Annotated in this window: 46 protein-coding genes and 1 other RNA gene (2 of these 47 only partly in view); 32 read left to right on the top strand and 15 right to left on the bottom strand. The window is 45.7% G+C overall.

Annotation, left to right across the window (positions count from 1 at the left end; genetic code table 11):
* The 8 genes from zapE to sspB form a co-directional block, all read left to right on the top strand.
* A protein-coding gene (gene zapE / locus J8Z23_RS02175; protein ID WP_226421551.1) for a cell division protein ZapE crosses the window boundary here: on the top strand, positions 1–338 show its 3' end. The gene continues 766 nt to the left of window position 1, outside the view; the window shows 338 of its 1104 coding nt (coding positions 767–1104); the start codon falls outside the window, past its left edge; the stop codon is at positions 336–338.
* Between the two features lie 250 nt (positions 339–588).
* Entirely contained in the window at positions 589–1017 is a 429-nt protein-coding gene (gene rplM / locus J8Z23_RS02180; protein WP_012842158.1) for a 50S ribosomal protein L13, read from the top strand.
* Positions 1018–1032: 15 nt separating this feature from the next.
* Entirely contained in the window at positions 1033–1425 is a 393-nt protein-coding gene (gene rpsI, locus J8Z23_RS02185) for a 30S ribosomal protein S9 (protein WP_005372876.1), read from the top strand.
* A 609-nt stretch (positions 1426–2034) separates the two neighbouring features.
* Positions 2035–2625: a ubiquinol-cytochrome c reductase iron-sulfur subunit gene (gene petA, locus J8Z23_RS02190; protein WP_005396462.1), complete on the top strand. Its 591-nt coding sequence runs from the start codon at positions 2035–2037 to the stop codon at positions 2623–2625.
* On the top strand, positions 2625–3890 hold the full coding sequence (locus J8Z23_RS02195) for a cytochrome b (RefSeq protein WP_005372880.1): 1266 nt from the start codon (positions 2625–2627) through the stop codon (positions 3888–3890). Before petA ends, J8Z23_RS02195 begins: the two co-directional genes overlap by 1 nt.
* Positions 3887–4624, top strand: coding sequence for a cytochrome c1 (locus J8Z23_RS02200; protein ID WP_005396460.1), 738 nt, complete (start codon positions 3887–3889; stop codon positions 4622–4624). The genes J8Z23_RS02195 and J8Z23_RS02200 overlap by 4 nt, the downstream gene beginning before the upstream one ends.
* Before the next feature lie 96 nt (positions 4625–4720).
* Complete coding sequence (gene sspA, locus J8Z23_RS02205) at positions 4721–5356, top strand: stringent starvation protein SspA (RefSeq protein WP_005372897.1); 636 nt, start codon at positions 4721–4723, stop codon at positions 5354–5356.
* Between the two features lie 17 nt (positions 5357–5373).
* Positions 5374–5859, top strand: a complete 486-nt coding sequence (sspB, locus tag J8Z23_RS02210; RefSeq protein WP_301659519.1) for a ClpXP protease specificity-enhancing factor — start codon at positions 5374–5376, stop codon at positions 5857–5859.
* A gap of 69 nt (positions 5860–5928) precedes the next feature.
* Here sspB and J8Z23_RS02215 read toward each other — a convergent pair whose 3' ends face one another.
* Genes J8Z23_RS02215 through J8Z23_RS02230 form a run of 4 tightly spaced genes read right to left on the bottom strand, consistent with a single transcriptional unit; the run spans position 5929 to position 9379 of the window.
* Positions 5929–6597, bottom strand: coding sequence for a BON domain-containing protein (locus J8Z23_RS02215; protein WP_054867253.1), 669 nt, complete (start codon positions 6595–6597; stop codon positions 5929–5931).
* A gap of 21 nt (positions 6598–6618) precedes the next feature.
* Entirely contained in the window at positions 6619–7209 is a 591-nt protein-coding gene (locus J8Z23_RS02220; RefSeq protein ID WP_005372901.1) for a phosphoheptose isomerase, read from the bottom strand.
* A 3-nt stretch (positions 7210–7212) separates the two neighbouring features.
* Positions 7213–7581: a YraN family protein gene (locus tag J8Z23_RS02225; protein WP_301659520.1), complete on the bottom strand. Its 369-nt coding sequence runs from the start codon at positions 7579–7581 to the stop codon at positions 7213–7215.
* Positions 7568–9379 (bottom strand): penicillin-binding protein activator, encoded by a 1812-nt coding sequence (locus J8Z23_RS02230; protein ID WP_048626628.1) that lies wholly within the window; start codon positions 9377–9379, stop codon positions 7568–7570. Before J8Z23_RS02230 ends, J8Z23_RS02225 begins: the two co-directional genes overlap by 14 nt.
* A gap of 68 nt (positions 9380–9447) precedes the next feature.
* Here J8Z23_RS02230 and rsmI point away from each other — a divergent pair, with 68 nt between their 5' ends.
* From rsmI to lpxC, 16 genes are all read left to right on the top strand, one after another.
* Positions 9448–10311, top strand: a complete 864-nt coding sequence (gene rsmI, locus J8Z23_RS02235; protein ID WP_005396454.1) for a 16S rRNA (cytidine(1402)-2'-O)-methyltransferase — start codon at positions 9448–9450, stop codon at positions 10309–10311.
* 166 nt (positions 10312–10477) lie between these two features.
* Positions 10478–10905, top strand: an RNA gene (gene rnpB / locus J8Z23_RS02240) — RNase P RNA component class A.
* A 229-nt stretch (positions 10906–11134) separates the two neighbouring features.
* The gene (rsmH, locus tag J8Z23_RS02245) at positions 11135–12085 is read left to right on the top strand and encodes a 16S rRNA (cytosine(1402)-N(4))-methyltransferase RsmH (RefSeq protein WP_006743238.1); all 951 of its coding nucleotides are present in this window, start codon (positions 11135–11137) and stop codon (positions 12083–12085) included.
* Positions 12086–12090: 5 nt separating this feature from the next.
* Positions 12091–12408: a cell division protein FtsL gene (ftsL, locus tag J8Z23_RS02250; protein ID WP_124008985.1), complete on the top strand. Its 318-nt coding sequence runs from the start codon at positions 12091–12093 to the stop codon at positions 12406–12408.
* Positions 12405–14198 carry a penicillin-binding transpeptidase domain-containing protein gene (locus J8Z23_RS02255; protein ID WP_006743237.1) on the top strand — a complete coding sequence of 598 codons (1794 nt, stop codon included), beginning with the start codon at positions 12405–12407 and terminating at the stop codon, positions 14196–14198. Before ftsL ends, J8Z23_RS02255 begins: the two co-directional genes overlap by 4 nt.
* 62 nt (positions 14199–14260) lie before the next feature.
* Complete coding sequence (murE, locus tag J8Z23_RS02260; RefSeq protein ID WP_434634750.1) at positions 14261–15742, top strand: UDP-N-acetylmuramoyl-L-alanyl-D-glutamate--2,6-diaminopimelate ligase; 1482 nt, start codon at positions 14261–14263, stop codon at positions 15740–15742.
* The gene (locus tag J8Z23_RS02265; protein ID WP_237312015.1) at positions 15739–17103 is read left to right on the top strand and encodes a UDP-N-acetylmuramoyl-tripeptide--D-alanyl-D-alanine ligase; all 1365 of its coding nucleotides are present in this window, start codon (positions 15739–15741) and stop codon (positions 17101–17103) included. The genes murE and J8Z23_RS02265 overlap by 4 nt, the downstream gene beginning before the upstream one ends.
* Positions 17103–18185, top strand: coding sequence for a phospho-N-acetylmuramoyl-pentapeptide-transferase (gene mraY, locus J8Z23_RS02270; protein ID WP_005372931.1), 1083 nt, complete (start codon positions 17103–17105; stop codon positions 18183–18185). Before J8Z23_RS02265 ends, mraY begins: the two co-directional genes overlap by 1 nt.
* A gap of 39 nt (positions 18186–18224) precedes the next feature.
* Positions 18225–19538: a UDP-N-acetylmuramoyl-L-alanine--D-glutamate ligase gene (gene murD / locus J8Z23_RS02275; RefSeq protein ID WP_301659523.1), complete on the top strand. Its 1314-nt coding sequence runs from the start codon at positions 18225–18227 to the stop codon at positions 19536–19538.
* 18 nt (positions 19539–19556) lie between these two features.
* Complete coding sequence (gene ftsW / locus J8Z23_RS02280; protein ID WP_005396444.1) at positions 19557–20753, top strand: cell division protein FtsW; 1197 nt, start codon at positions 19557–19559, stop codon at positions 20751–20753.
* Positions 20740–21807, top strand: a complete 1068-nt coding sequence (murG, locus tag J8Z23_RS02285; RefSeq protein ID WP_301659524.1) for an undecaprenyldiphospho-muramoylpentapeptide beta-N-acetylglucosaminyltransferase — start codon at positions 20740–20742, stop codon at positions 21805–21807. The genes ftsW and murG overlap by 14 nt, the downstream gene beginning before the upstream one ends.
* A gap of 22 nt (positions 21808–21829) precedes the next feature.
* On the top strand, positions 21830–23287 hold the full coding sequence (murC, locus tag J8Z23_RS02290) for a UDP-N-acetylmuramate--L-alanine ligase (RefSeq protein ID WP_005396442.1): 1458 nt from the start codon (positions 21830–21832) through the stop codon (positions 23285–23287).
* A gap of 192 nt (positions 23288–23479) precedes the next feature.
* Complete coding sequence (locus J8Z23_RS02295; protein WP_012842151.1) at positions 23480–24262, top strand: cell division protein FtsQ/DivIB; 783 nt, start codon at positions 23480–23482, stop codon at positions 24260–24262.
* Positions 24255–25517, top strand: coding sequence for a cell division protein FtsA (ftsA, locus tag J8Z23_RS02300; protein WP_012842150.1), 1263 nt, complete (start codon positions 24255–24257; stop codon positions 25515–25517). The genes J8Z23_RS02295 and ftsA overlap by 8 nt, the downstream gene beginning before the upstream one ends.
* A gap of 30 nt (positions 25518–25547) precedes the next feature.
* Complete coding sequence (ftsZ, locus tag J8Z23_RS02305; protein ID WP_012842149.1) at positions 25548–26786, top strand: cell division protein FtsZ; 1239 nt, start codon at positions 25548–25550, stop codon at positions 26784–26786.
* Positions 26787–26887: 101 nt separating this feature from the next.
* The gene (lpxC, locus tag J8Z23_RS02310) at positions 26888–27805 is read left to right on the top strand and encodes a UDP-3-O-acyl-N-acetylglucosamine deacetylase (RefSeq protein WP_434634759.1); all 918 of its coding nucleotides are present in this window, start codon (positions 26888–26890) and stop codon (positions 27803–27805) included.
* Between the two features lie 113 nt (positions 27806–27918).
* Here lpxC and J8Z23_RS02315 read toward each other — a convergent pair whose 3' ends face one another.
* Complete coding sequence (locus J8Z23_RS02315; protein WP_005396436.1) at positions 27919–28377, bottom strand: DUF721 domain-containing protein; 459 nt, start codon at positions 28375–28377, stop codon at positions 27919–27921.
* A gap of 408 nt (positions 28378–28785) precedes the next feature.
* On the opposite strand from J8Z23_RS02315, the gene secA reads away from it, so the two are divergent.
* The 8 genes from secA to J8Z23_RS02355 all read left to right on the top strand — a co-directional run bounded on the left by secA (position 28786) and on the right by J8Z23_RS02355 (position 40840).
* The gene (secA, locus tag J8Z23_RS02320) at positions 28786–31515 is read left to right on the top strand and encodes a preprotein translocase subunit SecA (RefSeq protein WP_005396435.1); all 2730 of its coding nucleotides are present in this window, start codon (positions 28786–28788) and stop codon (positions 31513–31515) included.
* A 166-nt stretch (positions 31516–31681) separates the two neighbouring features.
* Positions 31682–32080, top strand: a complete 399-nt coding sequence (mutT, locus tag J8Z23_RS02325) for an 8-oxo-dGTP diphosphatase MutT (RefSeq protein ID WP_005396433.1) — start codon at positions 31682–31684, stop codon at positions 32078–32080.
* Between the two features lie 110 nt (positions 32081–32190).
* Positions 32191–33000: a 4-hydroxy-tetrahydrodipicolinate reductase gene (gene dapB / locus J8Z23_RS02330; RefSeq protein ID WP_006742699.1), complete on the top strand. Its 810-nt coding sequence runs from the start codon at positions 32191–32193 to the stop codon at positions 32998–33000.
* Positions 33001–33481: 481 nt separating this feature from the next.
* Positions 33482–34621: a glutamine-hydrolyzing carbamoyl-phosphate synthase small subunit gene (gene carA / locus J8Z23_RS02335; RefSeq protein WP_046873990.1), complete on the top strand. Its 1140-nt coding sequence runs from the start codon at positions 33482–33484 to the stop codon at positions 34619–34621.
* A 16-nt stretch (positions 34622–34637) separates the two neighbouring features.
* On the top strand, positions 34638–37871 hold the full coding sequence (carB, locus tag J8Z23_RS02340) for a carbamoyl-phosphate synthase large subunit (protein WP_047009081.1): 3234 nt from the start codon (positions 34638–34640) through the stop codon (positions 37869–37871).
* Between the two features lie 916 nt (positions 37872–38787).
* Positions 38788–39567, top strand: a complete 780-nt coding sequence (locus tag J8Z23_RS02345; RefSeq protein ID WP_047009082.1) for a TSUP family transporter — start codon at positions 38788–38790, stop codon at positions 39565–39567.
* A 372-nt stretch (positions 39568–39939) separates the two neighbouring features.
* Positions 39940–40362, top strand: a complete 423-nt coding sequence (locus J8Z23_RS02350; protein ID WP_434634764.1) for a hypothetical protein — start codon at positions 39940–39942, stop codon at positions 40360–40362.
* Positions 40363–40420: 58 nt separating this feature from the next.
* Positions 40421–40840 (top strand): hypothetical protein, encoded by a 420-nt coding sequence (locus J8Z23_RS02355; protein ID WP_434634766.1) that lies wholly within the window; start codon positions 40421–40423, stop codon positions 40838–40840.
* Positions 40841–40902: 62 nt separating this feature from the next.
* Here J8Z23_RS02355 and J8Z23_RS02360 read toward each other — a convergent pair whose 3' ends face one another.
* From J8Z23_RS02360 to gltB (J8Z23_RS02405), 10 genes are all read right to left on the bottom strand, one after another.
* Positions 40903–41757: a LysR family transcriptional regulator gene (locus J8Z23_RS02360; RefSeq protein WP_104971268.1), complete on the bottom strand. Its 855-nt coding sequence runs from the start codon at positions 41755–41757 to the stop codon at positions 40903–40905.
* A gap of 129 nt (positions 41758–41886) precedes the next feature.
* On the bottom strand, positions 41887–42507 hold the full coding sequence (locus J8Z23_RS02365) for a TRIC cation channel family protein (protein ID WP_054867265.1): 621 nt from the start codon (positions 42505–42507) through the stop codon (positions 41887–41889).
* A 69-nt stretch (positions 42508–42576) separates the two neighbouring features.
* Entirely contained in the window at positions 42577–43401 is an 825-nt protein-coding gene (gene btuF / locus J8Z23_RS02370; RefSeq protein WP_301659529.1) for a vitamin B12 ABC transporter substrate-binding protein BtuF, read from the bottom strand.
* Entirely contained in the window at positions 43401–44354 is a 954-nt protein-coding gene (locus tag J8Z23_RS02375; protein WP_301659530.1) for a cobalamin biosynthesis family protein, read from the bottom strand. Before J8Z23_RS02375 ends, btuF begins: the two co-directional genes overlap by 1 nt.
* Before the next feature lie 11 nt (positions 44355–44365).
* Entirely contained in the window at positions 44366–45061 is a 696-nt protein-coding gene (gene mtnN, locus J8Z23_RS02380) for a 5'-methylthioadenosine/S-adenosylhomocysteine nucleosidase (protein ID WP_005396324.1), read from the bottom strand.
* Positions 45062–45124: 63 nt separating this feature from the next.
* Entirely contained in the window at positions 45125–45553 is a 429-nt protein-coding gene (locus J8Z23_RS02385; RefSeq protein ID WP_031780533.1) for a DUF1499 domain-containing protein, read from the bottom strand.
* 91 nt (positions 45554–45644) lie between these two features.
* Entirely contained in the window at positions 45645–47057 is a 1413-nt protein-coding gene (locus tag J8Z23_RS02390; RefSeq protein ID WP_301659531.1) for an FAD-dependent oxidoreductase, read from the bottom strand.
* A gap of 20 nt (positions 47058–47077) precedes the next feature.
* Positions 47078–51541 (bottom strand): glutamate synthase large subunit, encoded by a 4464-nt coding sequence (gene gltB, locus J8Z23_RS02395; protein ID WP_301659532.1) that lies wholly within the window; start codon positions 51539–51541, stop codon positions 47078–47080.
* Between the two features lie 450 nt (positions 51542–51991).
* The gene (locus tag J8Z23_RS02400; protein WP_434634772.1) at positions 51992–53461 is read right to left on the bottom strand and encodes a glutamate synthase subunit beta; all 1470 of its coding nucleotides are present in this window, start codon (positions 53459–53461) and stop codon (positions 51992–51994) included.
* Positions 53461–57671 carry the 3' portion of a glutamate synthase large subunit gene (gene gltB / locus J8Z23_RS02405; protein WP_434634775.1) on the bottom strand. Its footprint extends 340 nt past the window's final position, so the window shows 4211 of its 4551 coding nt (coding positions 341–4551); the start codon falls outside the window, past its right edge; the stop codon is at positions 53461–53463. Before gltB (J8Z23_RS02405) ends, J8Z23_RS02400 begins: the two co-directional genes overlap by 1 nt.

Raw genomic sequence — 57671 nt, forward strand, 5'->3', positions numbered from 1 at the left:
TAATTGAAGCGAGTGATGGGGTTCTGCATGCGTCGTTTGCTCAGTTATGCCAAACCGCTCGCAGTCAAAATGACTACATTGAGCTGTCCCGAATTTATCACACGGTATTATTAGCGGACGTTCAACAGATGAACCGAAAAATAGATGACGCTGCGAGGCGTTTTATCGCACTGGTCGATGAGTTTTACGAGCGCAATGTGAAGTTGATTATTTCTGCTGAAGTACCAATGGAAGACTTATATACTGAGGGGCAGCTCGAGTTTGAATTTAAGCGCTGTTTGTCTCGGCTCACTGAGATGCAAAGTCATGAGTACCTCGCGCGTGAGCATTTGGCCTAAATCTAGTGTGTTCTTAAAAAGTGAAGAAAAAATTAGTGATTTGGCGCAAAAAAAGGTGATTTTTTCTTCGCTCTTCTCTATAATCCTGCGACCCACCGTTACTGCAGACCGGATTATCGAAGTTATTTCGAAATTGAAGGTCGAGAGTACCAACGACTCGAAGGGGTGATGACTGGGCTCTTAGACAGTGTGGGAGCACCAGAATGGTGTTCCTTAAAGTTTAAATTTTAATTAACGGGTTATTATTAGCATGAAAACTTTCGTTGCTAAACCAGAAACTGTAAAACGCGACTGGTACGTTGTAGACGCTGAAGGTAAAACTCTTGGTCGTCTAGCAAGTGAAATTGCATCTCGCCTACGTGGCAAACATAAAGCTGAATACACTCCTCACGTTGACGCTGGTGACTACATCATCGTTATCAACGCTGAGAAAGTTGCTGTAACTGGTAACAAAGCTAAGAACAAAGTGTACTACCGTCACTCTGAGTTCCCAGGTGGTCTAAAATCTATCACTTTCGAAAAGTTGATCGATCGTAAACCTGAGATGGTTCTTGAGCTTGCAGTTAAAGGCATGCTTCCACGTGGTCCTCTAGGCCGTGCTATGTACCGTAAGCTTAAAGTTTACGCAGGCGCTGAGCACAACCATGTTGCTCAACAACCACAAGTACTAGACATCTAATTGGGGATTTCGAAAATGGCAGAGAATCAATACTACGGCACTGGCCGTCGCAAAAGCTCAGCTGCACGTGTTTTTATTAAACCAGGCAGCGGCAACATTGTAGTAAACAAGCGTAACCTTGACGAATACTTCGGTCGTCCAACAGCTCGCATGGTTGTACAACAACCTCTAGAACTTGTTGAACTAACTGAAAAGCTAGACCTTTACGTAACAGTTAAAGGCGGCGGTATTTCTGGTCAAGCTGGTGCTATCCGTCACGGTATCACTCGCGCGCTTATGGAATACGATGAGTCTCTACGTCCTGCTCTACGCGCAGCTGGCTACGTTACTCGTGACGCTCGTTGCGTTGAACGTAAGAAAGTTGGTCTACGTAAAGCACGTCGTCGTCCACAGTTCTCTAAGCGTTAATTTCCTCTTAATGGAAATTCTGCTTTTCAGAGTTACTCTGGAAACTGTGTACCAAAAGCTCGGCTCTATGCCGGGCTTTTTTGTTTTTATACCAGCCTATCAATATCCATTTGTATTCACTTATAACTAGGTTCAGAGTAAGGCTTCTTCCTTACCATACGTTATAAGCTTATTTATCTGCTGTGGGTGCCTTTACGTCTTAATATCCCTGCAACATGTTTTAAAATGCCTACTCGTCTTTTTTGCGTATGCGGCGTGCTACAAAAGTGAAAATACAAACAACGTAAGTTGAATGCGCACTAAGAAATATTTTGCTGTGTAATTAACTGAAAACTACCAAGATAAAAGGTTTGAATAGCTTTCAGCAGAACTTCCATGTTGTGCTTTCTTGTTACAAATCACATCAATTTTTTATAATTCTGCCGCTTTTGTGACGACGCGAGCGATTTGCCTCACAAATGTTACAAAAAGGTAGCTTTATCTTGTCAAAAAGTAGGGTTTTCTTTATCATTTCCCTCCAATAAATAGAACTAAATTCATTATTTGTTAGCCATGCTCTTATAAGCGGAATAATAACGATCCAAAGGGAGCAAATGGGAGAATGTTTGGATGAGCAACGCGCCTTTAAATAACGGTCGCAGGCGTTTTCTAACCGCTACAACGGCAGTTGTTGGTGGGTTAGGGGCAGTCGCCGTCGCCGTGCCTTTTATCAAATCATGGAATCCGAGTGCCAAAGCCAAAGCGGCAGGTGCACCGGTGGAAGTGGATATAAGTAAAATTGAACCAGGTCAGCTGGTTCGTGTCGAGTGGCAGGGGAAACCTGTATGGATTGTTCGCCGCACTCAAAGCGTTCTAGATAACTTAAAAACGATCGGCGATAAGCTTCGTGATCCGCAATCTGAAATGGAACAGCAGCCTGAGTACGCTCAGAATGAGTTTCGTTCGATTAAGGAAGAGTTTTTTGTCGCTGTTGGTTTCTGTACTCACCTAGGTTGTTCACCAACCTATCTACCAGACTCTTTCTCAGAGCAGGTCCAGGGCGTAAGATCTGGCTTCTTCTGTCCTTGTCATGGTTCTAAGTTCGATATGGCTGGTCGAGTGTTCCAAGGGGTACCTGCTCCATTGAACCTTGTCGTTCCTAAGCACATGTATTTGAGCGACACCAAGCTCATTGTGGGTGTTGATGAGGGGGATGCATAATGCAAGCAATGTTAGACTGGGTTGAAAAGCGTATTCCTGCAATGAATGCTTATAAAAAGCATTTGTCTGAATACCCAATGCCTAAGAACTTCAACTTTTGGTACCTTTTCGGTTCTCTGGCGATGCTGGTTCTGGTTAACCAAATCCTAACGGGTATTTGGCTAACGATGAACTACGTTCCTTCTGGTGACGGTGCGTTTGCTTCTATCGAGTACATCATGCGTGATGTAGAGTACGGTTGGCTTCTACGTTACATGCACTCAACTGGCGCATCTGCGTTTTTCGTTGTTGTGTACTTGCACATGTTCCGTGGCCTGATCTACGGCTCATACCAAAAACCTCGTGAACTACTGTGGATCTTCGGTATGTTGATCTTCCTCGTTCTAATGGCTGAAGCATTCATGGGTTACCTACTGCCATGGGGTCAGATGTCATACTGGGGTGCGCAGGTAATCATTTCTTTGTTTGGTGCGATTCCTGTTATCGGTGATGACCTAACGCTTTGGATCCGTGGTGACTACATCATCTCTGGTGCAACGTTAAACCGTTTCTTCGCACTACACGTTATTGCACTGCCTATCGTTCTGCTTCTTCTTGTGGTTCTGCACGTATTGGCGCTGCACGAAGTCGGCTCAAACAACCCTGATGGTATCGAAACTAAGCTACCAAAAGGTTCAATGGGCGATGATTACAAGACACAGTTCAAGTTCCACGATTACTACACGAAGAAATACGACATTATCGACTCTATTCCTTTCCACCCATACGGTACGGTTAAGGACTTAGTTGGTGTGGCTGGTTTCTTGTTCTTCTTCTGTTACGTGCTGTTCTTCAACCCAGAAATGGGAGGATACTTCCTTGAACCGCCTAACTTTGAAGCGGCCAACCCACTGAAGACACCAGAGCACATTGCTCCGGTATGGTACTTCACGCCGTTTTACGCAATCTTACGTGCGGTTCCAGACAAACTATTAGGTGTTATCCTAATGGGTGCGTCAATAGCAGTGCTGTTTGTTCTACCTTGGTTGGATCGTTGTAAAGTTCGTTCATACCGTTACCGTAGCAAACTTCATCTGTTGAATATTGTACAGTTCACTATCGCCTTTATCGCTCTGGGTATTTTAGGTGCGTTACCTGCAACACCAACGTACACACTACTATCTCAGATCTTTAGCTTGTGTTACTTCATGTTCTTTGTGTTGCTGTTCTTCTACAGCAAAAATGAAGCAACCAAACCATTACCAGAGAGGGTGACATTCAAATGAAGAAGTGGATTGTAATTCTATTTGCTATGTTGCCATCACTAGCGATGGCAGCGGGGGCTAACGTTCCGCTTGATAAAGCGAATGTTGACCTAACGGATAAAGCTTCGCTACAAAACGGTGCGAAGTTGTTCATGAACTACTGTTTTGCTTGTCACTCAACGCAGTATCAGCGTTATGAGCGTGTAGCAACAGACTTGGAAATTCCAACAGACTTAATGAAAGAAAACCTGATTTTCAATCCTGAAGCGAAAATCGGTGATCTAATGGTCAACGCAATGCCACCGAAGCAAGCGGCAAATTGGTTTGGTGCTCCACCACCAGATCTTACGTTGGTTGCACGAGTTCGTGGTGCTGATTGGTTATACACTTACTTACGCTCTTTCTATGTTGATCCATCTCGTCCATTCGGCGTGAACAACATTGTCTTCCCGAGTGTTGGTATGCCACATGTGCTCGAAGAGCTACAAGGTATCCCGACGCCGATTTACGATACGAAAATCGTAGATGGCGAAGAAGTACAAGTTGTTGTTGGTACTGAAACAGACGGTACGGGTGAGCTGAGCGAAGGCGAATACGACAAAGCGGTTGGCGACCTAGTGAACTTCTTGGTTTATTCAGGTGACCCAGTGCAGCTTGAGCGTCATGCTTTAGGTTGGTGGGTAATGGGCTTCTTAGTGCTTCTAACCATCATTGTCGTGATGCTCAAGAAAGAGTATTGGCGCGATGTGCATTAATTGTGCTAAAATACTGTGCTAATTCCCAATTTTAATTGATGTACAATGGAGGCTTAGCCTCCATTGTTTTTATTTGTAAGTGTACTGGAGGGCTCCATGGCTGTAGCTGCCAATAAACGTTCTGTGATGACTCTTTTCTCAAGTGCATCAGATTTGTATAGCCATCAGGTTCGCATTGTACTAGCTGAAAAAGGCGTAAGTGTTGAAGTTGAGCTTGTTGACGAAGCAAACCTTCCTGCTGAGCTTGTTGAGCTAAACCCATATAAATCAGTGCCAACTCTTGTTGACCGTGAGCTAGCTCTTTACGATTCAAAAATCATCATGGAGTACTTGGACGAGCGTTTCCCTCATCCACCTCTAATGCCGGTTTACCCTGTTGCTCGTGGCAACAGCCGCTTGATGATGTACCGTATCGAACGCAACTGGTATTCACTCGCTGAAAAAGTGATGAAAGGTAATGCGGAAGAATCAGAAAAAGCACGCACAAAGCTGCGTAATGATCTTCTGACATTAGCGCCAATTTTTGCTGAATATGAGTACTTCATGAGCGAAGAATTCAGCTTGATCGACTGTTACCTAGCTCCATTATTGTGGCGTTTGCCTCAACTTGGTATCGATCTGGTTGGCCCTGGTTCAAAAGAAATCAAGGTGTACATGAACCGCGTATTTGAACGTGATTCGTTCCTTGCTTCCCTAACTGAAGCTGAACGTGAAATGCGCCTAGTTCGCTAAGCGATTTTAAACACGTTATGGATATTGCAAAAATGACTGCTCGCCGTCCGTATATGCTTCGTGCATTTTACGATTGGCTAGTAGACAATGACTTGACTCCTCACTTGGTGGTGGATGCAACGATGCCGGGCGTACGTGTACCGGTTGAGTTTATTCAAGATGGTCAAATTATTTTGAATATTGCACCACGTGCGGTGGGTAATCTTGAGTTAGGTAATGATGCGATTACCTTCCATGCTCGCTTTAGCGGCCGTCCACACTCAGTAATTGTGCCTGTGTATGCTGTCCAAGCTATTTATGCGCGTGAGAATGGTGCTGGTACTATGTTTGAACCAGAAGAAGCGTACACTCACATCGAAGAAGAAGCGATGACCGAGGAAGAATCATCCCCATCGTTTACAATGGTTAGCGATGAGCCTTCTGAGTTAGCCTCTGATTCGGATGCCGAAGAGGACGATGCTCCTCGACCAAAAGGCAAACCAAGCTTAAGAGTGATTAAATAATAAAAAAGCAGCGTAACGCTGCTTTTTTCTTTTTAGTGTCTTGACGTGTTTTCAAGTGATGTTTCGCAATTACTCACTGATCGTAAATGCTTCGACGTTGGCTTCATTTTCCGCGTTTGTCTCACTTTCTATTGTTTGTACACCGTCACTCGGTAAGTCCACTTCAACAGGTTCCATTTCGCCATATTGGAATCCTTTAATGACTTGTTTTACGCCAGAGATATTGCGCGCGATTTCTGTCGCTCGCTCGCCTTGCTCTGGTGTGACATAACCAAACAGAAAAACGTCGCCGTCTTCGGTGATCACTTTAACCTTAACGCCATTGAGTTCAGAGTCGGTCAGCAAGGCTGATTTTACTTTGGTTGTGATCCAGCTGTCGTTGCTAATTTGAGTGACAGTGAGTGGCTCTTTTTGTTTGATTTGATTGTGTATGACTTTCACACCACTAACTTCTCGAGCTCTTCGCTCCAAAGCATGGATAAGGTCTTGCGTTGGAGCCTGACCCATAAGAACAACCGTACCGTTATAGGAGCTGGCAACCACACGAACTTCACCTTTAAACGGCGCCTTGTTACCGATCGCTGCAACTTCGAATTCGATGTTGTTGTCCTGCCAAATTTGTTTTGTACTGCGTGTGTCCGTGACAATATTTGCTGTGGTAGCAGCACCAGCGATAAACAAGCCAGCGCAACCACTTAAACTCAATGCTGTTAATAAGATAACGAGGCTACGTATCATAATTCTGACCCTCAGTCTTGGTTACTCTTCATGAGCAGGGAAAAGCACCTGGTCAATAAGATCACAAAGACAATGGAGTGTCACCATATGTACTTCGTGAATACGTGCAGTGCGGTGTGATGGAATGCGAATTTCGACGTCGTTCTCACCAAGCAGTCCTGCCATCTCACCGCCATCTTTGCCTGTTAGCGCGATAATCGTCATGTCTCGAGTTACGGCCGCTTCCATCGCTTTGATAATATTTTTGCTGTTACCGCTAGTCGACATGGCAAGCAGAATGTCGCCTGGCTGGCCAAACGCTCGCACCTGTTTTGAGAAAATTTCCTGGTAGTGGTAGTCGTTTGCAACAGCGGTCAGGGTTGTATTATCGGCTGTTAAGGCCATTGCAGGTAGGCTAGGGCGCTCAGTTTCAAAACGGTTTAAAAGACAAGAAACAAATTGTTGAGCGTTTGAAGCACTGCCGCCATTACCACAACATAAAATTTTGTTGCCATTGAGCAAGCTTGAGACCATCGCTTGGGCCGCGTGAGTAATGGCATCGGGCAGCGCCTCTGCTGCTGCGATTTGAATTTGAATACTTTCTGTAAAGCTGTCTTTAATGCTGTCTAGCATCGCTTATCCTTCAGAGATTGCGTTTTCTATCCAGTTGATATCTCGCCCATTGTCATGAATAGCGATGATATCAAACCGATAATCGATATTGTGTTTTAAGCGCTTTTGTTGGCTAAGCCAAACTTGTGCAGTTTTGATTAGCTTGCGCATTTTTGCGTGCGTTACCATTTCTGCTGCTGAGCCAAAGTGATCATTCTTACGATATTTGACTTCAACAAACACGATAGTTTCACCTTGTTGGAAGATTAAATCAATCTCACCGACCTTGGTCAGGAAATTTTGTTCAATAAAGCGCAAGCCCTGGCGTTGCAAATAGTGCTTCGCCAGAGCTTCATATTGATTTCCGATTTGGCGCTTACTAAAGAGCCCCACGCTCAGCCCAGCTCAATTCACGCTGTACAACACAGTTGTTGTCGATACTTAAAATACCGGTTTGGCCACCGACTGAGTAACCAGGAACGACCTTCATTTGTGGAAGTTCACCGATCAATTTATATGCATCCATACCGAGTGCTTTCAAACGTTTTTCCATGTTAGATTGCTCTGACCAAAGCTCGTTCATTTCAGCGGTCACGCTAGGATCTGGGTCAATTAGCAATGGAATGTCGCTGTAGATGATGCCTGTTAGATCTTCGTATGTCGCGCCGCCACTGTTGCTACGCGAACTAGAGAAGATTTGTGGTGCTTTCGCATCAGGGTTAATCGCTACTTCGATAAACGGCTTGATCAAAGTCAGCTCAGTGCTTCTAGCTACGATATAAACCGCATCAACATCACGACGGCTACGTGGCTGTGTTTCAAGCTTAATTCGCATTAATGATTGCATCTGGGCGATACGCTGCTTGCTCTCTTGCAGGCCAAATACTTCATTGATGTCTTTTTGAAGTTGGCGCTTATCACCAAAGTAACTTGCTGCGACTTTGTTAGAGCTGTACTTGCGCCATTCTTTGTTGAACGCCTCAGTTACACGCTCTCCAAAGCTGCCTTTTGGTGCAAGAATAAGAGGGAAGTTGTAGCCTTCGCTGAACAAGTGTTTTGCAGCTTGTGCGGCTTCTTGTTCCGGTGATAATGCCAAGTAGCAAATATTGCTATCTGGTTGCACATCCTCGGGGATATTTAGCGCAAGGGCTGGAATGGTAGGGCCATTTGCTGAGCCATCCATGGTTGTGTGTAACAACTCCACGTTCTCTTTTTCTAGAGGGCCAACAACAAAATCGATGTTTTCATTGATCAAGCGTTGTTTAATTTGGTCAGCGTTATACGCATTGGTGTCAATCACCGTAAGTGTTGCACTAGGATCTCGATTACGATCATTCATCATCGCAAACACAAAACCATCACGAATTAATTGCGCTTGCGGCGAGAACTTACCCGTCAGCGGCAGCAATAAAGCAGTATTGTTTGGCTTCACGATATCAAGAGAGAGAATGTTTTGAATCTCTTCTGGTGTGTAGATAGCAGCAGGGTGCGAAGGGTTTTCGCTTAACCAGCGCTCTAGCGTATTTTTAAGTTGGGACAGGTTGCCCGATAGCGTTTTTGCATAAACAGCCAGCTGAAGCCAGCCGTCTAGAACATCCTCATTCGGCTCTGTTTCTAATGAGGTGAGTTCATATTCTGAGTAGCTGCCAAAGTTCATCCAAATACGGCTAGAGATTTCCCTCTGCTCTGCTGACGAGGCGTATTGACCAAATGCAACCAGCTGGCGGTTTGCTTCAAACGCTTGGTTAAGGCCTTGATAAGCGTCGGCACGCATCAAGTAATAGTCTTTCCATTGCTCGTTTGGCAATTTCCACCAAGGTTTAAAGTTTAACAATTGCAGCAACTGCGAGTAATTACCTTGCTTTTGCTGTATGGTCGCACGCGCCAGTTGCCACTCCGCTTGCTGAACTTCGGTCAACTGTTGTCGAGCCAGACGTTTGATCAACAGTTCTGCTTGATCAAACTGGTTCGCTTGAATAGCGGCTTTGGTTGCCATGATCAACCAGTCATTTTGTAAACTGCCTTCCGTGCTATCAGCTTGGATCATATAGTTCTGAACAGACTGAGTAGGCTCAAGTGTTACATCAACGCCATCAGGCTGTCTTGGACCTGAAGAACAGGCGGCGAGCGTAATTGCTAGTGCAACAGGAGTAAGTATGCGTGGTACACTGAGTCTCTTATGGTTAATCATTGCCGTGAGTTCTCTATAATTTTGTACAAAATTGTCTCTATATTAATCGTTGAAGTGATGGTAAACAAATGACAGATAAAAATAAGTTGCCGAATGAGGGGCCAACTCTCTATATCGTACCGACTCCAATCGGAAATTTAGCGGATATCACCCAACGTGCTATCGAAATTCTGTCGACGGTGGACATCATTGCTGCTGAGGATACTCGACATACGGGTAAGTTACTGTCTCACTTCAATATTCAAACCAAAACTTTTGCTCTGCATGATCATAATGAGCAGCAAAAAGCACAGGTTTTGGTAGAAAAGCTGCTTTCCGGTCAGTCTATAGCGTTAGTTTCTGACGCTGGTACGCCACTTATCAGCGACCCAGGATACCATTTGGTGACAAAATGTCGTCAAGCGGGCGTTAGAGTTGTGCCGCTTCCTGGTGCTTGCGCGGTCATTACGGCGTTAAGTGCATCAGGCTTGCCATCCGATCGCTTTAGCTTCGAAGGCTTTTTACCACCGAAAAGCAAAGGCCGTAAGGATAAATTCCTAGAGATTGCTTCGGTAGAGCGTACGTGTATTTTTTACGAGTCACCGCACCGTATTTTGGACTCTCTACAAGACATGTTAGACGTTCTTGGCCCAGATAGAGAAGTCGTGTTGGCGAGAGAACTAACGAAAACCTTTGAAACCATTCAAGGCATGCCATTAGGTGAGTTAATTGAGTGGGTGAAAAGTGACGATAACCAACAGCGTGGTGAAATGGTATTATTGGTACATGGTCACCGCGAAACCGCGGACGATTCATTGCCAGATGATGCCTTGCGTACATTAGGGATTTTAACCAAAGAGCTGCCTTTGAAAAAAGCAGCGGCTTTGGTGGCAGAAATTCATAACTTGAAGAAGAATGCGTTGTATAAGTGGGGCTTAGAAAACTTAGACTAAGCACTGCTAACGAGACACATGGTAAAGCGGGTCGATGGAAAATATCGGCCTTTTTTAGGCTCAATGTTTGATGGTTAGGTTAAAAAAGCACCACTCAATGCATTCATTTCATCATATCTGTGATCTCACTAGACTCTGAGTAGATAACTCTATACAATCCGCCCTCGGAGTTGACTGGGTAGTCGCTGCTTTACTGATGTCCTTCGGGAGACTGACGTTGAAGTCCTTTGGGAGACTGACGTTGACGTCCTTCGGGAGACTGGTAAAGGGGAGGAAAGTCCGGGCTCCATAGAGCAGGGTGCCAGGTAACGCCTGGGGGGCGCAAGCCTACGACAAGTGCAGCAGAGAGAAGACCGCCGATGGCCCTAGGGCACAGGTAAGGGTGAAAGGGTGCGGTAAGAGCGCACCGGACGACTAGCAATAGTTCGTTGCAGGGTAAACTCCACCCGGAGCAAGACCAAATAGGCCTCCACATTGCGTTGCTCGCGTAAGGAGGCGGGTAGGTTGCTTGAGCCAGTGAGCGATTGCTGGCCTAGACGAATGGCTACCGCCGCGCAAGCGGAACAGAACCCGGCTTATGTGTCGACTCCAACTATTCGAGACCCATCACTACTTTTTGTAGTGATGGGTTTTTTGCATTTTATTGACGCAAACCCTGTCATTACCAATAAACTTGGCGTTAAATCACGTCTGACTTTAGACTTGAGGTGGCGATGATGTGGGAAATCAGTACACTATGGTAGGTTGATCTTTTGTTATAAATATTCAGCATGAGAGAGCAACGTATCTTAAAATCGCTTCAAGATCATTCAACGAGAAAGCTATGACCGAAACCTTCCAACATATTTCCGTGTTATTAAATGAATCCATTGATGGCTTAGCTATCAAACCAGACGGTATCTATATCGATGGAACATTTGGCCGTGGCGGTCACAGCCGGACTATTTTATCTAAACTCGGCGAAAACGGCCGACTGTACAGTATCGATCGTGACCCTCAAGCGATAGCTGAAGCAGGCAAAATCAATGATCCTCGCTTCACCATCATTCATGGTCCATTTTCTGGTATTGCTGAGTATGCTGAAGAGTATGACTTGGTTGGCAAAGTTGATGGCGTTCTACTGGATTTAGGTGTTTCTTCGCCGCAGTTAGACGACGCAGAGCGTGGCTTTAGCTTTATGAAAGACGGCCCGCTAGATATGCGTATGGACCCAACATCAGGTATTCCCGTATCTCAATGGCTAATGGAAGCTGACTTAGATGATATTACTTGGGTGATTCGTGAGTTTGGTGAAGACAAACACGCGCGCCGTATTGCCAAAGCGATTGTTGCCTACCGTGAAGACGAAGAAAATGAACCACTGGTACGTACTGGCCAGCTCGCGAAGCTGATCTCAGATGCTGCACCCAAAAGCTTTAAAGAGAAAAAACACCCTGCGACTCGTGCGTTCCAAGCATTTCGTATTTACATCAACAGTGAGTTAGAAGAAATTGATACGGCATTAAAAGGTGCGGCAAGCATTCTGGCTCCTGAAGGTCGTTTATCTGTCATCAGTTTCCACTCTCTGGAAGACCGTATGGTCAAACGTTTTATCCGTAAAGAGAGCAAAGGACCTGAAGTGCCACATGGCATTCCAATGACTGAAGAGCAAATTCGTGCTCTTGGTAGTGCGAATATGAAAGCGGTGAGCAAAGCGATTAAGCCAAGCAAACAAGAAATTGAAATGAACCCTCGTTCGCGCAGCTCTGTACTAAGAATTGCAGAAAAGCTTTAATTATTATGACGAAACCCACTCCTAACCTTGCTAAGTTGATTGCAACGGATCTTATCAGCGTTGGTCGCTGGCCATTACTGTTGTTGCTATTGATCGTGGCATCGGCAATGGGAGTGGTATTTGCTACCCACCATGCGCGTCAAGCGATCACCGAAAAAGATCACACTTTGGTTGAACGAGAGCGTTTAGATAGCGAATGGCGCAACCTGATGTTGGAAGAAACGGCCCTCGCGGAACACAGTCGTGTTCAAGACCTTGCCAAAAAAGAACTTGAAATGAAACGACCTGATGGCGATAAAGAAGTGGTTGTCACGCTCAAATGATTAGAAAGAAAACCAACACGAAACCAAGCAACAAGCGTAAACCTGTCGCGAAAGAAAAAAACGCTTCGGGGGATACGAAAACCGAGAAGAAAGCAGTGAAAGTGGCGGTTGAAGAATCCTTTCTGATTCGTTGGCGCTTCCATCTATTACTGTTTTTTGTCTTTTGTGCATTTGCACTTTTGGTGGCGCGCGTAGCCTATATTCAAATCATTGAACCGGATAACCTGATTAAACAAGGTGACCTACGCTCGGTTCGTGTGAAATCCATTCCTTCTGCACGCGGTATTATTTCGGACCGAAATGGTGAGCCGCTCGCTGTCAGTGTGCCTGTTGAGGCCGTTTGGGCGGATCCCGCGACGATATTTAAAGAAAATGCCTTAAGCCAGACCAAGAGTTGGTATGCACTAGCGGATGTTCTTGGTGTTGACCGACAAGGTTTGATAGACAAGATCAAGCACAATGAAAAGCGCCGCTTTATTTACTTGCAGCGTCAAGTGAGTCCAGCCATGGCGAACTATATTCGTGAGCTAAAGCTGCCTGGTGTGGGTCTTAAGTCAGAATCTCGTCGTTACTATCCTGCCGGTGAGGTTAGTGCTCACTTAGTTGGGGTGACGGGGATTGATGGGCATGGTCTAGAGGGTGTTGAGCGTAGCTACGATGAGTGGCTTACTGGCGCCGCAGGTAAGAAAACCATTCGTAAAGACCGTTATGGTCGCGTCGTAGAAAACATTGCGTGGCAAGATAAGCAAGAAGGTAAGTCACTCCAGTTGACAATCGACCAGCGACTACAGGCGATTGCTTATCGTGCGATTAAACAAGCTGTTGCAGACCATCGCGCCACGTCAGGCTCCGTTGTTATGTTGGACGTGAAAACCGGCGCCGTATTGGCCATGGTGAATGCGCCTTCCTACAACCCTAACAATCGTAGCGATTGGCAAAGCTATAAAATGCGTAACCGAGTGATCACGGACTCGATGGAGCCTGGCTCCACCATTAAGCCTTTCGTTATTTTAGCCGCCTTAGAAAATGGGGTAGCCGATAAAGATACCATCGTAGATACCGGCAATGGTGTACTTCGTTTAGGTGGTAGCCGAGTAAGAGATGTATCCCGCGTGGGTAAAGCGAGCTTGACCACGATCCTCAAAAAATCGAGTAACATCGGTGTGACGAAGCTGGCAATGCAAATGCCAGTAGAGGCGCTGCTCGGTCTGTACAGCTCTGTGGGCTTTGGTGAGCTTTCTGGTCTGAACCTCGTTGGGGAAGTGACTGGTATCTTCCCAACACGAACACGATGGTCTCCTATTGAACGTGCCACGATTGCGTTTGGTTATGGTCTATCGATAACGCCAATCCAGTTAGCGCATGCCTATGCGACGCTTGGAAATCTCGGCAAATACGAGCCAATCCATATTATCGAAAGCAATGATCATGACATGTCGCGCCAAGTAGTGAGTGCAAAGTACGCACGCCAGGTCTTGGACATGCTGGAAACCGTAACCCAAAAAGGAGGCTCGGCTCGTCGAGCGGCAGTTCCTGGTTATCGAGTGGGAGCCAAAACAGGTACCTCACGTAAAGCGTCTGCAGGTGGATACAGCGATGAGTACATTACTTATACGGCAGGGCTTGCTCCGGTTAGCGATCCGCGAATTGCATTGGTTGTGATCGTAAACGAGCCTCAAGGTGATGATTACTATGGTGGTTCGGTAGCGTCTCCTGTCTTCTCTGAAATCATGAAAGGCGCGCTACAAATACTCAATGTTGCACCAGACGAAAACAAATTCCAGCAGTAAGCCGAGTGGCTTACTGAGCAAACAAAATTAAGAAAACCTGAGCCAAAGCTCGGAGAACAAATATGACTAAAGCCATCAGTATGGACGTGCTGCTTTCCCCTTGGGTGGATTGCCCCAGCTTATCGTCCGTTCTTGTTTCTGAATTGGAGCTCGACAGCCGAAGAGTTCAGCCTGGAACCACGTTTGTTGCGGTGATTGGCCATGTTGTGGATGGGCGTAACTTCATTGCTTCTGCCATTGAGCAAGGCGCCAATGCGGTTCTAGCGCAAGCCTGTGATGTAAAAGCACACAGCACGATGGAAATCATCGATGATGTTCCCGTTATTTACCTCGATGCGTTGGATCAACGTTTATCTGCAATCGCTGGAAAGCTCTATGCTTACCCAGATATGGATTTGATTGGTGTCACCGGCACCAACGGCAAAACCACCATAACCCAACTAATTGCACAATGGCTAGAGCTACTTGGCCACAAAGCGGCAGTGATGGGCACGACAGGAAATGGTTTTCTCGATAATTTACAGCAAGCCGCGAATACAACAGGGAATGCTGTAGAAATTCAGAAAACGCTCTCCTCTCTCGCAAATCAACAAGCCACATACACCGCGCTAGAAGTCTCTTCTCATGGCTTAACGCAAGGCCGTGTCAAGGCGTTGTCGTTTGCGGCGGGTGTGTTTACTAATCTAAGTCGTGATCATTTAGATTACCATGGCACGATGGAAGAGTACGCCAATGCAAAGCTGGGGTTGTTTACACAACATCAATGTGAACGTGCCATTATCAATGTCGATGATGAGGTCGGTCATACATGGGCGACGCAGTTAAGCAATGCGATTGCGGTTTCACTTAAACCGAACACTGAGTTTGAAAGCGCAATTTGGGTGAGAGATGTCCGTTACGCGGAGTCGGGGATTACTATCCAATTCGATGGTAAATTTGGCTCAGGTCAATTGCATGCGCCACTGATTGGTGAGTTTAACGCAACCAACTTAATGCTCGCTTTTGCGACTTTATTAAGCTTAGGTAAGGATAAACAAACGTTACTCGAAACCGCAGGTCAGTTACAACCTGTACTCGGCCGAATGGAGTTATTCCAGACAGAGGACCGTGCCAAAGTCGTGGTCGATTATGCCCATACTCCTGATGCACTAGAAAAAGCACTGCAAGCTTTACGAGTTCACTGTGAGGGGCACCTGTGGGCTATTTTTGGTTGCGGAGGCGATCGCGATGCAGGTAAGCGCCCAATGATGGCGGAAATTGCAGAGCGTCTAGGCGACAGAGTGGTGTTGACTGACGATAACCCACGCAGTGAAGATCCGGTTCAGATTGTAAAAGACATGTTATCCGGGCTGTCAAAACCTGCCGAAGCGATTGTGCAGCATGATCGTTTCAAAGCACTGTCTTATGCGGTTGAGAATGCTTCGCCAAAAGACATCATCTTGTTAGCGGGTAAGGGCCACGAAGATTATCAAATTCGGAATGGCGAAACGATTCATTACTCCGACCGTGAGTCTGCTATGCAGCTTTTAGGATTGTCCTTATGATCAAAGTAACGTTATCTCAAATTGCCAACATCACTCGCGGTGAGCTATTCGGCGATGATCTACTTATCGACGCGGTTTCTACTGATACACGAGCGATTGACAACGGTGCTTTATTTGTTGCGCTGGTGGGTGAGCGCTTTGATGCGCACAACTTTTGCCAGCAAGCGGTGGATGCAGGCGCTGGTGCTTTACTCGTACAAAAACGTCTAGATGTGAATGTGCCACAAGTCGTGGTGTCGGACACCAAAATGGCACTGGGTGAGTTAGCCTCTTGGGTGCATCAAACTTGCCAAACATCTACCGTTGCCATCACAGGCAGTTGTGGTAAAACGACCGTCAAAGAAATGGTCGCGAGCATTCTGCAATTGAAAGGCAAAGTGCTGTTTACTGCAGGTAACTTCAATAATGATATTGGTGTTCCGTTGACGTTATTGCGCTCACAGCAGGATGACGACTATGCCGTGATTGAGCTTGGTGCTAATCATATCGGTGAAATTGCTTACACAACGCAGTTAGTAAAACCAGATATCGCGTTAGTGAATAATGTAGCCGCCGCGCACCTTGAAGGCTTTGGTTCTATTGATGGCGTGAAACAAGCCAAAGGTGAAATTTACCAAGGTCTTGCTGCAGGTAGTATTGCGATTGTCAATTTAGACAGCAATGGCGAAACAAAGTGGGAAAGCGTGCTGGCGGATAAGGAAGTTATCACCTTCTCACAAAGTAATTCTGCGGCTGATTACTATGCATCAAATATCGTGATGAATGCCGCGGGAGAGGCCAGCTTTAACCTACATATCGCAGCAAGCTCACAAGAAATTGAACTGTCTCTGGGTATTATAGGTCAACACAACGTGGCGAATGCAATCGCAGCTTCTATTATTGCGTTACAAATGGGCGCCACATTAGAAGAGGTTCGCGCTGGCCTTAAACATTTAAACAAAGTGAAAGGTCGCGTCGAGGTTGAAGCGCTGAGCGAAAAAATCAAATTGATTGATGACAGCTACAACGCAAGCGTGCCAGCCATGAAAGCGGCGGTTGACTTATTGGCTGCTTTCCCAGGTCAGCGCTGGCTGATTTTAGGTAATATGGCGGAATTGGGCGAGGAAAGTCTTGCACTTCATCGTCAAGTCGGGGAACATGCTGCCCCACAAAAATTTGAACATGTTCTCACATATGGTGCAGACGCCAAGGTGATCAGTGAGCTTTGCCAAGGCATTCATTTTGAGACGCACCAAGAGATGATTGAATACATCAAGCAGCATCTAGACCAAGCCGTTCCTGAAAACCATACGATTTTGGTGAAAGGAGCGAACGGTGCACGTATGTTTGAAGTCGCTGCTGCTTTGAAGGAGTATTATTAATGATTATTTGGCTTGCCGAGCTGCTACAGCCATACCTGTCTTTTTTCCGATTGTTTGAATACTTGTCTTTTCGAGCAATTCTAAGCGTATTAACCGCTCTGGGTCTGTCATTATGGATGGGACCAATCATGATCAAGCGTTTGCAAATGCTGCAAATTGGTCAGGTAGTACGTAACGAAGGTCCTGAATCTCACTTTAGTAAGCGTGGTACTCCAACTATGGGCGGTATCATGATCTTAGCGGCCATCTCAATCACAATCTTGCTTTGGACTGACTTATCCAACCCATATGTATGGGCGGTATTGACGGTCTTGCTTGGCTACGGTGCAGTCGGATTTGTTGATGATTATCGTAAAGTGGTGCGCAAAAATACCGATGGTTTGATCGCGCGTTGGAAGTACTTCTGGCAATCGTTGATCGCGTTTGTCGTGGCTTTTGCATTGTACGCTTACGGTAAAGACACTGCAGCCACTCAGCTCGTGGTGCCATTTTTTAAAGACATCATGCCGCAACTTGGTTTGATGTACATTATCCTGACTTACTTTGTGATTGTCGGTACGAGTAACGCGGTTAACCTGACCGATGGTCTAGACGGTTTGGCAATCATGCCAACGGTTCTTGTTGCTGCAGGCTTCGCGGTTATTGCATGGGCGACGGGTAACGTTAACTTCTCTGAATACCTTCATATTCCATACCTACCACATGCTTCTGAGTTGGTTGTCGTATGTACAGCAATCGTCGGTGCAGGCCTTGGTTTCTTGTGGTTTAACACGTATCCAGCACAAGTGTTCATGGGTGATGTCGGCTCACTAGCGCTTGGCGGCGCATTAGGCACCATTGCGGTTCTCGTTCGCCAAGAGTTGGTGTTGGTGATCATGGGCGGTGTGTTTGTGATGGAAACGCTGTCGGTAATTCTACAGGTGGGTTCATACAAACTGCGTGGTCAGCGGATCTTCCGTATGGCACCGATTCACCACCACTACGAATTGAAAGGTTGGCCAGAACCTCGCGTAATCGTGCGCTTCTGGATTATTTCTATGGTTCTTGTTCTGATTGGTCTTGCGACATTGAAAGTGCGTTAATCGCACTTTCCAAGAACAAGATTTACAGTGTGATCAAATATGGAACGTTGGCAAAACATACATAGTGTTGTCGTCGTAGGGCTCGGTATTACCGGGCTCTCTGTCGTTAAACACCTAAGAAAAAATCAGCCACAGCTTGTGGTCAAAGTCATTGATACTCGCGTAAATCCTCCGGGTGCAGAGCGTTTGCCGGAAGATGTTCAACTGCATAGTGGTGGTTGGAATACAGACTGGCTTTCTGACGCTGATCTTATCGTGACCAACCCTGGTATTGCGCTAGCGACACCAGAGATCCAAGCCGTATTAGCAAAAGGCACGACAGTAGTTGGTGATATTGAGTTATTCGCCTGGGCGGTGCAGAAACCAGTGATTGCGATTACGGGCTCAAACGGTAAGAGCACTGTCACCGATCTCACAGGCGTGATGGCCAAGGCCGCGGGTTTGGATGTTGGCGTTGGTGGCAATATCGGCGTTCCTGCCTTGGATTTACTAGAACATGACGCAGACCTATATGTGCTTGAACTCTCAAGCTTCCAGTTAGAAACGACGTCAAGCTTAAAGCTCAAAGCCGCTGCGTTTCTGAATCTTTCTGAAGATCATATGGACCGTTATCAAGGCATGTCTGACTATCGACAAGCTAAGTTGCGTATTTTTGACCACGCTGCTCTTGCGGTAGTGAACCGTGATGATCAAGAAACCTTCCCAGATGCAGAGATGCCATTGGTGACATTTGGCAGCGACAATCAGGACTTTGGTCTCGAGGTGGATGGCAATCGCACTTGGCTGCTCGATCATGGTCAACGAGTGGTCGCAAGTGATGAACTTAAGTTGGTTGGTAAACACAACTTATCTAATGCTCTGGTTGCTTTAGCGCTATTAAAAGCTTCGGACGTAAACTATCACAACGCATTGAATGCACTTAAAAATTACACGGGACTGACACACCGATGCCAGGTGGTTGCGGATAATCAAGGCGTCAAATGGGTGAATGACTCTAAAGCAACTAATATTGCCAGCACTATGGCTGCGCTATCTGGTTTGGAATCGACAGGCAAGCTCTACTTACTCGTTGGTGGTGTTGGCAAAGGTGCTGACTTCTCGCCATTAAAACCGATCTTCGCGACGCTTAACTTGCAACTGTGTTGCTTTGGCGCTGATGGCGATGAATTTATGCCACTGCATGAATCTGCAATACGTTTCGACACTATGGAAGATGTGATTCAACAAGTATCTTCGCAGTTAAAACCAGGTGATATGGTGATGCTGTCTCCTGCATGTGCTAGCTTTGATCAATTCGACAACTTTATGGCAAGAGGTGATGCTTTCGCTGCTCTTGCTCAGAAATATGCATAATTAAAGGTTACACACTTCGTGGGTTTAGGTAACGTTAAACGCAGTATTGGCAATTGGCTCAAGCATCCAGCCCCAGAGGCGATGTTTGATCGTCAGTTAGTGTGGATTGCACTGGGTTTGATGTTGACTGGTTTAGTCATGGTAACCTCTGCATCATTTCCAATCAGCTCTCGATTAACGGAACAGCCGTTTCACTTTATGTTTCGTCACGCGACGTTTCTCGTGCTGGCGTTAGGGACCTCCGCTGTTATTTTGCAAGTGCCTTTGCAAGAGTGGTTTAAGAAGAGCCATTACTTACTTTGGGCTTCTTTCGCACTGTTGATCATCGTGCTCTTGGCGGGTAAGTCGGTTAATGGTGCGTCTCGTTGGATTCCCCTTGGGCTGTTTAACCTTCAGCCAGCGGAAGTCGCGAAGCTATCGCTGTTTATCTTCATGTCTGGTTACTTAGTTCGAAAGCAAGACGAAGTACGACAAACGTTCTTTGGTGGCTTTATGAAGCCAATCATGGTGTTTGCCTTCTTCGCAGTATTACTACTTGGTCAGCCAGACTTAGGGACGGTCGTCGTGATGCTGGTCACGCTGTTTGGCATGCTTTTTATCGCAGGTGCAAAACTAACCCAGTTTCTCGCCTTGATGGTGGCAGGTATCGGCGCTGTGGTAGGTTTGATTCTCGTCGAGCCATACCGTATGCGACGAGTAACCTCCTTCCTTGACCCGTGGGAAGACCCGTTTGGTAGTGGCTATCAGTTGACTCAGTCTTTGATGGCGTTTGGTCGTGGTGAATGGTTCGGTCAAGGTCTCGGTAATTCAATTCAAAAACTGGAATATCTACCGGAAGCGCATACCGACTTTGTGTTTGCCGTACTTGCTGAAGAGCTCGGTTTTGTTGGCGTTGTGTTGGTCTTAATGTTGATTTTTAGCTTAGTGTTAAAAGCGGTTTACATAGGCAAGCGTGCGTTTGAAGAAGGCGAAATGTTTGGTGGTTATCTGGCTTTCGGTATCGGTATTTGGTTTGCGTTCCAGACCTTGGTTAACGTTGGTGCTGCAGCCGGTATCGTACCAACCAAAGGTTTAACACTCCCGCTAATCAGTTATGGTGGTTCCAGTCTGATTATTATGTCCGTCGCAGTGTCCATATTGCTGCGTATCGATTACGAATGCCGCTTGAAACGCGAGCAACAACAATCAGAACAACAAACTAATGAAACAAAATAAACGTTTGATGGTGATGGCTGGTGGTACTGGCGGTCACGTATTCCCAGGGTTAGCTGTAGCAAAACAGCTGCAAGAGCAAGACTGGGAGATCCGTTGGTTAGGCACGGCGGATCGAATGGAAGCGGATTTGGTGCCAAAACATGGCATTGAAATCGATTTTATCAAAGTGAAAGGGTTACGAGGTCAAGGCGTAAAGCGTCTGCTTGCAGCTCCATTTCAAATTATTAATGCCATCATGCAAGCTCGGGCGCACATGAAGCATTGGAAGCCCGATGCCGTGTTAGGTATGGGTGGTTATGTGAGTGGTCCCGGTGGTATTGCGGCTTGGTTGAGCGGTATTCCTGTTGTTCTGCACGAACAAAACGCGGTTGCGGGTTTGACAAACCAATGGCTATCAAAAATTGCTAAGAAAGTCTTTCAGGCCTTTCCTGGCGCGTTCCCTAATGCTGAGGTAGTCGGTAACCCAGTTCGTGAAGACCTAACAAGATTAGAAGCGCCTGCAGAGCGAATGCAAGATCGCCAAGGCCCAATTCGTATTCTGGTGATGGGCGGTAGCCAAGGTGCACGCATTCTTAACCAAACTCTGCCAGAAGTGATGGCAAAGTTGGGCGGTGATTACTGTATTCGTCATCAAGCGGGCAAAGGTTCCGCCGAAGAAGTGAACGCAGCATACCAAGCTAATGGTGTGGTAAATGCAGAAGTCACAGAGTTCATTGACGACGTAGCAGAGGCTTATGCATGGGCTGACCTTTTAGTTTGTCGTTCAGGGGCGTTAACCGTTTCTGAAGTTTCTGCTGCTGGCGTTGGTGCGATCTTTATTCCTTTTATGCATAAAGATCGCCAACAAGCACTGAATGCAGATCATCTAGTAGAATGCGGCGCAGCGAAAATGATTGAACAACCAGATTTAACCGTTGAGTCTCTGACTCAGCAGATCCAACAATTGGATCGCCAAGCTTTACTTACGATGGCTGAGCAAGCGCGTGGCGCTGCTAAATTGAATGCCGACCGAGTTGTCGCACAAGCCATTGTCGCTTTGACCGAAAAGCGTTAACGAATTATTGAGAATAGAATTGATGACAATCCAACATACACAAGACTTAGCTCAGATTCGCGCCATGGTGCCAGAGATGCGCCGCGTGAAATCCATCCACTTCATCGGTATTGGTGGTGCGGGCATGAGCGGCATTGCAGAAGTGCTGTTGAACGAAGGCTACCAAATCACAGGTTCTGACCTATCAGAGAACCCAGTGACAGAGCGTTTGGTATCAAAAGGTGCAACCGTATTTATCGGCCATCAAGCGAGCAATGTAGAAAAAGCCAGTGTGGTTGTTGTGTCAACGGCGATCAACGAAGAAAACCCAGAAGTGATGGCGGCACGTGAGTTACGTATCCCAATCGTACGCCGCGCAGAGATGTTGGCTGAATTGATGCGCTTCCGTCATGGTATTGCCGTTGCGGGCACGCACGGTAAAACGACGACGACGGCGCTCGTGACACAAATTTATTCTGAAGCCGGTCTTGATCCAACGTTTGTAAACGGCGGCTTGGTGAAAAGCGCAGGTACAAATGCTCGTTTAGGCTCGAGTCGTATTCTAATTGCTGAGGCGGATGAGAGCGACGCGTCATTCCTGCACCTGCAACCAATGGTAAGTATCGTCACTAATATTGAAGCCGATCATATGGATACTTATGGGGGTGACTTTGAAACGTTAAAGCAAACCTTCATTGATTTTCTACACAATCTACCGTTCTACGGCCAAGCTATTGTTTGTATTGATGATCCTGTGGTTCGAGAGTTAATCCCACGTATTAGTCGTCAAGTGATTACTTACGGTTTCTCCGCAGATGCTGACGTACGCATTGAAAACTATCGTCAAGAAGGTCAGCAAGGCAAATTTACGGTAGTACGTAAAGGGCGTGCCAACCTAGATATCACTCTGAACATTCCAGGTCGTCACAATGCACTTAATGCGTCGGCTGCGATTGCAGTGGCTACCGAAGATGACATTGAAGACGATGCAATTCTAAAAGCAATGGCCGGAACGCAAGGCACGGGACGACGTTTTGATCACCTTGGCGAGTTTGATACCGGTAATGGTCATGCCATGTTAGTGGATGATTACGGACATCACCCAACAGAAGTTGATGTGACCATTAATGCTGCGCGAAGCGGTTGGCAAGATAAACGTCTCGTTATGATTTTCCAACCACACCGTTATAGCCGTACTCGTGATCTATACGATGACTTTGCGAATGTTCTAGAGCAAGTTGATGTATTAATCATGTTGGATGTTTATGCCGCAGGTGAAAAGCCAATTGCAGGAGCTGATGGACGTTCATTGTGTCGCACAATTCGCAGCCGAGGTAAGGTAGATCCGATTTTTGTTCCAGAAATCGAGCAATTACCTTCAGTTTTAGCTAACGTTATACAAGACGGCGACCTAATCTTAACGCAAGGTGCGGGTGATGTTGGTAAAGTGGCGAAACAACTGGCAGGTCTTGAATTAAATATAAACAAGATGCTTGGTTAACATAGATTGTTGGCGCGAAGGACAGATAAAGACTCAGATCTCGATTTTGCGTCAATATCATTGTGATTTATTGCTATCAGTGTTTGATAGTTTACAAGAGCTCAGTATAATCCCAAGGTTAAAGTCAAGACTTTTACCTCTGCGTAATTATGTGGGTAAAAAGTACACGACAAAAGTCAGGAAACGAAGACGTTGTTGAATATTGCACTGAATGACGAGCGACCAAACACGGATAATAACCGTGGTCGCCAAGAGAAAATCTTGGGTGCGTTATTTTTCGTTGTGGTTGTGACCTTAATTAGTTCTGTTTTGTACTCGGCGATCAGTTGGATGTGGGATGACCAAAGGTTACCTCTCTCCAAAATAGTACTTCAGGGAAAACTGGAGTATGTCCAAGCTGACGATGTGCAGGCTGCATTTAGTCGAATAGATCACATCGGTACATTTATGTCTCAGGATATTGATGTATTACAGCAAAGTGTCGAAGCTCTGCCATGGGTGGCGCATGCCGCAATCCGAAAGCAGTGGCCGGATACAGTAAAAGTTTTTTTGACAGAGCATCAACCTGAAGCCATTTGGAATGGCAACGAACTGTTAGATAAAAACGGGTTTGTTTTTGATGGCGATGTGGCTCTGTTACAAGAAGAAAAAGTGAAACTGTACGGACCCAAAGACAGCGGACCAGAAGTCTTACAGACTTACCGTGATTTGAGTCCTAAGTTTCAGCAATTGGGTTTAGCGATATCGTCTCTGGTATTAAACGAGCGACGAGCTTGGCAAATCATCCTTGATAACGGTATTCGATTAGAGCTCGGTAAAGAGTCTCTTCTTGAGCGTATAGAGCGATTTTTTAAGCTCTATAACAAGCTTGGCAGTGACACGCAAAGAATCAGTTATATCGATCTTAGGTACGATACAGGAGCCGCAGTTGGTTGGTTTCCTGAACAAGAGTTAGAAGAGAGTACAGATGACTAAGGCCGCTGATGACAACATTATTGTTGGTCTTGATATAGGCACTGCAACCGTATCGGCTCTAGTGGGTGAGGTTCTGCCAGACGGTCAAATTAATATTATTGGCGCAGGTAGTAGCCCTTCACGTGGCATGGATAAAGGTGGCGTGAATGACTTGGAGTCGGTTGTAAAATCAGTACAACGTGCAATTGATCAAGCTGAATTGATGGCCGAGTGCCAGATCAGCCGAGTCTTCATTTCGTTGTCTGGTAAGCATATCGCAAGCCGAATTGAAAAAGGTATGGGCACGATTTCAGATGAAGAAGTGTCTCAAGAAGACATGGATCGCGCTATCCATACCGCAAAATCGATTAAAATCGGTGATGAACAGCGAATCCTTCATGTGATTCCGCAAGAGTTCACCATTGATTACCAAGAGGGAATCAAAAATCCGCTTGGTTTATCTGGGGTAAGAATGGAAGTAAGTGTCCACCTTATCTCATGCCATAATGACATGGCACGCAATATTATTAAGGCGGTAGAACGATGCGGCCTTAAAGTAGAGCAACTCGTATTTTCTGGGCTTGCTGCAAGTAATGCAGTAATCACCGAGGATGAAAGAGAGCTTGGAGTTTGTGTGGTGGATATTGGCGCCGGCACGATGGATGTGGCCATCTGGACTGGCGGTGCGTTACGTCACACAGAAGTATTTTCGTACGCAGGAAATGCTGTAACCAGCGATATTGCTTTTGCTTTTGGTACGCCAGTGAGCGATGCTGAAGAAATAAAAGTCAAATATGGCTGTGCTTTGAGTGAACTGGTCAGTAAGGATGACACGGTTAATGTACCAAGCGTAGGTGGGCGACCATCACGTAGTCTGCAACGTCAAACGTTGTCAGAAGTGATTGAGCCACGCTACTCTGAGCTTATGGGACTGGTTAACCAAACTATTGACTCTGTACAAGCGAAATTGCGCGAAGAGGGTATAAAGCACCATCTAGCTGCGGGAGTTGTACTCACCGGCGGTGCTGCGCAAATGGACGGAGTGATAGAATGTGCGGAACGCGTATTCCGCAATCAAGTAAGGGTCGGCAAACCGCTCGAAGTCAGCGGATTAACTGACTATGTAAAAGAGCCGTACCATTCTACGGCAGTTGGATTACTTCATTACGCAAGAGACATGCAGTCTAGCGACGATAGCGATTATAATGAACCTAAACGCTCATCTGTTACTGGCTTTTTCGATAAATTGCGTAACTGGATACAAAAAGAGTTTTAACCTGAGTTGCAGGATAAACGGAGACAACACATGTTTGAACCGATGATGGAAATGTCTGACGATGCAGTAATCAAGGTCGTTGGGGTTGGTGGCGGCGGTGGTAACGCCGTTGAACACATGGTGCGTGAATCCATCGAAGGTGTGGAATTCATCAGCGTCAACACTGATGCGCAAGCACTTCGTAAGACAAGCGTTGGCAATGTTATTCAGATCGGTGGCGATATCACCAAAGGTCTGGGTGCAGGTGCTAATCCACAGGTTGGCCGTGACGCAGCTCTCGAAGACAGAGATAGAATTAAAGATTCCCTAACTGGCGCCGATATGGTGTTTATCGCAGCTGGTATGGGTGGCGGTACAGGTACTGGTGCAGCACCTGTTATTGCTGAAGTAGCTAAAGAGCTTGGCATTCTAACTGTCGCGGTCGTGACAAAACCGTTCAGCTTTGAAGGCAAAAAGCGTTTGGCGTTCGCTGAGCAAGGTATCGATGAGCTGTCTAAGCACGTTGACTCTTTGATTACGATTCCAAACGAAAAGCTGCTTAAAGTACTTGGCCGTGGTGTCACGCTACTAGAAGCTTTTGCAAGTGCGAACGACGTTCTTAAGAACGCAGTTCAAGGCATTGCAGAGCTAATTACTCGCCCTGGTATGATCAACGTCGACTTTGCGGACGTAAGGACAGTAATGTCTGAAATGGGTCACGCGATGATGGGCAGCGGTATTGCTAAAGGCGAAGATCGTGCTGAAGAAGCGGCTGAAATGGCAATTTCTAGCCCACTTTTGGAAGACATCGATCTAGCGGGCGCTCGTGGTGTTCTTGTCAATATTACTGCAGGTCTGGATATGCGTCTTGACGAGTTTGAGACGGTTGGTAATACAGTGAAAGCATTTGCTTCTGACAATGCAACTGTTGTTATCGGTACTTCTCTAGATCCAGATATGACTGATGAAATCCGCGTAACAGTTGTAGCGACAGGTATTGGCAATGAGAAAAAGCCAGATATTACGCTAGTTGCGGGTGGTAAAGCGAAAGTGGCTCCGACGCCGCAGGCTCAACCACAACAGCAAGCGGCGGCAACGCAAGCTGAAGAGAAACCGGCACAAACCTTGCAAAATAATCAAGTGCAAGAGAAGCCACAGGTAACTCCTCAGCCGACAAATACAGTTTCTTCTTCTCCAGCATCGTCGAGCCAAAGCTCTGCGGCTCCGAAGCAAGAGAAGGAAAGTGGTTATTTAGATATCCCGGCATTTTTGCGTCGTCAGGCTGATTAATCTTTAATCCATAAATTTGACATGGCTCAAAATTATGGTAGCATTCACGGTCGACGTTACAGACGGCCGTGTTTTGTAGCAAATTTTTGAGAGGCAAGCAGATGATCAGACAACGTACTCTGAAAGAAATAGTGAAAACAACTGGTGTGGGCCTCCACTCTGGTCGTAAAGTCACGCTTACTCTGCGCCCGGCTGCTGCAAATACAGGTATCATTTACCGTCGTACAGATATAAACCCACCTGTAGATTTTCCAGCTGATCCAGCTTCTGTTCGTGACACCATGCTATGTACTGCATTGGTAAACGACGAAGGTGTGCGTATTTCAACTGTAGAACACTTGAATGCGGCACTTGCTGGTATGGGCATCGACAACATTATTGTCGAAGTAGACGCACCTGAAATTCCAATTATGGATGGTAGTGCTAGCCCATTTGTATACTTGCTACAACAAGCAGGTATCGAAACGCAAAATGCGCCAAAACGTTTCATCCGTATTAAAAAGCCAGTTCGTTTTGAAGATGGCGATAAATGGGCAGAGTTTGTACCATTTAACGGCTTCCGCATGGACTTCGAAATTGAATTTAATCACCCTGCTATTGAGTCAGACGAACAGCGCTTGCTGTTTGATTTCTCTTCAAAAGGCTTCGTTCGTGAAATTTCTCGTGCACGTACGTTTGGCTTTATGCGTGATATCGAATATCTACAATCTCAAAACCTAGTATTGGGTGGTAGTTTCGACAATGCTATCGTATTGGATGATTACCGTATTCTTAACGAAGAAGGTCTACGCTTTGAAAATGAGTTTGTGACTCACAAAGTGTTGGATGCGATTGGTGATCTTTACATGTGTGGTCACCCAATCATCGGTGAATTTCGCGCCTTTAAATCGGGTCACGGTTTGAACAACCAACTTCTGCGAGCAGTTCTTGCTGATCAGGAAGCGTGGGAGTGGACTACATTCGAAGAAGAAGTCGGCTCACCAGTAGCATTCGCTGAACCAAATATGGTGCTTGCGTAAATACTCGGCATTAAAATTAATAAAAACCAGGCTTATGCCTGGTTTTTTGCTATTTGGCTTTAATCTTGGGCTTATTAATAGCATTCGAGCTTTTCAGCATATTGAAATAACGATCACTTACGGTCTTTCTTTTCTGCCATATCGGCCAATCGCTTTAAACGCTCTTGAATTTTAGGCGGTGCCATGTCGGCAATCGTCATCAATGACTTTGCTGCAGATTCTGTTAATGGTGGACGTTTAGGTCTGTCGTCTTGTTCGAAACGATTTCGGTATAATGATGGATTGATCCTCACTTCAACGCTCATCAGTTTGGCAAAGCCTTGAGTACGAAGTTTATTTAGGATCATGAGGCGATCGTAATCGATCTTCATTTTGATCGCGGCACTAGAAACATCGATCAATAGGTGGCCGTTACGAACATTCGCCACCCGGCAATGATCGGCCGTCCCTTTGGGTAAGATCTCTTGCAAAGCTTGGTTAAGCTGTAAGATTTCTCCAGCATGTTCTTGAATCTGCTTGAACTGTGACTCAGCAATAACATCTTCAGTCGAGGTTGGACGGTGATCACGCATAGGTAAAATCTAATTTTGTTGAGATATCAGCTATTCTAGAGCAGCTTTCTATCAAGGTATAGTTTACATTAACGTCTTTCGCTTCAGTTTTACAATGTAGCAAGGTAAAAAGCAAAGTCTACTCTGAATAGATTACACATATTGTGGTATGCAATATCGTCTAATCAGTCACCACTTTAAGTAAAAACTTCAGAGTGCTTCAAACAAATACGTCTATTTATGGTTGTATCGATGAAAAATCCTTACACTAAGCCACATTGTTTCGAAACTTAGCCTTGAAATATGGATGTTTGAACTCAATATCTTTGATAAATGATTTATCTCAGTATTCTTAGTTCCAAACTGGCAGAGACTGAAGGCATTATGAGTAGATCGGGAACGGTCTGATTAAAGAGAGATTCACGAAAAATGATAACTAAGCTACTGACAAAAGTGATTGGCAGTCGCAACGACCGAACACTGCGCCGCCTTAGAAAAATTGTAAAAGAAATTAATAACTACGAGCCAACATTCGAAGCTCTAAGTGATGAAGAGTTAAAAGCAAAGACGGTTGAGTTCCGTGAGCGCCTAGAGAAAGGTGAAACTCTTGATAAACTACTTCCTGAAGCTTTTGCTACGGTTCGTGAAGCATCTAAGCGTGTCTACGGCATGCGTCACTTCGACGTTCAGCTTATCGGTGGTATGGTTCTAAATGCGGGTCAAATTGCGGAGATGCGTACAGGTGAAGGTAAAACGCTGACTGCAACGCTTCCAGCTTACTTAAATGCTCTTGCTGGTAAAGGCGTTCACATCGTAACAGTGAACGATTATCTAGCTAAACGTGATGCTGAGACGAACCGCCCTCTATTTGAATTTTTAGGTATGACCGTTGGCGTAAACGTGCCAAACATGCCTCCTCAAGAGAAAAAAGAAGCGTACCAAGCTGACATTCTATACGGAACCAACAATGAATTTGGTTTTGACTACCTTCGTGACAATATGGCTTTCCGTAGCGAAGACCGTGTACAGCGTGATCGCTTCTTTGCTGTTGTCGATGAGGTGGACTCAATCCTAATTGATGAAGCTCGTACTCCTTTGATCATTTCTGGTCCTGCTGAAGATAGCTCTGAGCTATACACTCGAATCAACCTTTTGATCCCGCATCTGAAAAAGCAAGATAAAGAAGACTCTGAAGAATACCGTGGTGATGGTCACTACACTGTTGATGAAAAATCAAAGCAAGTATACCTAACAGAAACAGGTCAAGAATACGTTGAAGAACTGTTGGTGAAAAACGGTCTGATGGAGGAAGGTGATACACTTTACTCTCCGGCTAACATCAGCATGTTGCATCACGTGAATGCTGCTTTGCGTGCTCATGTGTTATTCGAGCGTAACGTTGATTACATTGTTACTGATGAAGGTGAAGTGGTCATCGTTGATGAACACACTGGTCGTACAATGCCAGGTCGTCGTTGGTCTGAAGGTCTTCATCAAGCAGTAGAAGCGAAAGAAGGCGTTAAGATCCAAAACGAAAACCAAACTTTGGCTTCTATTACCTTCCAGAACTACTTCCGTTTATACGAAAAACTGTCAGGTATGACAGGTACAGCGGATACTGAAGCGTTCGAATTCCAGTCTATCTATGGTTTGGAAACGGTGGTTATCCCAACCAACAAGCCGATGATTCGTAACGATATGCCAGATGTGGTTTACCGTACTGAAGCAGAGAAGTTTGCGGCAATCATTGAAGATATTAAAGAGCGTGTTGCCAAAGGGCAGCCAACGCTTGTTGGTACTGTGTCGATTGAAAAGTCAGAACTTCTTTCTAACGCATTGAAGAAGGCTAAGATCAAACACAACGTATTGAACGCGAAATTCCATGAGAAAGAAGCGGAAATTGTTGCTGAAGCGGGCATGCCTGGTGCGGTAACTATCGCGACCAACATGGCCGGTCGTGGTACGGACATTGTGCTTGGCGGTAGCTGGCAATCAAAAGTTGAAGCTTTAGAGAACCCAACTCAAGAGCAAATCGATGCGATTAAAGCAGAGTGGAAAGTGGTGCATGACCAAGTGCTAGAAGCTGGTGGTCTACATATCATCGGTACTGAGCGCCACGAATCTCGCCGTATTGATAACCAGCTACGTGGTCGTTCCGGTCGTCAAGGTGATGCGGGTTCATCGCGCTTCTACCTATCTATGGAAGACTCTTTGCTACGTATTTTCACTTCTGATCGTATGGCGAGCCTTATTCAAAGTGGTATGGAAGAAGGTGAAGCTATTGAATCGAAAATGCTTTCTCGCTCAATTGAAAAAGCACAGCGTAAAGTGGAAGGTCGTAACTTTGATATCCGTAAGCAGCTGCTTGAATACGATGATGTAGCGAACGATCAACGTAAGGTTGTCTACGAACTGCGTGACGAGTTAATGAACGTTGAAGACATCAGCGGCATGATCGAGCAAAACCGTGAAGATGTGCTAACAGCGGTTATTGATGAGTACATTCCACCACAGTCACTAGAAGATATGTGGGATGTTGAAGGTCTACAAGAGCGCTTGAAAGCGGACTTCGATCTTGATGCGCCAGTGAAGCAATGGCTTGAAGAAGACGACAAGCTTTACGAAGAAGCATTACGTGAAAAGATCATCAACCTAGCCGTTGAAGTGTACAAAGAGAAAGAGGAAGTGGTGGGTGCACAAGTGCTTCGCAACTTCGAAAAATCGGTCATGCTTCAGACTCTGGATACGCTTTGGAAAGAGCATTTGGCTGCGATGGATCACTTGCGTCAAGGTATCCATTTACGCGGTTACGCACAGAAGAACCCAAAACAAGAATACAAACGTGAGTCGTTTGAACTGTTTGAGGGTCTACTAGAAGCGCTGAAAACAGACGTTATTACTGTTCTATCTCGTGTTCGCGTTCAGCAACAAGAAGAAGTTGAACGTATGGAAGAACAGCGTCGTGCGCAAGCTGAAGAAGCCGCTCGTCGTGCACAAGCGCAACACGCTGCAGCACAAAATCCGCTTTCTGAAGGCGAAGAATCTGAAGAAGGTTCAAATCAACCAATGGTACGTGATGAACGTAAAGTAGGTCGTAATGAACCTTGCCCTTGTGGCAGTGGCAAGAAGTACAAACAGTGCCACGGCAAAATCGACTAATCTGTTAGTCGGATTATTTATCAAAGAGTCGCTTAGGCGACTCTTTTTTTAAATAAATTCTTTGGCTATCAAATTCCATAAGTTTGATAGGTCAGCAAGTTTTTGAGATGTAGAAGCTCGTTGTCACAATAGAAAAGTACAACGGTCTTGAGAGTTAGGAATCCCCATGAAAAGAATTCACATAGTCGCGGCAATTATTTTTAACCAAGACAAATCAAAGATCTTTATTACAAAGCGTCCTGATGATAAGCACAAAGGCGGGTTTTGGGAGTTTCCGGGTGGCAAAGTCGAGCCGGGAGAAAGTATTGAGCTTGCTATTACAAGAGAACTCGAAGAAGAAGTGGGAATCGAAGTTATTGAGCAAGCCCCTTTTGAACACTTGGAATACGACTATCCAGACAAATCACTCAAGTTTGATTTTATTACAGTATCTCAATTCAGTAATGAGCCTTACGGTCGAGAAGGTCAAGAAGGATGCTGGGTTGAGATCAGCGAATTGGGCGACTACACCTTTCCTGAAGCGAACGTACCTATCTTGGAGCGTGTTGTAAAAGAGTTTGCTTAAGCTCGATGAACTTGCTTGTGGTAACCATAGTATGTTGTTAGTTTAAACAGATTAAGCAAAACGAGAGAACGAGAGCAAACCTCGTTATCCAGAGAAGGAGAGAAAGCGCAATGGTTCGTATTGCAATCGCAGGAGCAGCTGGCCGAATGGGCCGCAATTTGGTTAAAGCTTCACACCTTAATCCTGAAGCGACAGTGAGCGCGGGATCAGAACGACCTGAGTCTTCACTTGTCGGCGTCGATATCGGTGAGCTTTGTGGTGAAGGTAAATTCGATGTGCTCTTAACGGATGATCTTGCTAAAGACGTCGATAATTTTGATGTAATCATAGATTTCACCGCTCCAGTAAGCACATTAGCGAATCTCGAGTTGTGTAAGAAATACGGCAAGAGCATTGTGATTGGGACGACTGGCTTCAGCGATGCAGAGCGTGATCTTATCGATGAAGCAGCCAAGCAAGTGCCTGTTGTGATGGCGCCAAATTATTCTGTAGGCGTAAACCTTGTCTTTAAGCTTCTTGAGAAAGCGGCCAAAGTTATGGGGGATTACTGTGATATCGAGATTGTTGAAGCACACCATCGCCATAAAGTTGATGCCCCCTCTGGTACCGCTATCGGAATGGGAGAAGCTATTGCTGGTGCGATGGGTAATAAGCTGAATGATGTAGCTGTCTATGCCCGAGAAGGCATTACTGGTGAACGAACAAAAGATGAGATCGGCTTTGCTACGATTCGCGCTGGCGATATCGTCGGTGAGCATACAGCTATGTTTGCTGATATCGGGGAACGAGTGGAAATAACGCACAAAGCGACTGATCGCATGACGTTTGCTAATGGGGCCGTAAAGGCTGCCGTTTGGTTGAGTGCTAAACCTGCGGGCTTTTATACCATGACAGATGTTTTGGGATTGAATGAACTCTAAATACATAATTATTCGCCGGCGCTAGCCGGCTTTTTTATATCTATAGAATTATTTGTAAATAAAATGATTCTGATAGAGAAGATTTTAGCACTTACTTTTGTTATGTTTTTGTCTGTTTTGGCTTTGTTTTTGAGTGTAAGCGTTAAAAGTGTTCCTGTTTTTGTCTTGGTGAACGTTTGCGTTAAAAATTCATAATTTTTTGTGATCCCTAAAAAGTTCAAATTTGTAAAATTCATTAAACCTCTATCCCTCCCTATGTAATAGCATTCAAAAGTTGTCTTTTTGAGCCTTACTGATTCGAAATGACCTTACTCGCTAGAAATTGATAATTTATTTTTGATTGTAGGTTGACAGGTTTCCAGTCCAACTTTAGAATACCGCCAATTTGTCTGAAATACCTATTTATGTAGATTTTATAGGTAAAGGAAGGCATGTTTGCAGTTTGATTTATTTTTTTTGCATTTTTATTCTGGAGGTTGTCTTGGGTAAATTAGCACTGTTAGTCCTAGAAGATGGGACAGTGTTCCACGGAGTGTCCATAGGGGCAGATGGTATTTCCGTTGGTGAAGTCGTTTTTAATACCTCGATGACGGGGTATCAAGAAATCCTCACTGATCCTTCCTATTCTCAGCAAATCGTCACCCTTACTTATCCTCACATTGGCAATACCGGAACCACTTCCGAAGATGAAGAATCCTCTTCCATTCATGCACAAGGCCTTGTGATTCGCGATCTTCCTCTTATCGCTTCTAACTTCCGTAATGAACAATCCCTCTCTGATTACCTTAAGTCTCAAAATATCGTTGGCATCGCTGATATTGATACGCGAAAGCTCACTCGTATCTTGCGTGAAAAAGGTGCTCAAAACGGTTGTATTGTTGCGGGTAATAACCTAGATGAAGCTTTGGCTCTAGCGAAAGCAAAAGAATTCCCAGGCTTAAAAGGAATGGACCTTGCGAAAGAAGTTACAACGAAAGAAGCGTATCAATGGAAACAAGGTTCGTGGACGCTTGAAGGTGGACTTCCAGAGGCGAAAGATGACAGCGAGCTGCCATACCACGTCGTTGCTTACGACTTCGGCGCAAAACGCAACATCTTGCGAATGTTGGTTGACCGCGGTTGCCGCTTAACGGTTGTTCCTGCTGAAACGTCAGCGGAAGAAGTGCTTGCGATGAACCCGGACGGTGTTTTCCTATCAAATGGCCCTGGTGATCCAGAACCATGTACTTACGCGATTGAAGCGACAAAAGTGTTCCTAGAAAAAGGCTTACCTATCTTCGGTATCTGTTTAGGTCACCAAATCCTTGCGTTAGCGTCAGGTGCACAAACCGTGAAAATGAAGTTTGGTCACCACGGTGCAAACCACCCAGTAAAAGATTTAGAGCGTAACGTTGTGATGATCACTTCGCAAAACCACGGCTTTGCGGCAGATGAAGCAACATTACCGGAAAACTTACGTGCTACTCACGTATCGCTATTTGATGGCTCTTTGCAAGGTATTCACCGCACAGACAAGCCAGCATTTAGCTTCCAAGGTCACCCAGAAGCGAGCCCAGGTCCACATGACGCGGCACCGCTATTTGACCACTTTATCGAACTAATCAAAAAACACAGCGCTTAATTCGGAGTAGTAGATAATGCCAAAACGTACTGACATTCAAAGTATTCTAATTCTTGGTGCTGGTCCGATTGTTATCGGTCAGGCATGTGAGTTTGACTACTCTGGCGCACAAGCCTGTAAAGCACTTCGTGAAGAAGGCTACCGAGTTATTCTGGTTAACTCGAACCCAGCAACGATCATGACTGACCCAGAGATGGCTGATGCGACTTACATCGAGCCAATCCAATGGGAAGTGGTACGCAAGATCATTGAAAAAGAGCGTCCAGATGCAGTTTTGCCAACCATGGGTGGCCAGACTGCGCTTAACTGTGCGTTAGACTTAGAGAAACACGGCGTACTAGAAGAATTCGGCGTAGAGATGATCGGCGCAACTGCAGATGCAATCGACAAAGCGGAAGACCGTTCTCGTTTTGATAAAGCGATGAAGTCTATCGGCCTTGAGTGTCCTCGCGCAGATACAGCGAAGAGCATGGAAGAAGCTTACAAAGTTTTAGATATGGTTGGCTTCCCTTGTATCATCCGTCCATCGTTCACCATGGGTGGCACTGGTGGTGGTATCGCGTACAACAAAGAAGAGTTCGAAGAAATCTGTCGTCGCGGTCTGGACTTATCTCCGACCAACGAACTTCTTATCGATGAGTCACTAATCGGTTGGAAAGAGTACGAAATGGAAGTCGTTCGTGACAAAGCGGACAACTGTATCATCGTATGTTCAATCGAAAACTTTGATCCAATGGGTATCCACACGGGTGACTCAATCACAGTAGCACCAGCACAGACACTGACTGACAAAGAATACCAGCTAATGCGTAATGCATCGCTAGCCGTTCTACGTGAAATTGGTGTTGAAACAGGTGGTTCAAACGTACAGTTTGGTATCAACCCGAAAGATGGCCGTATGGTTATCATCGAGATGAACCCACGTGTATCTCGCTCTTCTGCGTTAGCGTCAAAAGCAACAGGTTTCCCAATCGCTAAGATTGCCGCGAAGCTTGCTGTTGGCTTTACTCTGGACGAACTACAAAACGACATCACGGGCGGTGCAACACCAGCATCATTCGAGCCAACTATCGACTACGTCGTAACTAAGATTCCTCGCTTTAACTTCGAGAAATTTGCTGGCGCAAATGACCGTCTGACTACTCAGATGAAATCGGTTGGTGAGGTAATGGCAATTGGTCGTAACCAACAAGAATCTCTTCACAAAGCACTTCGTGGCCTAGAAGTTGGCGCAACTGGTTTTGACGAGATGGTCGATTTAGAAGCACCAGATGCACTGACTAAGATTCGTCACGAACTTAAAGAAGCAGGCGCTGAGCGTATCTGGTACATCGCCGATGCATTCCGAGCTGGCATGTCAGTTGACGGCGTGTTCAACTTGACTCAAATTGACCGTTGGTTCCTGGTTCAAATCGAAGAAATCGTAAAACTCGAAGAGCAAGTCAAGGCGGGCGGCTACGCAGGTTTAACCAAAGAAGTGCTTCGCCAGATGAAACGTAAAGGCTTCTCTGATGCGCGCTTGTCTAAACTGCTTGGTGTCGCTGAAAGTGAAATTCGCCGTGCTCGTGAGCAGTTTGATATTCACCCGGTTTACAAACGTGTGGATACGTGTGCCGCAGAGTTTTCTTCTGACACGGCTTACATGTACTCATCTTACGATGAAGAGTGTGAAGCCAACCCAACAGACAAAGACAAGATCATGGTTCTTGGTGGTGGTCCAAACCGTATCGGCCAAGGCATTGAATTCGACTACTGTTGTGTACACGCATCACTTGCGCTGCGTGAAGACGGTTACGAAACCATTATGGTTAACTGTAACCCAGAAACGGTATCTACTGACTACGATACGTCTGATCGTCTGTACTTCGAACCAGTAACTCTGGAAGATGTACTGTCTATCGCTCGCGTTGAAAAACCAAAAGGTGTAATTGTTCAGTACGGTGGTCAAACGCCACTTAAACTGGCTCGTGCTCTAGAAGCGGCTGGTGTTCCAATCATTGGTACGAGCCCAGATGCTATAGACCGTGCGGAAGACCGTGAACGCTTCCAAGCCGCTGTTGACCGTTTAGGTCTACTTCAGCCAGAAAACGCGACAGTAACAACGATGGAGCAAGCGGTTGAGAAGTCGAAAGAAATTGGCTTCCCATTAGTTGTTCGTCCATCTTATGTACTCGGTGGTCGTGCGATGGAAATCGTATACGACGAGCAAGACCTGCGTCGCTACTTCAATGAAGCAGTAAGCGTATCGAACGAGTCTCCAGTTCTACTAGACCGTTTCTTGGATGATGCAACCGAAGTTGATATTGATGCTATCTGTGACGGTGAACGCGTCGTTATCGGCGGTATCATGGAACACATCGAACAAGCCGGTGTTCACTCTGGTGACTCTGCATGTTCACTGCCTGCATATACGCTAAGTCAGGAAATTCAAGACAAGATGCGTGAGCAAGTTGAGAAGCTGGCGTTCGAACTCGGTGTACGCGGTTTGATGAACACGCAGTTTGCTGTGAAAGACAACGATGTTTACCTAATCGAAGTGAACCCTCGTGCTGCTCGTACGGTTCCATTCGTATCGAAAGCGACAGGTGCACCTCTAGCGAAAATCGCTGCACGTGTAATGGCGGGTCAATCTCTAGAGTCACAAGGCTTTACTAAAGAGATTATCCCTCCTTACTACTCAGTGAAAGAAGTGGTTCTGCCGTTCAACAAGTTCCCTGGCGTTGACCCGCTATTGGGCCCAGAAATGCGCTCAACAGGTGAAGTAATGGGCGTTGGCGCAACATTCGCAGAAGCTTACGCGAAAGCAGAGTTAGGTTGTGGTGCGGTTTACCCTGAAGGTGGTCGTGCGCTACTGTCAGTACGTGAAGGCGATAAAGAGCGTGTTGTTGACCTGGCCTCTAAGTTAGTGAAACTGGGTTACCAGCTGGATGCGACACATGGTACTGCTGTGATTCTGGGCGAAGCGGGTATCAACCCACGTTTGGTAAACAAAGTACACGAAGGTCGTCCACACATTCTTGACCGTATCAAGAACAACGAATACACCTACATCGTAAACACGGCTGCTGGTCGTCAAGCGATTGAAGATTCGAAAGTTCTACGTCGCGGCGCACTGGCAGAGAAAGTGAACTACACAACGACACTGAACGCAGCGTTCGCTACATGTATGTCTCACACTGCAGACGCAAAAGCGTCAGTAACTTCGGTTCAAGAGTTACACGCTAAAGTGAAAGCGAGTCTAGACGCGTAACAGATAAAAATCAGTAAGCTCGTTAGTCAGGGCTTACATGACAACCTCATTGCCCGCTCATTTGAGCGGGCTTTTTTATATCGAGGTTTTTCTAAAATGAAGAGTATTAAAATGTGCTAGGAACGATTGGTATGCTTCGCTTTTGAAGAGCATCAAGCTAATTATGGCAAGCAATGTTCCTAAAGATGAAGAAATAGTACTACCACTTGCTACAACAAAGTTGATACTGCAGGTAAGAATGATAAAAGAGATAGTGATTAAGTTTATTTTTGCAGCAATACTTAATCCTTTGCTTATTGTCAGGATGTTTGGAATGCATACAACAACAACCGTAATAGCTCCCAATGTAAGAAGGTACGTATCTAGATCAATGTGTTGAGTGAAAGAAAACCAGTCATTCCAAATGCTTAAGCTAATAGCCAGACCAATAGTCAATGCCAAGTATAAACATATACTTATTGAGATGTTCGCTATGCTAATTGATTTAGTATTCAACTTTCAATTCCTCATAGATTCCAATTGCAAGATTTCTTAGCTCTCCCGAATAACCGCTCGTCTTGGGTTTAGAGACAATAACGTTGAATAGCTGATTAATGTTCACTATTTGTTCTATTTTGAGTGTGATTGTTGTTTTTCTGGATGGTCGAGTCAGTAAGCTATCCATTATTTTCGTTTTTTATCAGATGAAACGTTCCCTATTAAGACAGCACTTTCCTTTTCTATCAAAACATTAAGAGGCTCTTGAGGTGAGGCTCTATATTTGGTTGTAATTGATGTTGTTAATGTGTCATTTTCTAGATTTATTAAATGATGAAAATTAGGAATAGATTGGTGTCTTGACTTTCCATTGGTGGTTTTGTGAATAAGTGCTACCGTTTTTCCTCTTTGATGCCTCTTTAAATAAAAAGGATGTGTAGTGGAAATCACGGTTGAGATTTTGTTGGCTCTATTTTTTGTTGCGACTGCCGCAGGCTTTATTGATGCGATGGCTGGTGGGGGAGGACTCATTACGCTCCCTGCACTTTTGGCTGCGGGGTTGAATCCGACTCAAGCTCTAGCAACTAACAAGTTACAAAGTTCGTTTGGCAGCTTCTCAGCTAGTTGGTATTTCGTGCGTAACGGTATTGTCAGCCTAAAGGAAATGCGTTTCGCGATACTCTGTACTTTTATCGGTGCAGCGATCGGTGCCGAGGCTGTGCAGTTTATTGATGCTAGCGTACTCACCAGTTTGATCCCTGTTCTTTTGATAGCCATTTCCCTCTATTTTTTACTCGCGCCAAGTACGCGAAAAATCGATGGAGAACCAAAGTTATCTGAAGCGATGTTTGCGCTATGCATTGGTGGGGGGATCGGTTTCTATGATGGCTTTTTTGGCCCTGGGACTGGATCTATTTTTACTGTTTGTTTTGTTGCACTGGGTCACTTTTCTTTGGTCGAAGCCACTGCTAGAACAAAAATCCTCAATTTCACGTCAAACATAGCGGCACTACTCTTTTTTATCTTAGCCGGGTTGCCAGTGTGGAAGCTTGGCTTAACCATGGCTGTTGGCGGTTTTCTTGGTGCTCAGTTAGGGGCGAAGGTCGTGGTAAGTAAAGGGCAAAAATGGATTCGTCCTCTAGTTATTGTGATGTCGATGCTTATGGCAACGAAACTTCTTTGGCAACAACATCAGCAATGGATTTTGTCAGTGTTATAACTCGTTCTCTACGTTCAACTACGCTTATTCATGAATCATATGTAAAGAAATGCTGATATATCTATGATTTCATTATAGCGTGATATCGTACTTAAAATGAAAAAGTAATAAACAATTTTCATTTAATAAAGTTAGAATGCTATGCATTTCTATCAATGAATTTGATAAATATGTTATAAAATTTATCCCTAAGCATGAACAGCTTCGATGGAATAGTTTAAAGGGTAAGTTAGAATTTATTGCAAACTACTATGCAACTGTAGATGATTTGGCGTATTTAGGTAGAGTTGCTGTAGCCTTGTTAGGTAGCGCAGCTCCTATTGCAGTTGAGAAGTATGGTGTAAAGGAACACCTAGTTTACAAAGAAAAGTTATGGCTTTGTCTGGTAAGATTTCGCCACCGATGGCCGTAAGTTTTGCTATAGGAAAAGAAAAGGTATTACAGACGGTTAAGCAAGGTGCAGTTATTACTGTTATTTTTGTCACATCTTATATAATAGCTGAGTATTTATTTAAAGAGTCAAATAAAAGAGTATTGGCTAAATTATTTGGAGTTATAGCAAGTGACATTATTAAAGTGGGTTTGGCTGCTTTAGTTGCTAGTATAACATTAAAAACGATGGTTTCTGTAGGTTTTGTCGCTGCTGGTGGTTCAGAGGCTCTGTTTGTGGTTGTTTTTGTCGGTGTTGTTGCCAGCTTTACAACTAGTAAAATAAATGAAGAATTTAACCTTACAAAGAGGTTCCAAAAGGAAATTATGCTATTTTGGTCTCAAAAAGAAGAGGTGGAAAAATGAAAGATAAAACAAAACAATACCGAGCGATGCAAAGCTTTAAAAATAGTGGTTTTTCATTATGAAAAATGAAGAAATAGATTATAGCACATTTATTATAGGTTCAATTCTATTTCCTATATGTACATATTTTATGATTTATCTTCCGGTATCTGATTTGTTGGATTTTTTTGGATCAATTTCATCCGATCAGGAAAGTTTATCTTTAGGTGGTCAGAATATTCAGTTATTTTCATCCGGTTTTTTATTTGCTTTGCTTTCTTATGTTTCTATTTATACTGTTTCTACTAAGAGAAAGCCAAATAAAGAAAAACTTAAAAATCTTTTTAAATTATGTTTTGTTTTATTAGTTTCTAGCTTTTTGTTTTCTTATATATTTAATGAGTGGCTGCTGTCTTATGCTGAAAGTCATGGATACCATTATTCTGAGGAACTTAGTTCTCGATGGTTTTTAAGTGAGTACTATGTTTTTGTAAAATGACTATGAAATACACTTTTACATTATACTCTACTTCAATTGTCTAGTTGTTGTGATGCCGATGCTTATGGCAACGAAACTTCTTTGGCAACAACATCAGCAATGGATTTTGTCAGTGCTTTAACTCGTTCGCTGCGATATGTGCTGTGGCGCAAGCAGATATGTATTGGTCGAATTAACTGTCCTAGTTCTTCAAAGTCATAGCAGAATTTGGGTGTGATATTAAGTGTCTTCAGGATAGATTTAGGAATTAAAGCAGGAGCCATTCCGCCCAAAGCCAGTTGTGCTGCCGCAGTGTATGAATCCATTTCCATCAAAGGCTCAATTCCGTATTTTGACAAAATAGCCTGTTGGTAAGTGTTGGCAGGATTGGTTAAGTCATTGGTCAAAATGGCTTTGGGTAGTTGCGAAAGTGGGTATCTACTGACGATTGAAAAAGGTTCATCAGCGAGGTGAAGGCTCATTAATCCATGATGAGGCGGTAAATAACCAGCACAGAATCCCAGTGTCGCTTTACCTGATTTGACGTTCTCAATAATGCGTGGTGTATGATTGGTCGATATTCGTATGTATTGGTCATGGGCAAAGCGTTCTGCCATGATCACACTAAGGTATCCAGCGACTAAGGTTTCAGAGCAGTCTATCTTGATCAAAGAAGTATCTTCTATTTCTTGCTGATCATAGATCTGACCTCTTAACTCATTGAACGTTGGCTCGATCGTATTGATGAGCGCGAGGCCATCGGAGGTCAGCTTTATGTGCCGACCACTTGGCTCAATCAATTTTTTTCCTAACTTCTTCTCTAGATTCGAAATGCGCTTACTCACCGCAGATTGACTAATATAGAGTTGGCTGCCCGTACGGCTCATGGTTTTTTCTTTACTGAGGACAAGTAACGTCTCAATACCTTCAAGCAACATAATAATTAATGAAAGTTAGGAATGGTTGAAATAATTTAGCGAATTGTACAAGAATTGGCGAATCAAATGAGTATAAATGAGAGGAGCCGACACTCAGTCGACTCCATGACCGAATCATGTAATTTGTGTTTAACGATTAATTGCGAAAGTTGGCAGGGATAGATGCCAACGAATAGCACCGAGACGTATAATGAGCGTTGAGATTACACCAGCGAGTAAAGCCGTTGAGTGGTCATAACCCATGTTTACCGCCATCGTATGGAAGATGCCGCCAATAATACATGCCGTAGCGTAGACTTCGCTTCTTAATACCATAGGAACTTCGCGAGCCAGCACATCACGTATAATACCACCACCACAACCAGTAATGACTCCCATGATCACGGCGACCATCCCAGACGCGTTGTAAGCGAGGGCTTTCTCTACACCTATTCCTACAAATACTGCAAGGCCGATCGCATCACAGACGGGTAATACCCACCATGACAGCCGTTTTGGTCTGCGTACAACGAGCATGGTTAGTAGACACGTAACAAATATCACCCATAAGTACGTAGTATCTGTTATCCAAAATACAGGAGTGGCACCTAGCGCCATGTCTCGGATTGTTCCGCCACCAATAGCAGTCACACTGCCGAGAACGATAACGCCGAATGGATCCATTTTTAAACGGCCCGCCAGTAACACGCCAGAGATAGCGAAAACAGCGGTACCGAACAAATCGATCATATAAAGCAGCATGGAGTCCATGTTACTTAGTACCTTTATATAGTGTGAGAAAAAATGGGCGGAAATTGTACGGTATTTGCCACGAAATCGTTAGCGTTTTTGACGAACGCTTTTAAAGTGCTCACACACTTCTGTGATCGCATTTAGTGTGCGTGGGGTTGGGCGGTTAATCCAATCTGAGTTTAGAGACCAGATGTGTTTATTTCTAAGTGCGGGAAGCTCATTGCTCCACTCTGCCCACATACCATCATTACTCATTGCGTGACGAGAAGTAAAAATAACCTCTGGTTGGCGAGTGATGACCTGCTCGATGCTGACCTGAGGATAAGGCGCGCTGGATGCTGCGAAAATGTTTTCACCACCGCAAAAAGTAAAGACTTCACTTGGCCAGTTCTTCCCGGCGACAGTGATGATAGGCTTTTCACTCAACTGATAAAAGTAACGAACTTTCTCGTGCGTGTTGTACTTCTCTTTTAGTGTATTCAGTTGCGTTCTAAAATCTTCAGCGGCCTTTTGTCCTATTTGCGGGGTTTCGCTGTATTGGCTTAGCTGCTCGATATTATTGGCGATATCTTCCAGTGAGCCTGTAGTGGAATAATAGATAGGAATGCCGAACTGTTTAATTTTCTCCAGCTCTTTTGCCGGGTTTCCTGCCGGCCAAGCAATGACTAAATCCGGTTGAAGAGCAATAATGCGCTCTAATTTAATTCCTTGGTAATTAGAGACTCTTTCCAGCTGCTTTGCCTGCTCTGGATAATCACTCATTTCGCTGACAGCAACAAGCTTGTCTCCTAGCCCTGCCGCAAAGGCAATTTCAGTGGCATGCGGAGCTAAACTTACAATGCGTTGCGCTGGTGTTTGAGAGAAGGTCGCTGTCGAAACAAACAGCGTTAATGCGAAGCATAGTTTATTCATCATAATCCTTGATAAATCATTCCTAAAAGCAGACTTTGGATAGCTATCCAAACGAAGACTCGCCAAACGAGCAGCGTATGTATTTGTGAAAGGTGAATAGCTGATGGGGCGATTCGTCCACCGATTTTTGCGCGTTCCGCACGTATACCTTGATAGATAGCAGGGCCGCATAAAGAGAGTTGTAGTTTGTGTCCGATGGTACACAACACCCAGGCAGGCCCGGGTAGTGGCCAAGAGTTAGCTTGTTGCTGTACACCAGAAAGCACATTGCTTACGTTCTTTCCTACAGCTAAAAGTATGGCAAAGAGACGAAGTGGAATAATATCCAGAGCGGCAACCAGCTGAACGGCAGGTTTACCAAAGGGCAAATATTGGCGTCGGCTAGGGGACCAAACTCGAGCTAACTCTGTCGCTAGTCGATACATTAACGCACCAATACCACCTGCTAGTGCGTACCAAAATAACACACCGATTACGTTGCGGCTGTATCCCATAATCACAGCTTCTGAGCTTGCTTTACCTATGCCGATGATCGAGAGGCTGTCAGTATCGCGATTAAGGTATGGTCTTAGTAATTGTCGGCACTGAGCTTTGTCTTCTCTCGACATACTTGTGACGAGTTGTTTCGTTAAGGCTTCGCTGTTGCGCCAGTCCAAAGCAATGATCAATAGCACTAGTTCGTATAAAGGCACTTGCCAAACGAATGGCTCCACGGCAATCAGCAAGATCAAGCAAGGCAATAGCATCAAGCCCAATGCAAGACTGCCGGAGGTCAGGCTCTGTGAGTAACTGTGATTATTGTTCACTTTGTTGGCGAGCTGCTCAGCTAACTTTCGCCATAAAGTGATGGGATGCGATGAACGGGGGATTGGTAAAAGAAGGTGAAAGAGCAGTGCGCCCCACATAATAAGGAGCGCACCGTTGGCATAAAATGACTGAAAAACTTCTTCCATGAATGAGTCGTTTACTTAATGAGTTCCAGCATTTTGAATACCATTTCAGAAGAGCTTTTTGCTGCTAGCGGTAGGAACTCATCAAAGCTCATTGGTGACTCTTTATCAGCGACATCTGAGATTGCACGCACAACAACAAACGGCGTGTTGAATTGGTGACAAGTTTGAGCGATAGCAGATGCTTCCATTTCTACCGCGATAACGGATGGGAAGTGCTTACGAATAAACTCTTGACGCTCAGCAGTACAAACAAACGCATCGCCAGTACAGATCAGGCCGCGAACTGCATGAGTGTTTTCCATTTGCGCTAGTGCCTTTTCTGCTAAATCCATTAGCTTTTCATCTGCTTTGAATGCAGCAGGCTGGCCAGCCATTTGGCCAATTTCATAACCAAAAGCTGTCACGTCTGCATCGTGATGACGAACTTCTGTTGAGATAACAACATCACCTAGATTTAGGCTTGAATCGAAGCCACCAGCAGAGCCTGTGTTAATCACAACATCTGGCTGGTATTCATCAAGAAGAATGGTAGTGCCTACTGCAGCTGCAACTTTACCGATACCTGATTGTAGTACGACTACTTCTACATCATTAATTTGACCAGAGAAAAACGTACAACCTGCTTTATTTACGGTTTTGCAGTTTGTGATTGCTTCTTTCAGGATGGTCACTTCTTGTTCCATCGCACCGATGATACCAACTTTCATAACACTCTCTTTCGGTAAATATTTTAGTTGGCCGAGAGTATAGCACTCCCCGTGAGCAGTTTTCTATTTGATGAGCTTAGCTTGAGTGAGCTTTTCTCGTAATTGTTCGGCGCGCTTTCTGTTTACGCCAAAGTCAGAATAGCCCACACGTGACTCTGAGCGAACAATCAGTTTGTCTCCTGCTACTTTTAATTCGAGGTCATCCACGAAGCGCATGATTTTAGATGTGCATTCTATCCGAAGGTAATCACCCTCTTTTACCGCGGTTTTGGCGCCAGGAAGTTGAAGCGCGGCTTGCTCAATGGCATCTAACGTTGCGGACTCAGTGAGCAAAAAAGGTGCTAATTGAAACTTGTCTCTTGAGTCCTGAGTTGAAACGCAATTTGGTTTGTCACCACAAGGTGATTGAGAACGATCTGGCATACTGGTGACTCCTTGGCTGCAGGCTGTAAGGCTGAGTAAAGCGATGGAAAGGAGAGCGGCTTTTTTCATTGTATTTACTCTTATAATTTTGCTTCTAATTATATGGATACAAAAGAAAAAGGATCCAATAATAGGATCCTTTTTGTGATGTTAGCTGTGATTAGACTTCTAGGTAATCAAGAATGCCTTCTGCCGCTTTTCGCCCTTCATCAATGGCGGTTACGACGAGGTCTGAGCCACGGACCGCATCACCGCCAGCGAAGATTTTCGCATTGCTGGTTTGGTACATGAACGCTTGCTCAACAGGTGCCTTGATACGTCCCCATTGGTCTAAATCGACACCATACGGTTCTAACCAGTCCATTTTGTGTGGCTGGAAACCAAATGCCATGATCACGGCATCCGCAGGCAATACATGTTCACTGCCTTCCACTGGTTCTGGTCTGCGACGACCTGCATCATCGGGCTCACCTAAAGCAGTTTTCACCACTTTGACTCCCGATACCTTACCTGATGCATCGATTTCAATTCCTAAAGGCTGAAGGTTGAACATGAACTTCACACCTTCTTCCTTGGCGTTTTTCACCTCGCGGCGAGAACCAGGCATATTGGCTTCATCACGACGGTAAGCACATACCACGTTTGACGCGCCTTGGCGGATAGAGGTACGAACACAGTCCATCGCGGTATCACCACCACCGAGTACCACTACGCGTTGCTTTGCCATGTCGATAAATGGTTTGTCGTGCTCCAAGCCCATGACCTTGTACGTATTTGAAATCAAGAATGGCAGAGCATCGTAAACGCCCGGCGCACCCTCATTTTCTAGTCCCGCGCGCATGTACTTGTAGGTACCAACACCCAAAAAGACGGCATCGTACTCATCAAGTAGCTCTTGCATCTGCACATCTTTACCTACTTCGACATTCATCTGGAACTCTACGCCCATCTCGGTGAAGACGCGGCGGCGGTTTTCCATCACGCCTTTTTCAAGCTTGAATGAAGGAATACCGAAGGTCAGTAGGCCTCCAATTTCAGGGTAGCGGTCAAATACCACAGGTTTCACGCCATTGCGCACTAGGATATCGGCAGCAGCCAAGCCTGCTGGGCCTGCACCAATGATTGCGACCTTTTTATCGGTCCACTCCACCTTGGACATATCTGGCTTCCAGCCCATTTCAAAGGCTTTGTCGGTAATGTACTTTTCTATGTTACCGATGGTGACGGCACCAAAGTCATCATTAAGCGTGCATGAACCTTCACATAGACGGTCTTGAGGACAAACGCGTCCACATACTTCAGGTAAACTATTGGTTTGATGCGATAGTTCAACCGCTTCAAGAATACGACCTTCATTGGCAAGTTTTAACCATTGAGGGATGTAGTTGTGGACTGGGCATTTCCATTCACAATATGGGTTGCCACAATCTAAGCAGCGATCCGCTTGTGCAGTCGCCTGCTGCTTAGTAAACGGTTCATAGATTTCAACGAACTCGATCTTACGAACTTTGATCGGCTTTTTCGCAGGATCTACACGCTGCACATCTATAAATTGATAAACGTTCTGGCTCATGATTCAAACATCCTCCATGATTACTGGGCTTGAACGCGCAGCTCTGCAGCACTGCGGCTCTGGTGACCAAGTAGCGTGCGAAGATCTGCCGCTTGTGGTTTCACCAAATAGAACTTTGGAATCCATTCATCAAAGTTCGCCAAAATATTTTCTGCGTGGCTCGACCCTGTTTCTTCAAGGTGTTCCGCAATCAGCCCGCGCAAATGCTCTTGGTGGATGTATAGATCGGACAATGAAATGGCTTCGACGGATTCTGTATTGACTCGACCTTCAAAGCTCTGGTTTTCATCCAGAACATAGGCAAAGCCTCCGGTCATACCTGCACCAAAGTTCACGCCTGTTGCACCAAGAATGGCAACAATACCGCCGGTCATGTACTCACAAGCGTTATCGCCAGCGCCTTCAATGACGGCTATCGTACCTGAGTTTCGTACCCCAAAACGTTCACCCGCTTTACCGGCTGCGAACAGTTTACCGCCCGTTGCGCCGTACAAACACGTGTTACCAATAATGGTGGCTTCATGACACTTGAACGCTGTACCTAAGTGAGGCTTAATGGCGATCTTGCCGCCTGCCATGCCTTTCCCTACGTAGTCATTCGCATCACCTGTGAGGTAAAGCTCTACGCCACCCGCATTCCAAACGCCAAACGACTGGCCGGCAGTGCCGTCAAGATAGATTTTGATAGGGGAAGCTGCCAAACCTTGGTTGCCATAGCGCTTCGCTATTTCGCCAGATAAGCGTGCACCCACAGAACGATCAGTGTTGATGACATTGTAGAAGAAACTTGCCGATTGGCTGTTTTCTACCGAATGCATGGCATCATCAATGATCTTTTGATTGAGCTCAGCTTTATCAAACGGTTTATTTGGTTCCGTCCAAAACAGTGGATGACCTTCAGGCGAGACGGGAGCTTCTAGAATGTTGGATAGATCCAATTTGGTTTGCTTCGCGGTAAAGCCCTCTACTGCTTCAAGTAAATCGGTACGACCAATCAAGTCAGTCAGTTTTTCAACGCCTAGCTGAGAAAGCAGCTCGCGCACTTCTTCTGCCAGTCCGGTGAAGTAGTTCATCACCATTTCAGGTAAGCCTTTGAAGTACTCTTTACGCAGCGTTTCGTCTTGAGTCGCAACCCCTGTTGCACAGTTGTTGAGGTGACAAATTCGCAGGAACTTACAACCCATAGCAACCATTGGCGCGGTACCAAAACCGAAGCTTTCTGCACCTAAAATTGCGGCTTTAACTACGTCTAAACCAGTCTTTAGACCACCGTCTACCTGTAGGCGGATCTTATGACGCAGACCATTAGCAACCAGTGCTTGTTGTGTCTCTGCCAACCCCAACTCCCAAGGACTACCAGCGTATTTTACTGAAGTTAATGGGCTTGCTGCGGTACCACCGTCGTAACCCGAAATGGTAATAAGATCAGCGTAAGCCTTGGCTACGCCCGTTGCGATGGTGCCGACACCTGGCTCGGAGACGAGTTTCACCGAAACCAGCGCATTTGGGTTGACTTGTTTAAGGTCGAAGATCAACTGGGCCAAATCTTCAATCGAATAGATATCGTGGTGCGGAGGAGGGGAGATCAGAGTCACGCCTTGTACCGAATAACGCAGCTTTGCGATTTCAGCGGTGACTTTGTGTCCTGGTAGCTGACCACCTTCACCTGGTTTAGCTCCTTGCGCTACCTTGATTTGTAGTACATCCGCATTCGTCAGGTAATGAGGTGTTACACCAAATCGGCCTGAAGCAATTTGCTTGATGCGCGAGTTACGTTCAGTGCCGAAACGGCGAGGATCTTCACCGCCTTCACCGGAGTTTGAATAGCCACCAAGACGGTTCATCGCAGTCGCGAGTGCTTCATGCGCTTCAGGGCTAAGTGCGCCAATGGACATGGCCGCAGAGTCGAAGCGTTTGAACAGTTCGGTTTTCGGTTCTATTTGCTCAAGTGGCAGCGGTGAGTCTGATTTTTTCAGCGACATTAAGTCACGCAGCATGGCAACAGGGCGTTGGTTTACCTGCTTAGCAAAGCTCTGATAGTCGTTACTTTCGCCAGATTTAACGGCCTGTTGCAGCGTGCCGACAACATCCGGGTTGTAAGCATGATACTCACCTCCATGGACATACTTTAACAAGCCGCCATGATCAATCGATTTGCGTTTCGCCCATGCTTTACGAGATAAGTTTGTAAGATCTTGCTGGAAGTCGTCAAAATTCGCGCCTTCAATACGAGTTGTGACGCCTTTAAAACACTGGTCGACCACATCTTGGTTCAAGCCAACTGCTTCAAACAGTTGTGAGCAGCGGTAAGAGGCGATGGTTGAGATCCCCATCTTTGACATGATTTTATACAGGCCCTTGTTGATGCCGTATTGGTAGTTCTGCATCACATCGCGATAGTCTTTCTCTAGTGCCTTATCATCAATCAGTTTACCTAACGCTTCATAAGCAAGGTATGGGTAAACTGCAGTCGCACCAAAGCCAAGCAAGACAGCAAATTGGTGTGGGTCACGTGCAGTTGCGGTTTCGACTACAATGTTGGCATCGCAACGTAAGTTCGCATCAATCAAACGAGTTTGAACGGCGCCGACTGCCATTGCCGCTGGAATTGGTAACTTGCCTTTGACCAAAGCGCGATCTGAAAGTACCACTAAAACCGTGCCTTCACGTACGACTTGCTCTGCTTGCTCACAGAGATCATTAATGGCTTGTTTAAGATCTTTCTCTTGTGGGTCGTAGTTGATATCTAGAATGGTATTACGGTAGTGATCGTCACCAAGCTCGAGCAGTTGCTGCATGTCTGAATAAAGCAGTACAGGCGAATCAAATGTTACGCGATGCGCGTGGCCATCGGTTTCACAGAAGACATTCATTTCCTTACCGATACTGGTCGCCAGTGACATCACGTGTTTTTCACGCAGTGGATCGATCGGTGGATTGGTGACCTGAGCGAACTTCTGGCGGAAGTAGTCAGTTACCAAGCGCTCTTTTGAGGAGAGCACTGCCATTGGAGTATCGTCACCCATAGAACCAACGGCTTCTTGGCCCATTTCTCCGAGTACACGCAGAACTTGGTCGACTTCTTCGTTCGTCATCGCGAATTGCTTTTGATAAGTCTTAAGTAAGTCTTCATCAAAGCTGCGCTCGCCTACTTGATCCTCAGGTAGCTGAGAAAATGGTGTGAGTTTGCGAACGTTGTTTTCCATCCATTCGCGATAAGGGTGACGAGATTTCAGATCATTATCGATCTCGCTAGACTGCCAAAGCTTACCTTTACGAGTGTCGATGACGAGCAATTCACCCGGACCTACACGCCCTTTTTCGGCAACTTCATCTGGGGCGTAATTCCAAATCCCTACCTCAGATGCCAGAGTGATCAACTTGTCTTTGGTAATTACATAACGTGCAGGACGCAGACCATTTCGGTCTAGATTACAAGCAGCATAACGACCATCGGACAGTACGATACCTGCTGGGCCATCCCATGGTTCCATGTGCTTGGAGTTGAAATCGTAAAACGCCCGCAGATCCGGATCCATATCTGGATGGTTTTGCCATGCAGGCGGCACAAGCATACGCATGGCGCGGAAGATATCCATGCCACCAGCTAAGAAGAGATCCAGCATATTATCCAAGCTAGAGGAGTCTGAACCTGTCTCGTTCACAAATGGTGCTGCAGTTTGAAGATCGGGCAGCAGTGGTGACGAGAACTTGTAAGCGCGCGCGCGCGCCCATTGGCGGTTACCTTCAATGGTGTTGATCTCACCGTTATGAGCAAGATAGCGGAACGGCTGAGCCAATGGCCAACGCGGTTGAGTATTAGTAGAAAAACGCTGGTGGAACAGACAGATAGCGGATTCCATGCGTAGATCAGCAAGATCAAGGTAGAAGCGAGGCAAGTCCGCAGGCATGCACAGGCCTTTGTACACCAAAACTTGAGTCGACAAGCTACAGATGTAGAAATCAGGATCTTCGGTGATTTGTTTCTCGATGCGACGGCGTGCGATGTAGAGACGGCGTTCAATGTCACGCTCTCGCCAACCAGCCGGTGCAGAGATAAAGACTTGCTGAATATTTGGAAGCGAGTTAGCCGCAATTGGACCGAGCACTTCTGAATTGGTTGGAACTTCACGCCAACCGGCCACTGTTAGCGTCTCTTGCGCAAGTTCTCTGTTGACGATGTCTTTAGCGAGTTGAGCTTTGACCGGATCTTGGTTGAAGAAAATCATCCCTACGGCGTATTGCTTGCCAAGGTTGAAACCATTTTCTTCGGCAATAAGACGTAAATAGGAATCGGGCTTTTGTAATAGAAGACCACAACCATCACCGGTTTTACCATCGGCGGCAATACCACCACGGTGGGTCATTCGGTCAAGTGCAGAAATTGCTGTACGAACCAGCTTGTGGCTTTGTTCGCCTTCCATATGCGCGATCAAGCCAAATCCACAGTTGTCTTTCTCAAGACTTGGATCATAAAGAGCCATTGCAATTCTCCCTTTGCTTATCCGTCATCCCGACAGATATATCAACACTGCTTACGTTGATAGTGATGACTTAATATGCGTCATCTTTATGGTTTTATGTATATTTATTCAATAAAAGCTGTGAAATATTTAACATTTTTTGAGTGTTTTATTTTCATCAACTTCACAAGCTATAGCTTATTGTAAAAAAGGTCAAGTTATTAGTGGATAATCACGTGAATATGCGATTTACCATTTAATAAGCTAAAATAGTTTAATGATTTCAAATAGATAGAAAATTGATTGTTACAAAAAAGTAACATTTGATTCTGTGGGAAATAAAAAAGACCAGCATAAAATGCTGGTCAAAATAGAAAGATTGGAAGGAATTGTTTTCTTTCTTTGCTAATAGCCATCGATATCGCTGATGGCTATTTATGGCATTGAAAGAGGGAAGCGTGAATACTTCCGTTAAGCAGAAAGCATCAGTGAATCTGCTTTTGCTTCTAGGTTTGTGCCATCCATTAGGTAGTCATCGATAGCACGAGCACATTCGCGACCTTCGTTGATACAACGAACCACCAAAGATTGGCCTGTTCGCATATCACCAGCAGCAAATACGCCTTCTTGGTTAGTAGCAAAACCTTGAGTTGCTACGTTACCGCGATCATCTAGCGCGATATCCAGTTGAGCAAGCACGCCTGTAGGTTCTGGGTGTAAGAAGCCCATTGCTAGGAATGCCATATCACATGGGATCACTCGCTCGCTGCCTTCTACTTCTTTGAAACTTGGGCGCTCGCCTGGTTTTGCATCTTGCCAAACGATATCAGCAAGACGAAGGCCAGTGACTTCACCTTTGTCATTTCCGATGAACTCTTTGGTCAGGATGTTCCAGTGACGATCGACACCTTCTTCATGAGAGGTCGAAGTACGTAGGATCATTGGGTATTGAGGCCAAGGCATATTGGCTGGGCGCTTCTCTGGTGGAATCGGCATGATTTCCACTTGAGTTACGCTTGCTGCGCCGTGACGGTTTGACGTACCTACACAGTCTGAACCGGTATCACCACCACCAATGACAACCACATGTTTACCTTTTGCGTGAATCTCTTCCGTTTTCAGGTCCATGTTATTTGTACGTCGGTTGTTTTGACCTAGGAATTCCATTGCGAAGTGAACGCCTTTGAGCTCACGACCCGGAACTGGCAAATCACGTGGAACCGTTGAGCCACCCGTCAGTAGAACCACATCGAACTCTTGACGCAGTTGCTGAGCATTTACATCAACACCGACGTGTTGGTTTACTTTAAACTCAACGCCAGCTTCTGCCATTAGATTGATCTTACGATCAATGACTTCCATGCTCAGTTTAAAATCTGGAATACCGAAACGCAGCAGACCACCAACCTTCTCGTCTCGCTCGAATACTGTCACGGTATGGCCTGCGCTGTTTAGCTGCTCAGCAGCCGCAAGACCAGCAGGTCCAGATCCAATGATCGCCACCGTTTTACCAGTGCGAGAACGTGGCGTTTTTGGCTTGGCGTACCCTTCACGATACGCCGTTTCTACGATGGTTTTCTCGATATTACAGATAGTGATTGGGTCTTGGTTGATGCCAAGTACACAAGCACTTTCACATGGAGCAGGGCAAACACGACCAGTGAACTCTGGGAAGTTATTGGTTGAGCTTAGAATGTTCCATGCTTCTTCCCAGCTATCACGATAAACCGCATCGTTAAACTCTGGGATGATGTTACCGATAGGGCAGCCGTTATGACAAAACGGCACACCACAATCCATACAACGAGACGCTTGAGTATTGATCTTGTCACCAAATTCCTCGTTCAGAACGAACTCTTTGTTGTTCTTGATGCGTTCAGCTGGGTCGATCTTCTGTGGTAGTTCACGACCATGCTCTAAAAATCCAGTAGGCTTACCCATTATACGGCCTCCACTTGAGTTTCGTTTCCTTGAGACTGTGCTTCAGCTTTACGCTTTTGAAGCACCGCTTTATAGTCACGCGGCATTACCTTAACCATAGAGGCTAGGCTTGCTTCAAAGTTGTCTAGGAAAGACTGAGCGACTTCACTTCCTGTGAATTGAACATGCTTAGTTAGCATGTCGAGTAATAGATCTCTGTCTTCTTGCTCGATTGGATCTAGGTCTACTAACTCTGGGTTCAGTTTCGACTCAAAGTCGCCTGATTTATCCCATACGTAAGCCACGCCGCCACTCATACCTGCGGCAAAGTTACGACCTGTTGAACCAAGGATAATTGCTGCACCGCCCGTCATGTATTCACAACCGTGGTCACCGACGCCTTCTACTACTACTTTCGCGCCTGAGTTACGAACACAGAAACGTTCACCTGCCATACCGCGAATGAAAGACTCACCCGAAGTGGCACCGTAGAAACACACGTTACCAACCACGATGTTGTCTTCTGCGACAATGCTTGATTTCGCATCTGGGTAAAGTACTAACGTACCGCCAGATAAGCCTTTACCCCAGTAGTCGTTCGCGTCGCCTTCTACTTCGAACTTCACGCCCTTAGCTAGGAATGCGCCGAATGACTGACCCGCTGAACCTTTGAACTTCACGTTCATTGGTCGAGGTAGGCCGGCATCTTTGTACACTTTCGAGATTTCGTTCGACAGCATGGTGCCCGCAGAACGGTCAGTGTTGACGATAGGGAATTCGGCATTCACCGCCTCGCCTTTCTCGAGAGCAGGAATCGCCGCTTGAATCAGCTTACGGTCTAGTACCGATTCAAGATTGTGGTTCTGCTGAGCTTGGTTGAATACACCATCAGCTTCACGTGGTTGCTCAACGTGAAGAACAGGAGACAGATCTAGGTTCTTGTATTTCCAGTGAGAAACGTCTTGGCGAATCTTCAGTTTCTGTCCTTGGCCAACCATCTCATCGATAGTGCGGAAACCAAGTTCAGCCATGATTTCACGTAGACCTTGTGCCATGTATTGGAAGAAGGTTACGACGTCTTCTACGCGGCCATCAAAGCGCTCGCGAAGCGTCTTGTTCTGAGTTGCGATACCGACAGGACAGGTGTTCTTATGACACTTACGCATCATGATACAACCTTCAACCACCAAGGCTGCGGTTGCCACGCCCCATTCTTCTGCACCAAGTAGTGTTGCCACTGCAAGGTCGCGAGGTGTCTTCATCTGACCATCTGCTTGAACCACGATACGGTTACGTAGACCGTTCTTCAGTAGCGTTTGGTGCGTTTCTGCCAAACCAAGTTCCCAAGGAAGACCAGTATGACGGATTGAAGACATTGGGGATGCACCAGTACCACCGTCGAAACCTGCGATAAGTACAACGTCTGCTTTCGCTTTCGCTACACCGGAAGCGATCGTACCTACGCCAGCTTCCGATACCAGCTTCACGTTTACACGACCCGCGCGGTTCGCGTTCTTCAAATCGTAGATAAGCTGAGCCAAATCTTCGATTGAGTAGATATCGTGGTGTGGTGGTGGCGAGATAAGACCTACGCCTGGAGTCGAGTGACGCGTTGCACCGATCCAGTCATCTACTTTATCGCCTGGTAGCTGACCACCTTCACCTGGTTTCGCACCTTGAGCCATTTTGATTTGCAGCTCATCAGCGTTAGTTAGGTAGTAAGAGGTTACGCCGAAACGACCAGAAGCCACCTGCTTGATTGCAGAGCGTTCCCAATCGCCGTTCTCTTTGCGCTCGAAACGCATTGGATCTTCACCACCTTCACCAGAGTTCGATTTCGCGCCAAGACGGTTCATCGCAACAGCCAATGTGGAGTGTGCTTCGTAAGAAATAGAACCGAATGACATTGCACCGGTCGCGAAGCGTTTCACGATGCTTTCAATTGGCTCGACTTCGTCGATAGAGATAGAACCAGCTGGGTTCTTAATGAACTCAAGTTGGCTACGTAGGGTTACCGCGTTGTCACCTTGCTTATCTACAGCAGTCGCGTATTGCTTGAACTGATCGTAGTTCTTGTTGCGCGTAGACTCTTGCAGTAGAGAAATGGTTTCTGGGTTGAATAGGTGCTTCTCACCACGCTGTTTCCATTGGTAAACACCACCAACATCCAGCATTTGAATTGGGATTTCGCGTTGTGGGTAACCGATGCGGTGACGGATAAGTACTTCTTTGGCGATATCATCAAGGGTTAGACCTTGGATACGAGAAACCGTACCTGTGAAGTATTTGTCGACCACGGATTTGTGGATACCCAATGCTTCGAAGATTTGCGCACCATGGTACGACTGTAGCGTAGAGATGCCCATCTTCGAGAAGATCTTCAGAAGGCCGCCATTGATCGCTTTACGGTAGTTGTTGAACAGATCGCGAGGGTTCGCTTCTGGATCCAGCTTCTTCGTACGCTGAAGCTCAATGATGGTTTCAATCACTAGGTATGGGTTAACGGCGTTGGCACCGTAACCAATTAGCGTTGCAAAGTGGTGCGTTTCACGCGCGTCACCGGTTTCAACCACGATGTCACACTTCGCACGTAGGCCTTTACGGATCAGGTGGTGATGTACTGCGCCAACTGCCAGCATTGCTGGGATAGCGGCGTGGTTTGAGTTCACTGCACGGTCAGTTAGCAGGATGATTGAGTAACCATCAATAACCGCATCTTCTGCGTATTGGCAGATGCGTTTTAGTGCGCGCTCAAGCTTGCCTTGGTCTTCACTGGCTTGGAATACGATATCCAGTGTCTTCGCCTGAAGATGCTCGTTGTCAATAGCACGCAGTTTCTCAAGCTCAGAGTTCGCCAGAACAGGCGATTCCAATTCTACTTTCTGACAGTGAAGTGGTGTTTCAGTCAGAAGGTTTTGGTCTTTACCCAAGTAAGTGTTCAGCGACATAACCATACGCTCACGGATCGGATCGATCGGTGGGTTAGTTACCTGTGCGAACAGTTGCTTGAAGTAGTTTGAAAGATGTTGAGACTGATGAGATAGAACCGCAAGAGGCCAGTCTGCACCCATGGCTGATAATGGCTCTTTCGCATCATTCGCCATTGGAACGATGATTTCGTTCACTTCTTCAGTACTTACGCCAAACGCTTGTTGGCGGTGTAGAAGATGTTCTGGCTTAGGTTGGCTGAATTGGTTGCTCGCATCTGGCAGCTTCTTCAAGCTCAGTAGGTTTTCTTCTACCCACTTTTCGTAAGGCTGTGCCGTTGCGATGGTGTCTTTCACTTCTTCATCAGAGATGATGCGACCTTGCTCTAAGTCTGCAACGAAGATGCGACCTGGTTGTAGACGACCGCGGAACTCAACGTTCTCTGGCTCAATATCCACAACACCAGATTCTGATGCCATTACTAGGAAGTTATCTTTGGTCACTGTGTAGCGAGAAGGGCGCAGACCGTTACGGTCGAGTGTCGCACCAACTTGAACACCATCAGTAAAACATACTGAAGCCGGACCATCCCATGGTTCCATGATGTTCGCGTGGTACTGATAGAACGCGCGACGCTTAGGATCCATGTTTTTGTTTTCTTGCCATGCTTCCGGGATCATCATCATCAGTGCGTGCGGCAGGCTACGACCAGAAAGAACTAGGAGCTCAAGTGCCATGTCAAAGTTAGATGAATCCGAACTGCCTTCCTGACAAATAGGAAGCAGCATGTCGATTTCAGCTTGGGTAAATAGATCGGATTCAATGATCGCCTCACGGGCTTTCATCCAGTTCAAGTTACCTCGAACTGTATTGATTTCACCGTTGTGGGCAATGTAACGGAAAGGTTGTGCAAGACGCCATTTCGGGAAGGTGTTGGTAGAGAAGCGAGAGTGTACCAGTGCCAGTGCAGTCACCATGGTCGGGTTTTGCAGATCAAGGAAGTACTGAGGGACTTGCTCGGTCGTTAACTGACCTTTGTACACCAATGTCTTGTAAGACATTGAGTTAATGTAGAAGTCATCACCAATGTTCGAAACGCTTTCTAGGCAAACACGTACAGTGTAGTTACGAAGTACGTACAGTTTGCGCTCTAGCTCTTCAGGTGTGATACCTGGACCACCAGAGATAAACACATGCTCAAACTGAGGTTCTGTGCTTAGCGGGTCGGCACCGATCATCGAGTTATCGGTTGGCAAAACGCGGTAGCCAATAACTTCAAGGTCTAGACGCTGAGCGTTGCGTT

Source organism: Vibrio sp. SCSIO 43086 (genome assembly GCF_051132235.1).
GTDB lineage: Bacteria > Pseudomonadota > Gammaproteobacteria > Enterobacterales > Vibrionaceae > Vibrio > Vibrio diabolicus.

What these genes read in the sequence shown, in the direction of transcription:
- rplM (WP_012842158.1), top strand. Translation starts at nt 589, where the DNA reads ATGAAAACTTTCGTTGCTAAACCAGAAACTGTAAAACGCGACTGGTAC.
- rpsI (WP_005372876.1), top strand. Translation starts at nt 1,033, where the DNA reads ATGGCAGAGAATCAATACTACGGCACTGGCCGTCGCAAAAGCTCAGCT.
- petA (WP_005396462.1), top strand. Translation starts at nt 2,035, where the DNA reads ATGAGCAACGCGCCTTTAAATAACGGTCGCAGGCGTTTTCTAACCGCT.
- J8Z23_RS02195 (WP_005372880.1), top strand. Translation starts at nt 2,625, where the DNA reads ATGCAAGCAATGTTAGACTGGGTTGAAAAGCGTATTCCTGCAATGAAT.
- J8Z23_RS02200 (WP_005396460.1), top strand. Translation starts at nt 3,887, where the DNA reads ATGAAGAAGTGGATTGTAATTCTATTTGCTATGTTGCCATCACTAGCG.
- sspA (WP_005372897.1), top strand. Translation starts at nt 4,721, where the DNA reads ATGGCTGTAGCTGCCAATAAACGTTCTGTGATGACTCTTTTCTCAAGT.
- sspB (WP_301659519.1), top strand. Translation starts at nt 5,374, where the DNA reads ATGGATATTGCAAAAATGACTGCTCGCCGTCCGTATATGCTTCGTGCA.
- J8Z23_RS02215 (WP_054867253.1), bottom strand. Translation starts at nt 6,597, where the DNA reads ATGATACGTAGCCTCGTTATCTTATTAACAGCATTGAGTTTAAGTGGT.
- J8Z23_RS02220 (WP_005372901.1), bottom strand. Translation starts at nt 7,209, where the DNA reads ATGCTAGACAGCATTAAAGACAGCTTTACAGAAAGTATTCAAATTCAA.
- J8Z23_RS02230 (WP_048626628.1), bottom strand. Translation starts at nt 9,379, where the DNA reads ATGATTAACCATAAGAGACTCAGTGTACCACGCATACTTACTCCTGTT.
- rsmI (WP_005396454.1), top strand. Translation starts at nt 9,448, where the DNA reads ATGACAGATAAAAATAAGTTGCCGAATGAGGGGCCAACTCTCTATATC.
- rsmH (WP_006743238.1), top strand. Translation starts at nt 11,135, where the DNA reads ATGACCGAAACCTTCCAACATATTTCCGTGTTATTAAATGAATCCATT.
- ftsL (WP_124008985.1), top strand. Translation starts at nt 12,091, where the DNA reads ATGACGAAACCCACTCCTAACCTTGCTAAGTTGATTGCAACGGATCTT.
- J8Z23_RS02255 (WP_006743237.1), top strand. Translation starts at nt 12,405, where the DNA reads ATGATTAGAAAGAAAACCAACACGAAACCAAGCAACAAGCGTAAACCT.
- murE (WP_434634750.1), top strand. Translation starts at nt 14,261, where the DNA reads ATGACTAAAGCCATCAGTATGGACGTGCTGCTTTCCCCTTGGGTGGAT.
- J8Z23_RS02265 (WP_237312015.1), top strand. Translation starts at nt 15,739, where the DNA reads ATGATCAAAGTAACGTTATCTCAAATTGCCAACATCACTCGCGGTGAG.
- mraY (WP_005372931.1), top strand. Translation starts at nt 17,103, where the DNA reads ATGATTATTTGGCTTGCCGAGCTGCTACAGCCATACCTGTCTTTTTTC.
- murD (WP_301659523.1), top strand. Translation starts at nt 18,225, where the DNA reads ATGGAACGTTGGCAAAACATACATAGTGTTGTCGTCGTAGGGCTCGGT.
- murG (WP_301659524.1), top strand. Translation starts at nt 20,740, where the DNA reads ATGAAACAAAATAAACGTTTGATGGTGATGGCTGGTGGTACTGGCGGT.
- murC (WP_005396442.1), top strand. Translation starts at nt 21,830, where the DNA reads ATGACAATCCAACATACACAAGACTTAGCTCAGATTCGCGCCATGGTG.
- ftsA (WP_012842150.1), top strand. Translation starts at nt 24,255, where the DNA reads ATGACTAAGGCCGCTGATGACAACATTATTGTTGGTCTTGATATAGGC.
- ftsZ (WP_012842149.1), top strand. Translation starts at nt 25,548, where the DNA reads ATGTTTGAACCGATGATGGAAATGTCTGACGATGCAGTAATCAAGGTC.
- lpxC (WP_434634759.1), top strand. Translation starts at nt 26,888, where the DNA reads ATGATCAGACAACGTACTCTGAAAGAAATAGTGAAAACAACTGGTGTG.
- J8Z23_RS02315 (WP_005396436.1), bottom strand. Translation starts at nt 28,377, where the DNA reads ATGCGTGATCACCGTCCAACCTCGACTGAAGATGTTATTGCTGAGTCA.
- secA (WP_005396435.1), top strand. Translation starts at nt 28,786, where the DNA reads ATGATAACTAAGCTACTGACAAAAGTGATTGGCAGTCGCAACGACCGA.
- mutT (WP_005396433.1), top strand. Translation starts at nt 31,682, where the DNA reads ATGAAAAGAATTCACATAGTCGCGGCAATTATTTTTAACCAAGACAAA.
- dapB (WP_006742699.1), top strand. Translation starts at nt 32,191, where the DNA reads ATGGTTCGTATTGCAATCGCAGGAGCAGCTGGCCGAATGGGCCGCAAT.
- carB (WP_047009081.1), top strand. Translation starts at nt 34,638, where the DNA reads ATGCCAAAACGTACTGACATTCAAAGTATTCTAATTCTTGGTGCTGGT.
- J8Z23_RS02350 (WP_434634764.1), top strand. Translation starts at nt 39,940, where the DNA reads ATGGCTTTGTCTGGTAAGATTTCGCCACCGATGGCCGTAAGTTTTGCT.
- J8Z23_RS02355 (WP_434634766.1), top strand. Translation starts at nt 40,421, where the DNA reads ATGAAAAATGAAGAAATAGATTATAGCACATTTATTATAGGTTCAATT.
- J8Z23_RS02360 (WP_104971268.1), bottom strand. Translation starts at nt 41,757, where the DNA reads ATGTTGCTTGAAGGTATTGAGACGTTACTTGTCCTCAGTAAAGAAAAA.
- J8Z23_RS02365 (WP_054867265.1), bottom strand. Translation starts at nt 42,507, where the DNA reads ATGGACTCCATGCTGCTTTATATGATCGATTTGTTCGGTACCGCTGTT.
- btuF (WP_301659529.1), bottom strand. Translation starts at nt 43,401, where the DNA reads ATGAATAAACTATGCTTCGCATTAACGCTGTTTGTTTCGACAGCGACC.
- J8Z23_RS02375 (WP_301659530.1), bottom strand. Translation starts at nt 44,354, where the DNA reads ATGGAAGAAGTTTTTCAGTCATTTTATGCCAACGGTGCGCTCCTTATT.
- mtnN (WP_005396324.1), bottom strand. Translation starts at nt 45,061, where the DNA reads ATGAAAGTTGGTATCATCGGTGCGATGGAACAAGAAGTGACCATCCTG.
- J8Z23_RS02385 (WP_031780533.1), bottom strand. Translation starts at nt 45,553, where the DNA reads ATGAAAAAAGCCGCTCTCCTTTCCATCGCTTTACTCAGCCTTACAGCC.
- J8Z23_RS02390 (WP_301659531.1), bottom strand. Translation starts at nt 47,057, where the DNA reads ATGAGCCAGAACGTTTATCAATTTATAGATGTGCAGCGTGTAGATCCT.
- gltB (WP_301659532.1), bottom strand. Translation starts at nt 51,541, where the DNA reads ATGGCTCTTTATGATCCAAGTCTTGAGAAAGACAACTGTGGATTTGGC.
- J8Z23_RS02400 (WP_434634772.1), bottom strand. Translation starts at nt 53,461, where the DNA reads ATGGGTAAGCCTACTGGATTTTTAGAGCATGGTCGTGAACTACCACAG.